The sequence below is a fragment of the Aliiglaciecola sp. CAU 1673 genome, from assembly GCF_029223185.1.
In the GTDB taxonomy this organism is placed as follows: domain Bacteria; phylum Pseudomonadota; class Gammaproteobacteria; order Enterobacterales; family Alteromonadaceae; genus Bowmanella.
The window spans coordinates 1-57,671 of sequence record NZ_JARHUG010000004.1 but is presented as its reverse complement, the minus strand read 5'-3'; the positions used below and the strand labels follow the sequence as shown (position 1 = coordinate 57,671).

At 49.0% G+C, this 57,671-nt stretch carries 38 protein-coding genes (1 of these 38 running past the window's edge); 33 read left to right on the top strand and 5 right to left on the bottom strand.

Annotated elements, in window-relative coordinates; all coding sequences use genetic code 11:
• Positions 1 to 984, top strand: partial view of an AI-2E family transporter gene (locus P2G88_RS04760; protein ID WP_275794572.1) — the 3' portion only. 93 nt of this gene lie to the left of the window's left edge; only the last 984 of its 1,077 coding nucleotides appear in the window; its start codon lies beyond the left edge, outside the window; it ends in the stop codon at positions 982 to 984.
• Positions 985 to 1,009: 25 nt separating this feature from the next.
• Here P2G88_RS04760 and bcp read toward each other — a convergent pair whose 3' ends face one another.
• Together bcp and P2G88_RS04750 are read right to left on the bottom strand one after the other, a co-directional pair.
• Entirely contained in the window at positions 1,010 to 1,471 is a 462-nt protein-coding gene (bcp, locus tag P2G88_RS04755) for a thioredoxin-dependent thiol peroxidase (RefSeq protein WP_275794570.1), read from the bottom strand.
• A gap of 8 nt (positions 1,472 to 1,479) precedes the next feature.
• Positions 1,480 to 2,007 carry an ACT domain-containing protein gene (locus P2G88_RS04750; protein WP_275794569.1) on the bottom strand — a complete coding sequence of 176 codons (528 nt, stop codon included), beginning with the start codon at positions 2,005 to 2,007 and terminating at the stop codon, positions 1,480 to 1,482.
• A 194-nt stretch (positions 2,008 to 2,201) separates the two neighbouring features.
• Between P2G88_RS04750 and dapA the strand changes: the two genes are divergently transcribed.
• Genes dapA through purC form a run of 3 tightly spaced genes read left to right on the top strand, consistent with a single transcriptional unit; the run spans position 2,202 to position 4,931 of the window.
• Positions 2,202 to 3,083 carry a 4-hydroxy-tetrahydrodipicolinate synthase gene (gene dapA, locus P2G88_RS04745; protein WP_275794568.1) on the top strand — a complete coding sequence of 294 codons (882 nt, stop codon included), beginning with the start codon at positions 2,202 to 2,204 and terminating at the stop codon, positions 3,081 to 3,083.
• Positions 3,084 to 3,092: 9 nt separating this feature from the next.
• The gene (gene bamC / locus P2G88_RS04740; RefSeq protein ID WP_275794567.1) at positions 3,093 to 4,196 is read left to right on the top strand and encodes an outer membrane protein assembly factor BamC; all 1,104 of its coding nucleotides are present in this window, start codon (positions 3,093 to 3,095) and stop codon (positions 4,194 to 4,196) included.
• Positions 4,197 to 4,220: 24 nt separating this feature from the next.
• Positions 4,221 to 4,931 (top strand): phosphoribosylaminoimidazolesuccinocarboxamide synthase, encoded by a 711-nt coding sequence (gene purC, locus P2G88_RS04735; RefSeq protein ID WP_275794566.1) that lies wholly within the window; start codon positions 4,221 to 4,223, stop codon positions 4,929 to 4,931.
• A 286-nt stretch (positions 4,932 to 5,217) separates the two neighbouring features.
• Here the strand turns inward: purC and P2G88_RS04730 are convergent, their stop codons facing one another.
• Positions 5,218 to 9,192, bottom strand: coding sequence for a rhombosortase-dependent M36 family metallopeptidase (locus P2G88_RS04730; RefSeq protein ID WP_275794565.1), 3,975 nt, complete (start codon positions 9,190 to 9,192; stop codon positions 5,218 to 5,220).
• Between the two features lie 295 nt (positions 9,193 to 9,487).
• Between P2G88_RS04730 and P2G88_RS04725 the strand changes: the two genes are divergently transcribed.
• Positions 9,488 to 9,901: a hypothetical protein gene (locus P2G88_RS04725; protein WP_275794563.1), complete on the top strand. Its 414-nt coding sequence runs from the start codon at positions 9,488 to 9,490 to the stop codon at positions 9,899 to 9,901.
• 121 nt (positions 9,902 to 10,022) lie between these two features.
• Here the strand turns inward: P2G88_RS04725 and P2G88_RS04720 are convergent, their stop codons facing one another.
• Positions 10,023 to 14,609, bottom strand: coding sequence for a S8 family serine peptidase (locus P2G88_RS04720; protein ID WP_275794562.1), 4,587 nt, complete (start codon positions 14,607 to 14,609; stop codon positions 10,023 to 10,025).
• A gap of 407 nt (positions 14,610 to 15,016) precedes the next feature.
• On the opposite strand from P2G88_RS04720, the gene P2G88_RS04715 reads away from it, so the two are divergent.
• The 7 genes from P2G88_RS04715 to tesB all read left to right on the top strand — a co-directional run bounded on the left by P2G88_RS04715 (position 15,017) and on the right by tesB (position 24,977).
• Positions 15,017 to 16,201, top strand: coding sequence for a thiamine pyrophosphate-dependent dehydrogenase E1 component subunit alpha (locus P2G88_RS04715; RefSeq protein ID WP_275794561.1), 1,185 nt, complete (start codon positions 15,017 to 15,019; stop codon positions 16,199 to 16,201).
• Positions 16,202 to 16,203: 2 nt separating this feature from the next.
• Complete coding sequence (locus tag P2G88_RS04710) at positions 16,204 to 17,181, top strand: alpha-ketoacid dehydrogenase subunit beta (RefSeq protein WP_275794560.1); 978 nt, start codon at positions 16,204 to 16,206, stop codon at positions 17,179 to 17,181.
• Positions 17,182 to 17,191: 10 nt separating this feature from the next.
• Complete coding sequence (locus P2G88_RS04705; RefSeq protein WP_275794558.1) at positions 17,192 to 18,775, top strand: dihydrolipoyllysine-residue acetyltransferase; 1,584 nt, start codon at positions 17,192 to 17,194, stop codon at positions 18,773 to 18,775.
• Between the two features lie 219 nt (positions 18,776 to 18,994).
• A complete protein-coding gene (locus P2G88_RS04700) occupies positions 18,995 to 21,280 on the top strand; it encodes a TonB-dependent receptor (protein ID WP_275794556.1) in 2,286 nt (761 codons plus the stop codon).
• A 134-nt stretch (positions 21,281 to 21,414) separates the two neighbouring features.
• A complete protein-coding gene (rlmJ, locus tag P2G88_RS04695) occupies positions 21,415 to 22,260 on the top strand; it encodes a 23S rRNA (adenine(2030)-N(6))-methyltransferase RlmJ (protein ID WP_275794555.1) in 846 nt (281 codons plus the stop codon).
• A gap of 9 nt (positions 22,261 to 22,269) precedes the next feature.
• Positions 22,270 to 24,105 carry a phosphotransferase gene (locus P2G88_RS04690; protein ID WP_275794554.1) on the top strand — a complete coding sequence of 612 codons (1,836 nt, stop codon included), beginning with the start codon at positions 22,270 to 22,272 and terminating at the stop codon, positions 24,103 to 24,105.
• 11 nt (positions 24,106 to 24,116) lie between these two features.
• Complete coding sequence (gene tesB, locus P2G88_RS04685) at positions 24,117 to 24,977, top strand: acyl-CoA thioesterase II (protein ID WP_275794552.1); 861 nt, start codon at positions 24,117 to 24,119, stop codon at positions 24,975 to 24,977.
• A gap of 338 nt (positions 24,978 to 25,315) precedes the next feature.
• On the opposite strand, the gene rsmF is transcribed toward tesB, so the two are convergent.
• Positions 25,316 to 26,737 (bottom strand): 16S rRNA (cytosine(1407)-C(5))-methyltransferase RsmF, encoded by a 1,422-nt coding sequence (gene rsmF / locus P2G88_RS04680; protein ID WP_275794793.1) that lies wholly within the window; start codon positions 26,735 to 26,737, stop codon positions 25,316 to 25,318.
• A 355-nt stretch (positions 26,738 to 27,092) separates the two neighbouring features.
• Here rsmF and P2G88_RS04675 point away from each other — a divergent pair, with 355 nt between their 5' ends.
• The 21 genes from P2G88_RS04675 to P2G88_RS04575 form a co-directional block, all read left to right on the top strand.
• Positions 27,093 to 27,764 (top strand): SIMPL domain-containing protein, encoded by a 672-nt coding sequence (locus P2G88_RS04675; protein ID WP_275794551.1) that lies wholly within the window; start codon positions 27,093 to 27,095, stop codon positions 27,762 to 27,764.
• A 74-nt stretch (positions 27,765 to 27,838) separates the two neighbouring features.
• Positions 27,839 to 28,303: a GAF domain-containing protein gene (locus P2G88_RS04670; RefSeq protein WP_275794550.1), complete on the top strand. Its 465-nt coding sequence runs from the start codon at positions 27,839 to 27,841 to the stop codon at positions 28,301 to 28,303.
• The gene (locus P2G88_RS04665) at positions 28,300 to 28,593 is read left to right on the top strand and encodes a hypothetical protein (protein ID WP_275794549.1); all 294 of its coding nucleotides are present in this window, start codon (positions 28,300 to 28,302) and stop codon (positions 28,591 to 28,593) included. Before P2G88_RS04670 ends, P2G88_RS04665 begins: the two co-directional genes overlap by 4 nt.
• Positions 28,594 to 28,613: 20 nt before the next feature.
• On the top strand, positions 28,614 to 29,261 hold the full coding sequence (gene proQ / locus P2G88_RS04660) for an RNA chaperone ProQ (protein ID WP_275794548.1): 648 nt from the start codon (positions 28,614 to 28,616) through the stop codon (positions 29,259 to 29,261).
• A gap of 4 nt (positions 29,262 to 29,265) precedes the next feature.
• On the top strand, positions 29,266 to 31,305 hold the full coding sequence (gene prc / locus P2G88_RS04655) for a carboxy terminal-processing peptidase (protein ID WP_275794547.1): 2,040 nt from the start codon (positions 29,266 to 29,268) through the stop codon (positions 31,303 to 31,305).
• A 151-nt stretch (positions 31,306 to 31,456) separates the two neighbouring features.
• Positions 31,457 to 32,794 carry a sodium-dependent transporter gene (locus P2G88_RS04650; RefSeq protein ID WP_275794546.1) on the top strand — a complete coding sequence of 446 codons (1,338 nt, stop codon included), beginning with the start codon at positions 31,457 to 31,459 and terminating at the stop codon, positions 32,792 to 32,794.
• Between the two features lie 93 nt (positions 32,795 to 32,887).
• On the top strand, positions 32,888 to 34,342 hold the full coding sequence (gene nhaC / locus P2G88_RS04645) for a Na+/H+ antiporter NhaC (RefSeq protein WP_275794545.1): 1,455 nt from the start codon (positions 32,888 to 32,890) through the stop codon (positions 34,340 to 34,342).
• Positions 34,343 to 34,402: 60 nt separating this feature from the next.
• Positions 34,403 to 36,991, top strand: a complete 2,589-nt coding sequence (pepN, locus tag P2G88_RS04640) for an aminopeptidase N (protein ID WP_275794543.1) — start codon at positions 34,403 to 34,405, stop codon at positions 36,989 to 36,991.
• Positions 36,988 to 37,209 (top strand): DUF2835 family protein, encoded by a 222-nt coding sequence (locus P2G88_RS04635; protein WP_275794541.1) that lies wholly within the window; start codon positions 36,988 to 36,990, stop codon positions 37,207 to 37,209. The genes pepN and P2G88_RS04635 overlap by 4 nt, the downstream gene beginning before the upstream one ends.
• Before the next feature lie 184 nt (positions 37,210 to 37,393).
• On the top strand, positions 37,394 to 39,463 hold the full coding sequence (locus P2G88_RS04630) for a DUF1302 domain-containing protein (RefSeq protein WP_275794540.1): 2,070 nt from the start codon (positions 37,394 to 37,396) through the stop codon (positions 39,461 to 39,463).
• A gap of 13 nt (positions 39,464 to 39,476) precedes the next feature.
• Positions 39,477 to 40,841, top strand: a complete 1,365-nt coding sequence (locus P2G88_RS04625) for a DUF1329 domain-containing protein (RefSeq protein WP_275794538.1) — start codon at positions 39,477 to 39,479, stop codon at positions 40,839 to 40,841.
• Positions 40,842 to 40,907: 66 nt separating this feature from the next.
• Positions 40,908 to 41,924: a YCF48-related protein gene (locus tag P2G88_RS04620; protein ID WP_275794537.1), complete on the top strand. Its 1,017-nt coding sequence runs from the start codon at positions 40,908 to 40,910 to the stop codon at positions 41,922 to 41,924.
• Between the two features lie 10 nt (positions 41,925 to 41,934).
• Positions 41,935 to 44,250, top strand: coding sequence for an MMPL family transporter (locus P2G88_RS04615; RefSeq protein ID WP_275794536.1), 2,316 nt, complete (start codon positions 41,935 to 41,937; stop codon positions 44,248 to 44,250).
• Positions 44,251 to 44,615: 365 nt separating this feature from the next.
• The gene (locus P2G88_RS04610) at positions 44,616 to 49,463 is read left to right on the top strand and encodes an NAD-glutamate dehydrogenase (RefSeq protein WP_275794535.1); all 4,848 of its coding nucleotides are present in this window, start codon (positions 44,616 to 44,618) and stop codon (positions 49,461 to 49,463) included.
• 89 nt (positions 49,464 to 49,552) lie between these two features.
• The gene (locus P2G88_RS04605; protein WP_275794534.1) at positions 49,553 to 50,560 is read left to right on the top strand and encodes a quinone-dependent dihydroorotate dehydrogenase; all 1,008 of its coding nucleotides are present in this window, start codon (positions 49,553 to 49,555) and stop codon (positions 50,558 to 50,560) included.
• Positions 50,561 to 50,671: 111 nt separating this feature from the next.
• Positions 50,672 to 51,193 carry a cell division protein ZapC domain-containing protein gene (locus P2G88_RS04600; protein ID WP_275794533.1) on the top strand — a complete coding sequence of 174 codons (522 nt, stop codon included), beginning with the start codon at positions 50,672 to 50,674 and terminating at the stop codon, positions 51,191 to 51,193.
• 89 nt (positions 51,194 to 51,282) lie between these two features.
• Complete coding sequence (rlmKL, locus tag P2G88_RS04595) at positions 51,283 to 53,385, top strand: bifunctional 23S rRNA (guanine(2069)-N(7))-methyltransferase RlmK/23S rRNA (guanine(2445)-N(2))-methyltransferase RlmL (RefSeq protein ID WP_275794532.1); 2,103 nt, start codon at positions 51,283 to 51,285, stop codon at positions 53,383 to 53,385.
• On the top strand, positions 53,378 to 53,608 hold the full coding sequence (locus P2G88_RS04590) for a glutaredoxin family protein (RefSeq protein ID WP_275794531.1): 231 nt from the start codon (positions 53,378 to 53,380) through the stop codon (positions 53,606 to 53,608). Before rlmKL ends, P2G88_RS04590 begins: the two co-directional genes overlap by 8 nt.
• On the top strand, positions 53,605 to 55,542 hold the full coding sequence (locus P2G88_RS04585; RefSeq protein ID WP_275794530.1) for an ABC transporter ATP-binding protein: 1,938 nt from the start codon (positions 53,605 to 53,607) through the stop codon (positions 55,540 to 55,542). Before P2G88_RS04590 ends, P2G88_RS04585 begins: the two co-directional genes overlap by 4 nt.
• 16 nt (positions 55,543 to 55,558) lie before the next feature.
• Positions 55,559 to 57,244 (top strand): DUF3466 family protein, encoded by a 1,686-nt coding sequence (locus P2G88_RS04580; RefSeq protein WP_275794529.1) that lies wholly within the window; start codon positions 55,559 to 55,561, stop codon positions 57,242 to 57,244.
• An 83-nt stretch (positions 57,245 to 57,327) separates the two neighbouring features.
• The coding region (locus P2G88_RS04575; protein WP_275794528.1) for a transposase at positions 57,328 to 57,671 on the top strand (344 nt) is incomplete at its 3' end.

Below are 57,671 nucleotides of genomic sequence, written 5' to 3'. Positions count from 1 at the left end.
CTGATTTTCTGGGGCGATATGATGGCTCCTGTGCTGGTGGCGGTGGTGGTGGCCTATTTGCTCGAATGGCCAGTGTCCAAGCTCGATAGCATGGGGATGGGCCGCACCTGGGCGACAAGCCTGGTGATCTTACTATTTGTCGGGCTAACCGTATTAGCCTGTATCGGGTTGTTGCCAGTGGTATGGCGACAGGGCACAAACCTGTTAAGGGAATTACCGGCGATTTGGGCAGAAGCACAGATGTGGCTGTCTTCTTTGCCTGATCGCTATCCGGGTCTGCTGAACCGGCATGATATTGAAAATGCCTTGGCCGGAGTTAATGATCGGGTCATGGGTCTTGGACAGAACCTGCTTTCTGCTTCTCTGAGCTCCTTGGTCAGCCTGGTGGCACTGATGATTTATTTCATTCTGGTGCCGCTGATGGTGTTTTTTATGCTCAAGGATAAAGGCGAGTTGCTGACGAATGTGTCCAGAGTTTTGCCTAAAGACAGACGTTTGATAAAGCAAGTCGGGCTTGAGATGAACGTGCAGATAGTCAATTACATACGCGGTAAGGTCATTGAGATCCTCATCGTTGGTACAGTGTCAGCGGTGACATTTGCAATGATGGATCTGCGTTTTTCACTGCTGTTGGGGGTATTGGTAGGGTTGTCCGTGCTTATCCCATATATCGGTGCCGCGGTGGTCACCTTTCCTGTCGCCGCGGTGGCGCTATTTCAGTGGGGGCTGGAGCCTCAGTTTTGGTATCTGATGATAGCCTACGGCATTATACAGGCGCTTGATGGCAATCTGCTGGTGCCTTTACTGTTCTCTGAGGCCGTTAGTCTTCACCCCGTCTATATCATCATCGCCGTGCTGTTTTTTGGTGGTCTGTGGGGATTCTGGGGCGTGTTTTTTGCCATTCCGCTGGCGACCCTGGTAAAGGCGGTATTCAACGCGTGGTCAGAAAAAGCAGCAATAAAGCAAGAGGTGGCGCAGGGTTGATATCAATCGACTGCGCCAACGAGTTCTAAGCTAAGGATTCCAGAACTACTTGGTGATGATCTTTGGTTTTGAACTTATCAAAAACTTTGGCTACCTTGCCTTGCTCATCGATTAAGAAGCTGATGCGGTGAATGCCATCGTATTCCTTACCCATAAATTTCTTGGGTCCCCAAACGCCAAAGGCTTCCGCTACCTTATGATCTTCATCGCTGAGTAGCCTAAAGTTCAGACCTTCTTTCTCAACGAATTTTGTCAGGCGAGAGACAGGATCCGGGCTGATACCAAGCACAACGACGTTTTTATCAGAAAGATCTGCCTGACAATCACGCAGTCCCTGGGCTTGCACTGTGCAGCCAGGGGTCATGGCTTTGGGATAAAAATAAACAAGTACCTTTTTACCTTTCAAGTCCTGCAGATTGACGGTATTACCCTTGTCATCTGTGAGACTAAAATCCGGGGCGCTCTGGCCTTCTTTTATTCTGTTCATGTGCTTCCTCAGTGCTTAAGTTTGATGGTTCCCTGTAAGCCAAGACTGGCTAAGCGTTCACTAAAAGCCGGTGAAACACGCTCAATATCTGATGTATCTGGCATGCTGACCACCATATTGCAGCGAATCATTTCTGATTGAGTGTCGCTGTCAGTATAAGTATTCAGCCGAAATGCGGTAATAGTCACATTAACGCTGGCGAAAAAGGCGGTGATATCGCGCAGTACGCCCAAAGCGTCAAGCCCGGAAAACTCCACATCGGCCAGAGACAGCAGGTCTTGTTTACAGTGCTGCTTGGTACGCTTCATCATTGACAGCAGATCATTTTGCTGACAGACCTGGGGCAAGGTCATTTCCGCTTTGGTAATGGCACTTTGCGTACCTTCCAAAATCATGGTCAGTGAAAAGTCCAGACCGTAGACAGCTTGGCGGCTGTCCAGGATATTGCAGTTGCAAGCCCCCACGGCCGCAGCCAATGTGCTGAGTATGCCAATTTTGTCAGTACCGAGAATGGTGACGATTAACTGCTGCTTCATATGAGTTACGCAATACTGTAGGAGGCGCCGAAGTCTACCATAACAGTCGATATTCTCTACAGTTGATTGGTTTTGTTGAAAACTCTGAATAGGTTGTTCAGGAAGGTTTAACTATTTTCGCCAGGAGGGGAATCGCCGCTTGTGTTTGGCAGGTGAGGTCATTACCATTATGCCCTTAAAATTGGGGGGCGAGAATGTTCAAAGGCAGTGTGGTGGCGTTGGTCACGCCGATGGCGGATAACGGCCAAGTTGATTATGAAACGCTGAAAAATCTGGTCGAATTTCACATCAATGCAGGCACTGACGGAGTGGTCGCAGTGGGGACCACCGGAGAGGCCTCAACCCTTCCTTTCGATGAACATATCAAAGTGGTAGCCAAGATCGTTGAATACAGCGACCGACGTGTGCCGGTGATTGCCGGTACCGGTGCCAACTCTACCTCGGAAGCTATTGAGCTCAGTCAGGCTTCTGCTGGGGTTGGGGTTGATGGGGTACTCAGTGTTGTGCCTTATTACAATAAGCCTCAACAGCGTGGCCTGGTGGCGCATTTCAATGCGGTTGCCGATGCCACTGACCTGCCAGTCCTTCTGTACAACGTGCCCGGACGTACCGTCACCGATCTGCTGCCTGACACTGTTGTTGAGTTGGCCAAACACCCCCAGATTATTGGCCTTAAAGAAGCCACCGGCGACTTAAAGCGTTTGCAGGTATTAAAATCCAAACTGAGTGACGATTTTATCCTGCTCAGTGGTGATGATCCCACCGCCTGTGAATTTATGCTGCAGGGCGGTCATGGGGTGATCTCTGTTACTGCGAATATCGTTCCCGCCATCATGGCCAAGCTCTGTCAGTTGGCCACCAGTGGCAAGGCAGAAGAGGCGAGGGCTCTGGACGCTACTATTGCCGCGTTACACCACGCTCTTTTTATCGAACCCAATCCTGTGATGCCTAAGTGGGCGCTCTATAAAATGGGGTTGATGCCAAGCCCGGCACTTCGTTTACCCTTGGTGTTACCGGAACAAATTCATCAAAACGCCATCGAACAAGTCATGAAAAACATCGGCGTATTGTCATAAGGAGTTTTAATGAGCCGTAATGCTCTGTCAGTATTGGTGTTGGTGGGTGTGTTGTCAGCGTGCACCACACAGCAAGAAAGGCGAATTGCCAATGGCGATTTCCGTTATCTGGATGAACAGCAACGGGTGAATGTCAGGATCCCTGAGAATCTGTCCAGCCCTGCTTTCACCAAGGACTATGCCATTCCAGCCCTAGGTGAGCAGGCACCGCGCCAGCTAATCGGCGATAAGCTGGAAGTCAGGTCACCAGCCTTGGTATTGCCCCTGGTAACCGGCTCTCATGTGGAAGAAGGAAAACGTTCTGCCACTGTATTTTTCGACCAGGTGGACGATTCCACACCACTGGACACGGCTATCTGGAATTCCCTGATTAGCTTTCTGGATGAGCAAGGCATTGGCGTTGACACCTTTGATAAACAACAAGGCTTGCTGTTGACCGACTGGATGGTCGCCACAGAAGAGGAAGGCAGTTGGTACAGTTGGACCAAAACTGAGCGTGAACTGGGACGTCGCTTTGAATTCAAACTCAATCTAAAGCCCCACGGCCGTACAGCCTCCCTGGATGTATCCTTGCGCGACTATATGGAAACCCGCGGTGACAAGGTGATTTCCAGTGCCGATTTAGATTCAGAAGCTGTGCGTCGTAACGAAGTCGAAGTGCTGAATAGTGTTATTGGCCACTATCAGCAGCAACTGCAACTGGCCGATGCCAAGCGTATGCGACTGATTCGTGAAGGTATGGAAATGGAGATGGGCTTCAATGCCAATGGCGATCCAGCCTTTATCGTGTCCGGTGATTATGATTTGACTTGGACGCGCCTGCAGCTGGTATTGCGTAAGCTAGGCTTCAACGTTAAGGATTTGGATAAATCTAACGGTTTACTATTCGTCAAGTACGAAGGGCCACAGAGCAGTTGGTGGAGCCGCTTGTGGGGCAACGATGATAGTTTGCCGCTGGATCAGGAAGAATATCGTCTCCAGGTAAATCGTCAGGGAGGCGTTACTGCCGTGACGTTCATGGATGAAGAAAGCAAACCCTTGGCAGCCGATTTGATGACTCAGCTTTATAACCCGTTTTCCCAGACCATGGCCGATGATGATCTGGATATTTAACCCTAAACTCAAGAGAACCTGATAATGGAAAAGCGCGCCGAACTTTACCGTGGTAAGGCAAAAACCGTTTATGCAACCGATGATGCCTCACGTTTGATCCTGCACTTTCGCAATGATACGTCGGCATTTGATGGCCAAAAGATCGAGCAGCTTGATCGTAAGGGCATGATTAACAATAAGTTTAATCACTTTATCATGAGCAAATTGGCAGAAGCCGGTATCCCCACTCAGGTTGAAGCGTTGCTTTCTGACAATGACTCCTTGGTTAAAAAGCTGGATATGATCCCGGTCGAGTGCGTGGTACGCAACCTGGCGGCTGGCTCCTTGGTGCGTCGTCTGGGTGTCGAAGAAGGACGTGAACTGACACCTCCAACCTTTGAGTTCTTCCTTAAGAATGACGCATTGCATGATCCCATGGTCAACGAATCCCACATTAAAACCTTTGGTTGGGCAACTGAAGCGCAAATCGCGCGAATGAAGGAGCTCACCTATAAGGTGAACGATGTGCTCAAAGCGCTGTTTGACAAAGCTGGACTGTTGCTGGTGGATTACAAATTGGAATTCGGCCTGTTCAATGGTGAAATCACCTTGGGCGACGAGATCACCCCTGATGGCTGCCGTCTGTGGGATAAAGAGACCCGCAAGAAGCTGGACAAAGACCGTTTCCGTCAAGGCCTCGGCGGCGTTGTTGAAGCTTATGAAGAAGTTGCCCAGCGCCTGGGTATGTCTTTGTAAAAGAGATACCTCTCTGGAATGACTAAAAAACCTGCCAAGTGCAGGTTTTTTTATGGGCATCCACTTTCCCCTTTTGGCTGCCCGCATTCTGCCGACGTTCAAAAACGCTCATGACCTTTTGGTATGGAAAAAATCTGGGGAGAAGGTCAATGCTATCAACCATTGTCATCTCCGAGTTACAGCGGATTGCTCTGGGAAGCCAGGTTGGAGATGTCTGCTATATGACGCATTATTCATAAAAAAGGCCACCCGAAGGTGGCCTTAACACTATCCTAATTTACCAGTCTTAGGCAGTCTTGCGACGGCGCAGCCAGGTAAGTGGCAGAAGCAACAAGGACAACCAGCCCATCGAGCCACCGCTGCTGCCTTCATCGGAGACAACGGGTGGAGTGACGTTCTGCAGGTTAACCGTAGAATTTGCCGAAACGCTCTCTTTGCCGTCAGAAACAGTTACCTGGAATACCAGTTGACTGTTAGCGGTGATAGAGGGGGGGGTGATACTCAGGGTTGCAGTATTGGCATTGGACAAGGTGGCAGCTGGGCCGCTTACCTGGGTCCAGCTGTATGTCAGCGAGTCACCGGCGTTACGATCGGTTGCTACCGCTGTAATGGTTCCAGCCTGGCCCTCAGTCATAGACAGGGATGCAGGAACCGTCAGCTTAGGCGCCGAGTTGTCGCAAGCAAAGCTATCACCGGCTACCACATCGGAGAATACGCTGGTTAAAACATTACTGAAGGTAACATTATCAATCCACCATCCGAAGTCAGTAGCGTTAGTATCGGTGGCAATGCGGAAGCGCAACTGCGCACGGTTACCGTTTAAGGCTGAACCAAAGTTAATACGCTCCATGTTGCCCCATGGATTGCGGCCAGTGAAAGTGGGGCGGTTCTGCAGAGCCTGTGAGGTGCTTTCAATCAGCTCACCCACATAGCCCACATCAAATACGCCACCCATTTCCGTCACGTCAACCCATTCGCCGTCGTTGATACGAATTTCAACGACACCGCCGTCATAATCTTCTTCAATACCATAGAAGTGCCAGAAGCTAACTTCGAAGTTACCACCGTAGCCGATTTGGAATGGCTTGGTCTCAATGGCCACATCGGATTGGAAGCCATTGTTGTTCAGGAACAGCGTCTGCTCGCCCAGGTCGTAACCGAAGCTGGCGAAGAAACCCACGTTACCGCCGTTATCCACATCCAGGGTGCCTTCGGCCATGTCGCCGCCGAACATAACGTTTTCACGCCAGTCGTTGAACAAGGACACGGATTCCATGTCATCTGTGGCTTTGCCGCCCACAGGTGCACGGTCTTCAAAGTCCATGTTCACGGTGGTGGCAATTGCAAGGCTGCTGGCTTCAACGATTTCATCGTTTTCGGCCAACTCCGGGAACTGCACTTCAATAACCAATTCGTCAGCCGTGTCAGCATCATTCAGGGTCATCTTAATGGCGCCACTGGCGGCGTTTTGGAATGGCGCCATATCACCGAAGGTGATCAAGCCGTCATTCTCAAAAGTCACATCATGGCCACTGGTCACCACCAGTTGGCCTTGAACGCCAGAGAGCATCTCACTACCCACATTTCTGATAGTAACGCTTACTGTACCGGTTTCACCTTTATCCAGAATGCCGTCATTGGAGCAGAAGCCCAGTTCAACACCATCATAAGTTTCATTGATGCTGAAATCTGCTACCTGATAAGTCGCCAATTGGGTCTTATCAGATTCCACTACGCCCTGCAGGTTTGTGCTGTAACGTGCTGGAGACACAGCGCCCAAGCCCATGCCACGTTTAGCGAAAGCACCCAAAATCAACGCATAATCGCTGGTGCTGTTAGCATAAGCAGCCGCCAGGATAGCATCACGGGCTTCGGTGTAGGTGGGGGCAATTGGGGTTAGCTTGTAACCGGCAATCAGGTAATCGGCCATGCGCTTCTGCGCTTCTGAGAAGCCATGTTCGTTAATGAGCGCAACATAGCTTTCCCATAGCATGGTGGCCCAAATTTCACCTGCAGCATGAGGTGAAGCCACACTGGTACCTGGGATACCGATATCGCCACCTGCACCTTCAGTGATATGGCGGAAGCTCAGGCCATTGATGCTCATATCTGTGGTGTAAGGCAGACGGCGGATACCACGGTAGAAGTCTTCCACATAGGTACCGGTCGCGTAAGGACGCTGGAACATATCGTTACCATCAAGGTTGATATCTTCTTCTTTAACAATAAACATCAAAGAGTGGAAATCACCCCAGCCTTCACCCATGGCACGACCCTGGAAGTTGATCAAACCGGATGAGTTACCCACTAAACGGTTACTGATGTAGTGTCCCCATTCGTGGGCAATGATGCCGTTGTCGAAAGAAGAATCTTTCAGGGCAAAGTCATTGAACATCTCAACGGTAACGGTATCGCCGGCACCTAGCAGGTCATAGATGCTGTGACCTTCCTCATAGTTCAGACCAATGCTGGGGATGGTAACCCGAGAGTCAGAGCCGCCCATTGGGGCAGGTGTACCATTGTTGGCATTGTTCACGACCAATACGCCGGTAGCCCCTGCATTCTGGGCATTGAGAACCTTGGAAGCAAAGGTACAGCCTCCACGGTCAATCATCACAATCTTACCGGCCAGATCATCACCATTGACGGCCGGCTCACAGCCGTCTGTCACGGTGCCAGTACCATCATCAATCACAGCCACTTCGCCGGCAACGTCAGAATATTGCTGTGGGCCAAATGACGCCACTTGGCTGGAGAGTAGCAAACCAATGCTATCGTGTGACGTTACTACAGCACCAAAGTTTTCACCGACAACCGCGTCTTTGCTGGTATACAGGTATTGCTGCATACGCGGACTGGCACCGTCTGCTGGGGTGGACATATTGGCGTTGTTAAGACCCGAGTAGTCCTGGGCTTGCACTTCTAGCGGATCGCCTTCCACACCGCCACGGCCATAGTTAGATAACTGGGCGTTACCGGCAGCTTCATCAAAGCCGTGGTCATAGAAGAAGTCATGCAGGAAGTTGTTCATAAAGAACATATTAACGATGGCAGCTTTACGGTTGTTAAAGCTGCTGGCACCCTCCTCACCTTTGAGCTGATAGTCAAAAGTATTGTTTGAGGTGACTTCGGCAGTAAAATCTCCCTCAGTAAAGCCTTGGGGAGCAACCACGTCGGCATAGGCAAAAACGTTATTACCTGATGTTATGGTGGCATCATCAGCCAGCCAAGGGTCCTGAGTGCTGATTCTGCCATAATGCGTCAAAGACACCATGGGCGCATCCAGGATCTCTGTCTTATCTACCTGATTGGCGGATTCTGCCGGCAGCACATTACCGTGAGGACCTTCCCACGGATAGCCATCTTGGTCTGCATAAACACGGTAGTGGAAGTCTGCAGCATGGGATTGCAGATCCTTACGGAACAGTACCTTGCCGGAACTGGCCTCAATCACGTAGCTGTGATAATCGCTTTCCAGACTACCTTTGTCAGCCAATTGCACTTCTACATAATAGGCGGCAACCAATTCGCCTTTAAGTTCAAAGAACACTTTCTTGGCTCTAGGCTGGCCGATAACTTCTTTGCTGGCGTCACTGGATTCTGCGTGATAGACCACATAGCCGGAGGCATCTTTGGATTTCACCAGGCTGACATCTACATTGCCAAGTTCCTTAAAAGCTTTTTCAATGGCTTGCTCAGGAGATTGGAAATTGGCCAGCAGGGCAAATGATTGCTTGTTGGACAGCCCATCGGCAAAGTAACCAGAGCCAGCAACCAGATTGTACTCCCGGTCCATCATCACATTGTATTCACGGTTGAATACTTCGATGTCATGCACCGTCTGTTTATACTTGGCAACAATGGCACCGCGATTGGTGTCATGCAGGTTTGCTAACTCTGCTTTTACTGTGGCATTTTTGCTGGTACTCATGCCGGTCAGCGCATTGAGATAATAGCCTGCCGCATACTGGCTTTGCTGCTCTGGTGCGATCAACGCCATATCAGGTTTGGCTTGTTCTACACCGCCCCAGACAAAAGTGGCTTTGCCTAGCTGGGCATCGAACTGGCTTTTGGCACCTGAACGGGTAGGCTGCTCCGCTAACTGTTTTTGTGAACTAAAGGCAATGGATACCTTTGAAGACTGACTTGTTGCATCGAAAAACACGCCCTGTTGAGGGCTTGCCATTGCCACTGAGCCGAGGCCCGCAGTCATAGCAGAGGCGACCATAGTGGCGAGTATGGTTGGACGAAATCTATTCATTATTATTCCCTTTCCTATTGTTAACAGCTCTTACCGGATCAAGCACACCAAAGGTGTACCCAGGCAAGGCAAGTAGGTGATATAACGCGAACTACCGATCATTTGCAATGCAAAATTTACATTTACACACACAAAAATATGAATAAATGCTGATACACTCCGACTCCGTTTACACTTCAGAAAGTAGAAGGAAATTATCGAGATGTTTGGATTTCGAGCGAGGAACACAGGATGGTTGCTGCCAGGGGTTATATTGCTGGTGTCTTGTGCAAAACAACCACCTGCGGAAACAGTCGTGCTGGAAGAACAACAAGACAAGCCTAAAGCCGTTGAAACGTCAACCAAAACCACTGTGCCAATAATGTCATCTTTAGACAAAAAGCCTTCGCACCTGCTTATCAATGGAGTAAAGATGAGGGTGACATCTCTGCCATTAAAAGTAGGAGATAAAGTCTTCGACACCTCTGTTCAGCAATGGGCAACGGTAAATGGTTTGTTGGTTGTGAAAAGTAGCGATAAAGCGCTTATAGGATCATTATGCATTGCACCATGCTCTCTGAAAGAACTGGCGACTGGTACCTACCAGTTTGATGCAAAAGACGCTGAAGATTTTGCTGCATTTTATGAAAAGCTGAAACAACAGCCATCCCTAACAGCTCTGGAATTACAATTGACATACCATGGTGCTGGCGCTCCAGAAGAGCTTTAATTAGTCGGCCGGCTAATCTGTTCGAAGTAGAACAAAAAAACCGATGAATGTGTTCATCGGTTTTTTTTTGCTACCAGCTTATCAGGCAAACTACCTGATAAGCTGTTTAATGCAGACGCCTTTATGAGGCCTTTCTGCGTCTTACCCACAGTAGGGGCAGCAATAACAAAGATACCCAACCCAGTGAGCCTGAGCTTCTGCTCTTCTCATTCAATACCACAATAGTCGCGGTTTGGGTTGTGGTCGCTTTGCCGTCACTTACTGAAACAGTCAGTGTTACTGGTGTATCTGCAGATACACCAGATGCAGCCAAAGTATAGTTTGGTGCACTGCCACTGATCTGTACCAGGTTGGAATCGACACTGACCTCATAAGTCAGCGCGTCACCATTTGGATCCTGCGCGTTAACACTCAGAACATAAGTGCTCAGTTCCATCATCTGAGTCGGAGCATTGGTGCTGATTACAGGTGGACCTTCCACTTGAATCTCTGTTGCCACTGCGGCAGAGGTTGCCTTAGTTCCAGGTGTGTCAGGCAGGCTTGAAAGTACCTGAATGCCCAATGGGCCGCCGGCATTGTCTTCGTCTATTTGTACGGTAAAGGTCAATTGCTTATCCCCTTCAACCGCTTGCAGATAGAGACAGATCATGCGGTTATCCACGATGTCGGCCTCGATGCTACCAACCGATGGCACACCCTCTACAGGGGATACATGGTAGTAAGTGGCACCAGTGTTACCTGAGCCGCTTTCATAGCCAATGGAAACAGGCAATCCATCACCAATATGGTGAGTGACATTGTCATAGGCGAAGATAATGTTAGGTTCGCCCTCTGCCGGTGAATTATTGAAGATAACTTCAAAATCCAACACATCATTGACACCCTGATCAGCGTAGTAAGACATCATGTCATCATACTCAAGGATGGTCCATTTAGAGCCGGCAGTGGCTACTGACAGGGTAGAGCCGTTGTCGACATCAAACACCATGTCACGCCAGAACGGAGCGACCAGCCCATTGGGCGCGGTAGCATCTGGCATTAGCTGGTTAGTCCATGGCTCTGAACCTACGTTAGTGTTGCCAAGCAGCACAAAACCATCGTCGGTGAGGGTCACGCTTGAATACAGATTACCCAAGAAGTAGGCCCCAACGTTGTAGGTGGCAGTGGTGCTATCGCCGTTGGCGCTGCCCGGGGTAATGCCAAATGCGGCAAGATCCAGATATTCATTGCCGGTGAAAGGCGCAACACACTGGGCGTCTGAGGCATTGGTGGTCATATTGTAGCTTGGCTCCACACCCAACAAACTGGGCTGTAGAATTTCCCAGCTCAGGGTATTACCAACCAACTCACCTTCAGGTGAGACGCTGTCCGCTACCAGGCTGACACCTGCGGGTAAATTCACTTCAAGCAGATAATTGCGATCTTCTGCTGTGTAGTTGCCTGCAAGGTCCACCGTAAAGGTTACCTGGTCACCAGCAACCAGTCGTTGCGTTGTATCAGCATCTGAAGAGAGTCGGACATCATCTTCGCCTCTGATCAGATCTACTGACAGCAAACCAAGATTGCCAGCCAGTTCAGCGCTGCTGCCTAAATCAACCGCACCGTATACCAAATCACCAGGCTCCATGGCCAGGTTCCAGCCAAGTCGAAGTTCAAACTCCTCCAAGGCGGTTACAGCTGAAGGTCCGGTTACTGTCAGATTATTATTCAGATTTCCGTCAATCACCGTATGGGCCAGGGTGAAGGCATCTTCTGCATCCTCTGCGCTGGCTTGCCAGTTTTGCACTAATACCCAGTAATTGCCGGCGGCAGGATTTAGCAGGTCGACTTTCTCAAGGGCGCTACCTGTGGCACTGAAAGCCACCAGTTCGGTTTCCTGAGCCACTCCATCACCGTTTTCATCAAGACCAACCCACAGATCGAGATCCGGAGATTCGCTGAAGATAGTCTCTACGACCAAACGCTTGGCACCCTCAGGCACTTCCAGCAGGTAGCTCTTAACACCATCTTCCACATCGTCGAAGACATCGCCGTTGTCACTGTCCTGAACAACTGTTGCGTCTTCCTGTGTGGCTTTCACCAAACCGTATGAGCGTACAGTCAGATTCGTGATTTCAAGCGCCTGTAGTCCGGTTAGTAAGTAGCTGTCGGCATCGCGATGCGCTTCCAGTTCAACCTTGCTGGGCAAGTTGCCATTGGTAGGTTTAACCGCAATCGGCATACGCAGAGTTTCTGCATCACCGGCTAGTACCAAATTACCGAAGGCCCAGACATCAGACTCTGCCAAAGAGGCATCCACGTGTACTTCGATTTGCTGTTCCTGACCTGCTGTCAGCGTAAAACTGGCAGGACTGAACGTCACATCAAGACCACTGGACATAGTCTCACTGGAGACAGACCAGCTGCCGTCTTTGGTGGCTTTCACGGTTCTGGTCCATGAACAAGCACCCACACAACGCGCATTAGCCATCGACGGCAAGTTCAACGCTTTAGGATCGCCACCTTCAGCCGGATCGGCAGCAAGGTATTCGTCGATGCTGATATCCATCAACAGACCAATAGAGGCGGCGGCGCCAACGTTGGCCATACCCGAACCCATATCAAAGAAATCAGACGGCGTAACGCCATCGTCTTTGAGGGTGTTCTGATTGGCTGTCAACATCAATGCAGACTGGATTTCTGCTGGGGTCCAGCTTGGGCGGGCACCTTTCAATAGGGCAGCTGCACCAGCAATATGCGGCGAGGCCATTGAGGTACCTTGCAGGAAGGCAAAATCAGATGGGTCGGGTATCTCCTTGAATCCTTCCGGCTGATCGTCTGCATAAGCTGCCCAAATAGCCAAGCCAGGGGCAGCAATGCTTGGTGTGATAACATCTTCCAGAGAGTTATTAGGCCCTCTGGATGTAAATCCTGCTGCAATATTGCCTAGAGCGGGATCGTTAGTGATATAGCTGGCCGTAATGGTCGCCATATGACCAGTTCCACTGGCAACCCAGGCTTTCAACGCATCACCAGAATCTGCATCGATATGGATTGCTGGCAACACATGATTGTCTGCTGCAACGGTGTTTGAGCCACCCTGAATGTTAGCTAGCACCAAACCGCCGGCACCGCCTGCATCGACGTTTTTACCTTTGTCTACTCGAGCAATAGTGCCGCGGTCGCATATAACGATTTCACCGCTGAAAGTACCTTCAGGGAAAGGTTGCAAACATTGTGCAGGATCTCCCTCTGGATCGTTGGCGTTGGGGTAATCACCAGCATATACAATAGAGGCAGTAATGCCGCCGGTTTGTGCCAATCCAGTTATGGCTTCTGGCGCTTCGGTGTCACCACCGCTGAAATCTTTCAGCTCTTTTGGCGTGCTGGAACGATCGTGGCTATAAGCTGCTACGGTCAACACCCAAGGAGCGGCGGCATTAGATGAGGCTGTCTCAGGATCCGGACCGTCATTACCAGCAGAGTTAGCAACCACAATACCGGCTTCACGGGCGCTCAAAAATGCCTGACCCTTGGAGCCTTCCCAAGGTGAAAGGTTAGCAGCACCGATGGAGTGATTCAGTACATCTACGCCATCAACAATGGCTTGCTCAACTGCAGCCAATACCAGGGTGGTGGGGCAGCCAGAGAAACCGATGGCATCTTGCTCACCTGGGCGACATACCTGGTAGCTGATAACGTTGGCATGGGGCGCAACACCTGACATGCTGGGGAAGCTAAAGTCTGGATTCGGTGTGCCATTGGCATCCAGTAAGGGCACATCCAACAGCACGTTACCGGCAGCGGTACTGGCAACGTGTGATCCGTGACCGTTGTGGTCTTCACCGTTTTGTGGTGTACCAGGTGCGTAATTTTCATACTCGCCTGTGATTTCAGGGAAGCTGTAAACACCAATCAACTTGTCATTACAAAGAGATGCATCGGTTTCACAGTCACCTTTATAAACGCCGGCACCAAAAGGGTTGGTGTGGTCATAACCGTCAGCACCCACATCGGCAAATGAGGGATGATCAGTGTTGATACCGGTATCAATGATACCCACGATAACACCTTCGCCTTTGTAAGCTGTGCCAGTGGCCGTGCCATTCCAAACTGCTTCAGAGCCTATCCACTTAGGACCCGCATCTGTGTGCAGCTTTTCGATTTTAGAACGTTCAACGAAAGCAACATCAGACAGACGAGAAAGTTTCTCTGCCTGGGTTTGTGTCATACGCATCACAACCGCATTTAAAGCGTATTGGAAACTGGTGACATGCTTAGCACCAGCAACCGCATTTTGGGCTCTGGTGATAAAATCACTTTGCTTGTTTTTCAGAAATTGGGCGTATTGACGGGCTTCGGGCGACTTGGCATCTAGCTTATATTTCACCGGCGCATGGGTACTGACCGAGCGCTTGCTGGTGAATGCCGCATGGGTTGCAGGATAGCTTGCCAAGTCTCCGCGATAAGTGGAAACCGGCTCGCCTTTTAATCTGACAATGTAATCGTAATAGCCATGGTCCAAATCTGCTTCTTTGAAGAATTTACTCTTCTTGCCATCTTGTGAAGCTTTCTGTTTGATACTGGCAGGTGACACCGCTTTTAATTCGGCGTCTGTTCCCTGTTTGAACCCCTTATTTACTTGTAATGTCTCTGCAAAACTTTGTGCCGATACCGCTGAAGCGGAGACCAGTAATGCAGAAATAAGGGTAGAGAGTTGATGTCTCACTGAATACCTCCGTTTCCCTTGTTGCTGAGGGAAATGTATTTTTCTAGTTTTTTTACATGCGGTACTGCGTTTTCCGCACGCAATAATAGGTGGTCGTAGCGCGGGGCACGACAGTGCTATATTTAGCACAAGTAGCAACATCTAGTAACAATAATTCCCCCGGAAAAGATCATTCACAAAGTAAAAAACAGCTGCACAGAAACGTGCATTGTTGCCAGGATGTACTGTGATAGTAGATAGGATGTAAAAACTAGGATGAATATCCTAATGCAGTGGGTGAGTTGGAAATATTATCTTCTTTTCATTTAACGGCGAGTCACTAAAAAGCAACGCTATGTTGCGGCCCCTCAACTAGTATATTGCCATCCGTCAACAGGGCCGGGGCGCCCATTTTCCAAAGGCATCCCATGAAAGACAGAAATCATCTCAGCAACATTGGCTTAAGTCATAACGTTAATATTATCGACAAAGGCATTATCGATATTCCCATGCTGCAAATGCTGCAGAGCGATGGCACGCCCCATCAAGCGGCGCAGTTGCCACAGCTTGCTCAAGAAGATGTATTGAAAATTTACCGTACCATGCGGTTTATCCGCGTTTTGGACGAGCGTATGGTGGCTGCACAGCGCCAGGGGCGGATCAGTTTCTATCTGGCCAGTACCGGTGAAGAGGCCGCCAGTGTAGCGAGTGCCGCGGCCCTCTCGGACAAGGATATGATTATGTCCCAGTACCGTGAACAAGGTGCATTGGCCTATCGCGGATACACCACCGAACAATTTATGAACCAAATGTTCAGTAACGAGAAAGAGCCGAACAAAGGCAGACAGATGCCTATTCATTACGGCGCCAAAGAACTGAACTTTATGACCATCTCTTCACCTCTGGGAACTCAGATCCCGCAGGCTTCTGGTTATGCATACGGCCAGAAAATGGCCGGCGAAGAGGCTATTACCATTTGTTATTTTGGCGAAGGTGCTGCCTCGGAAGGGGATTTCCATGCCGGACTAAACATGGCAGCAGTGCTGAATTGCCCGGTGATTTTCTTCTGTCGGAATAACGGCTATGCCATCTCTACCCCCGCTGAAGAACAGTTTGCCGGTGACGGTATCGCCTCCCGTGGTCTGGGATACGGCATCAAAACTATCCGTGTGGATGGTAATGACGTGTTTGCTGTCTATGCCGCTACAAAACGCGCCAGAGAGCTGGCTCTTGAGCATAACTGCCCGGTATTGATTGAAGCCATGACCTACCGTCTGGCGGCGCACTCGACCTCTGACGACCCTACCGGCTATCGCTCAAAAGAGGAAGAAGCGCGCTGGCAGCAAAAGGATCCTATCGCACGCCTTGAAGCCTGGTTAGATGCTCAAGGCTGGTTGGATAAAGAACAAGAAACCAAAGACTTAGAGATGATGCGCCAGGAAGTGTTACAAGAGCTTAAGCGCGTAGAAAAAGTGCCAGTTTGCGCTATCGATGAAATTATCGAAGATGTATACGACACACCGCCATGGCACCTAAAAGAGCAGTTGGCAGAACTTAAGAAACACATGGCCAAATATCCAGAGGCCTATCCTAAGACCTCAGGGAGACTGTAATCATGGCCAAAATGAATCTACTACAAGCAGTAAATAATGCTCTGATTACGGCCATGACCCAGGATGAACGGGTGATGGTTTTCGGTGAAGATGTTGGTCACTTTGGCGGCGTGTTTCGTGCTACCAGTAATTTACAGGAAAAATTCGGACGGGCGCGCTGTTTTAATACACCCTTAACCGAGCAGGGAATTATTGGTTTTGCCAATGGTTTAGCGTCACAAGGCTCTGTGCCGGTGGCCGAAATCCAATTTGGTGATTATATCTTCCCGGCCTTTGACCAGATCGTCAATGAAACAGCCAAATTCCGTTATCGCTCTGGTGGCCAATTCAGTTGTGGCACGCTGACCATCCGCACCCCTTATGGTGGTGGTATTGCTGGTGGTCATTATCACTCACAATCTCCAGAGGCCTATTTCGCCCACACGCCGGGCATCAAGATAGTGGTTCCGCGTAACCCCTATCAGGCCAAGGGATTGCTGCTGGCTTCCATTCGTGATGACAACCCGGTGCTCTTTATGGAGCCTAAGCGCCTTTATCGCGCCTCGGTGGGTGAAGTACCAGAGGATGACTATGAGTTGCCTTTAGGAAAAGCCGAGGTAGTTAAAGAAGGCAGTGATATTACGTTGCTGGCTTGGGGCGCGCAGATGGAAATTCTTGAAAAGGCTGCTGAAATGGCAGCGGAACAAGGGATTTCTTGTGAGCTGATTGACCTTCGCAGTATTCTGCCTTGGGATGCGGAAACCGTTTGTAACTCAGTGGTCAAAACCGGCCGTCTGCTGATCACCCATGAAGCACCGCAAACCGGTGGCTTTGCCAGTGAAATTGCCGCCACCGTGCAGGATAAGTGTTTCCTTAATTTGGAATCACCTATTGCTCGGGTCTGTGGCCTGGATACGCCTTATCCTCTGGCCCATGAGAAAGAATATATGCCTGATCACCTCAAGGTGTTCGAAGCCATCAAACGCACTGTGAACTACTAGGATATTGGTTATGAAAGACTTTATTTTGCCCGATATCGGTGAAGGGATCGTCGAGTGCGAACTGATGGAATGGCTGATTGCTGAAGGGGATCGCATCCAGGAAGATCAGCCGGTGGCTGAGGTGATGACCGACAAGGCCTTGGTACAGATCCCTGCTATGCACTCCGGCGTCGTTAAAAAGCTCTACTACAAAAAAGGTGAGATTGCCAAAGTGCATTCACCACTGTTTGCCATGGACGTAGATGATGAGGACGCATCGCCAGCGCCAGCTGTGGCAGAAGCACCCAAATCTGCTCCTGAAATAGCGCCAAAGGCAGCAGCGCCTGCCGGTGGCGAGCATATTGAAGATTTCATCCTGCCCGATATCGGCGAAGGCATTGTCGAATGTGAGCTGGTGGAGTGGTTAGTGGCAGAGGGCGACGAAATTGTTGAAGATCAGCCCGTTGCTGATGTGATGACTGACAAAGCGCTTGTGCAGATTCCGTCTAAATACTCCGGCAAGGTGGTCAAGCTCTATTACCAAAAAGGTGAAACCGCCAAAGTGCATAGCCCGCTGTTTGCTATTGCTTTACATGGTGAAGCTCAGGCCGCAACGTCAAGCGCATCAGCGGAGTCCAAATCGGTGGTTGCAGCCAACGTTGCTTCCCCTGCGTCGAAATTTAGCGGTGGTGAATTTGAGCCAAATGCAGCCGCACCCGGCAAAGCCTTAGCCAGCCCGGCGGTGAGACGCCTGGCAAGAGAGAAGGGCATTGATATCACCCAGGTAAAAGGCAGTGGTAAAAAAGGCCGGGTGATGAAAGAAGATGTGCAGGCTTATGGTCTGGCAACACCGGCTCAAGCTCAGCCTGATTCTGCTTCTGTAGCGACACCTGTAGTCGCCGTCAGCGGTGGCAAACGCACCGAACCAATAAAAGGCATTAAGGCGGCTATGGCCAAACAAATGTCGGCCTCTGTCTTTAGCATTCCGCATTTCAGCGTCAGTGATGAGATTGAAATGGATGCACTGATGGCCGCACGCGCCATGCTCAAACCACAGTTTGAGCAGCAAGGCGTAAAGCTGAGCTTTATGCCTTTTATTATCAAAGCCATGTCATTAGCGCTGAAGCAGTTCCCCATCATCAACAGCCAGGTGAATGAGGATTGTACCGAGCTGACCTACTTTGATGATCACAACATCGGCATGGCGGTCGACTCCAAGATTGGTCTGCTGGTACCCAATATCAAAGGGGTGCAGAACCTGTCTCTGTTGGAAGTGGCCAGAGAAGCCAGTCGCCTGATTGATTTAGCCCGTGAAGGCAGACTGGAGAACAAAGATCTTAAAGGCGGTACAATCAGCATTTCCAACGTGGGTGTGCTCGGTGGCACAGTCGCGACACCGGTGATCAATAAACCTGAGTCGGCTATTGTGGCCCTGGGTAAAATTCAGCGTTTGCCGCGTTTTGATGAGAACGATAACGTCAAAGCCGTCAACATTATGCATATCAGTTGGTCAGGTGATCATCGCATTATCGATGGCGCTACCATGGTACGTTTTTCCAATTTGTGGAAATCTTACTTGGAAAACCCGTTGTCTATGCTCAGTGAGCTGAAATAAAGAAAAACAACCCGCTTCGGCGGGTTTTTTTATGCAGCAGCGACAGCAACTGGATTACGAAGGGACCTCAACTTCATTTGCAACTCTGCAATTCACTCAGACTTAAAACAGGCATGCACTAAAAGCTTCTCAGATTTTTCAAAAGAAGCTCTTTTCACTTAAAATTGGTCTAACGCGCTGTTCTTGTTAATCTTTCTTAAAAGCAAAAGACGTATCTATATGAGTAAAGTAGCATCACCCCTTGCTTGTCTTTTTTTTGTTCTGTATTGCTCGCCACTTTGGGCGCAAAGAGCCGATCCTGATGAACTGTTCAGCTTAAGTTTTGATGACTTGTTCGATGTAAAAGTCAAAACAGCCTCCAATATCGAAGAAAGAATTGCTGATGCGCCGGCCACGGTGATTGTTATTGATAAGACCGATGTTGCTTTGCGTGGTTATGAGAACTTGTCGGAAGTACTAGATGATTTGCCCGGTATGGAGATGGTGCGTCCTTATGGTGATACTTACTTTGTAAATTATATGCGGGGTTACCGTTACACTATTGGCACACCCTATTTGGTCATGATCGACGGCGTTGTTTTCAACAGCTTATATTTTAGTATCACAACCGCGATGGCCGCGTTGCCGCTATCCAACATAGACAGAATTGAAGTCGTTTATGGCCCCGCATCCTCGGTTTATGGCGCCAATGCATTTATGGGGGTCATAAACATAATTACTAAGCATCCATCGTCGGATTCCATTGACCGGGTTGTGGCGCACAATCGCATTGGCACCGATGGGTCCTTTATTGCAGATTATTCTGCGTTTCACGAGTTTGAAAAGTTTGCGGCTTCTATTGCGGTCCGGTACGAGAGTGCAGATCTTAAAAACCGCATTGATAATAACAGCACATATTGGCTCAGAGATGAGCATTATGAAAACAAGGCGTTGTGGGGGGCATTTACTACCCCCAATGGCCTGGGCGAGGGTCGTTTTTCCTCTGATATCAGAAATATAGGGCTTGATGCGCGCCTCTTCATCGGAGATCTGGAACTCGCTGCTCAGTATGCTCTGGAAGACAGCGGCTACGGCACAGTGTATCCGGCTGATAAGATCCTTTCGAATAGTCCCTGGCCGCTTTTCCAATACAGCGTTTATGCAAGGCTTAATAAAAAGTTAAGTGAACGGGTGAACAGCAAGACATTATTGCGCTACCGCGCCGACGGTGTGGACAATGACTCTTATGATGTGGAAGCGTGGAATGTCACTAACGACAGTGACATGTCTCAGGATATTGGCGGTATTACGCTTATGCCTGGTGAAGCTGCTCGTATGCTACATTTTCAATACTGGTTGACTGAGAGCAACAGTTGGTCACTTTTCCAAGACTTTGACATCACTTGGAATGATAAGCTTTCACTGGTGACAGGCGCAAAATATGAGATAAAAGACCTTCAGAAAGCCTACTTTCGGACATTTAGCGGGCCCATCTCTCCTTTGCTTTCTGAGCAGGGTGTGCAAGAGCGGTTGCCTTCACCGCCAGCTGATGCGTACGCTGACGAAAATAATAGAGTGGAATGGCGGGATGTCGGTGTTTATGTACAAAGTAAGTATCGATTAAATGACAAGGACAGCATTAACGCAGGCATTCGTTGGGATAACAACAATGTTTATGGAAGCAATATTAATGTGCGGGCGGCCTATGTTCGCAACAGTCATCCATGGAACCTGAAATTCCTTTACGGGGAGGCCTATCAAGAGCCTACCCCGCGCAGTTTGTATGGGGCTTGGACAGGCTCAGGCTCCGAACCCTCGCTTAAACCCGAGAGTTCCCGTACCCTCGAGGCAAGTGCTCGATACTCAGCCGGCAACAGCAGCCATCTTGTTACTCTGTATAAGATTTTTAATGAAGATACAGTGATTAATTTTACTGGCGGGGCAAGAAATGCCGGCAGTCGGCAAATTCTAGGGCTAGATTACCATTTTTCTTATCAGCCCGATTCTATGGCCCTGCGGCCTTGGAAGTTAAGCGCTTACGCCAGCTATTACTTGGATACTGAAGAAGAGCAATTTGAATCACTGACCGGCGATCTACTGGGAAACAGTGCAATCGGCGACTTGGCCAAGTTAAAACTGTGGGCACTGTTACAATGGCAACGCGATGACAGCTTCAATGTCAACTTAACGGCCCGCTATGTGGGCGAAAGGGATACTGTTAGCAGTAATCCGGTTCATCATATTCCTTCTTATTTCACAGTGGATTTGAATCTTGGCTGGAAAGCGGTATTAATCGATAACCTGGATCTGTCCTTTCGGGTGATTAACCTGTTGGATAAAGAATATTATCATCCAGGAATTAGAGAGGCCGATGCCGGCGCACCTGATTTGGAACCGGAGCTATTGAGTGACATTGGCTTTGATCAGGATAATCCATTGGCCTGGAATGGCAGTTTAGGTTGGTATAATTCTCGTCTGCCTCAGCCTGGAAGACGTGCGGTCTTTTCTTTTAGCTTTAGATTTTAACGATAATGCCGAAGTTAATATGCTGCTGGCCAGGTGTTGGTTAGGTTTTGTCTTGCCAAGCACTATGGCAGCCCTATCGACCGGATTTAATTTCCCATAAACTAGGGCCCAATAGAAATTATTGGAATCCTCCCTTGCTGAGTTATCGTCACGGTTATCATGCCGGCAATCATGCAGATGTGCTTAAACACCTTTGTCAGTTGATTTTATTGGAAAAACTGGCTCAGAAAGACAAACCCTTTGTGTATATCGACACCCATGCCGGTGCCGGCCTTTATGATTTGCAAAGCGAGCAGGCACAAAAAACGGCTGAGTATGAGCAGGGCATTGACAGGTTGATGCAACTTCAATCAGCTAATCCCCATATCTGTCGTTATCAGGCTTTGGTCGGCGAATATCATCAGCAGCATCGCTATCCCGGCTCACCAGAACTGGCCTTTCGACTCTGCCGGGAACATGACAGCTTGCAGTTGATGGAGTGGCACAATCAGGAAGTGTTGAACCTTAAAGCCAATTTTAAAGACAGGCGCAACGTGCACATTCACCATCGCAACGGCTTTGAGGGCTTGGTGGCGCTATGCCCGCCAAAACCGGCCAGGGGAATGGTGCTTATTGACCCGTCTTATGAACTGCCACAGGACTATGTGGAAGTAGTGGAATCGGTAAAAGCGGCGCAAAAGCGCTGGGCCGGTGGCACCTTTGCGATTTGGTATCCCATGCTTGCGAAGGCCAGAGATAAAAGCCAGACCATGTTGGATGGGTTAAGCCAATTACCGGTAGAGCAGGTGCTTAATATTCAGCTTTGGGTTGGCGCACAACCAGATGATTTTGGCATGTATGGCTCGGGCATGGTGATTATCAATCCTCCTTGGCAGTTTGATGAGCAAGTAGAATCGCTACTACAGGTGTTGCCAACCAGTTTAAGTGATTCGCCGGATGCCGGGGCGCGTTGTCAATGGCTGCGTAACACCCAAGGGTAAGGGGCAGGGATGTCGGGCGTTGATTCAAAACTCAAGCATTTTTACATCCCTGATGAACAGTCTATCTATCTGCTGTCGCACCAGGATGCACAAAAATTAAAGGACTGGATCGCGCTTTGTACCGCTCAGCTTGAATTACTCGGTTACCACCATATTGAACTGATTGGCAAAGGAGCGTTTGGCTTTGCCTTCGGCGGTATCAACGAGCGTGGCCAAGCGTTGGTATTTAAGTTTTCGCGTATTAATCTGCCTCAGCATGTGCAGGACAGGCTTGAAGAGGAAGCCTTTATGCTAAGCCAGGTGGATCATCCCCATGTGCCGCAATTGGAAGAGTTCCAGCGGGTCAAGAAGCAGGCTATTTTGGTGATGGAGCGTGCAAAAGGCTTGGATCTGGAGCAATTTTCCTTACAGCAGGGCCCGCTCAGTGCCCGATTGATTGTTAAGATTGCCGCTCAGCTTGCCGACATTTTGCTTGCACTCAGGGCCAACAGTTATCAGGGGGCCGCCAAACCTATAGTGCATGGTGATATTAAACCCTCGAATCTGGTGTTTGATCCTGAAACAGAGCAGGTGGCCCTTATCGATTGGGGCTCGTCGGTTTTCGCCCAACTGGATGCCAGCGGTCAGCATGTGCAGTCCAATATTATGGATTTGATGTCCAGCGACTTACAGCAGACCAATGCCCGCTTGGGCGATGTGTATTTTATTGGTGATGACCAGCTCGATGGTGCACTCTCCAGTCCGCGGTTTGACGAGCAGGGAGTAGCCAGCACCCTGTATGCGTTGGCCAGCGGTCAGTCTTGCCGCTTCGGGCGTAAGGTGATCACCCCTAATTCGCTGAGCTTGCCGATGGAGCTGGCCAAAACCCTGACAGCGATGATGAGTGATGATCCCCAGGAGCGTCGCAGGGGCGGCGATTACTTTCTTACCAATATGAAATTTATGCGCCAGTTGGTGTTTCCCAAGATCGATTCGCAAGAGTATCTGCCCCTTATTCCCTGTTGGACGCATAAAGGAACGAAAGCTATCGATACAGTGGTGTACAGTTCACGTAAATCGTTTTTGCGCGCTGAGTCAGTGGAGTCTGAGCTTAAATACATCAATGATGCCCAGTTTGAGCGTTATTACAAAAACTATATGCAGGGCATGGGGGAAACGGAAAAGGCCTTTGTCGCCGCAGTCAGTCGCTTAGGGAAGTATCCTGTAGTAGGTGGCCTAGCAGTGCGTTGGCACCCACAGGGAATATATATTGATTCCAGCCTAAACCTCTTTGATCCAGCCATGAAACGTTCTTTTGAGGTAGCGGTAAACAATGTGGTGCTGTTGGGGCGGGCTATTCACCGTATCGGGGTATTTAAAGCCTGTTTGTTTAATGCCCGGGATACCCTGCACATAGAACGTGCCAGCGTTGATGAGCCTTTTTTACCGGCCGAGAAAATGCGGATTCCTTATGATGTCAGTCCCATGTCGGTGATAGAGGATCGCAGCCGGATGCACTCCTATTTTGAGGATGGCGATGATCCTGACGAGTTGCTGAAGTTACCCCAATCCATCCTGGATATTATTGCTGAGCTTAATGGGATCCATCACACTGGCTGTATTATATTTGAAGCCTTGCCGCTGCATCTTAAAGTACACAGCTACTACACCTTATTGGATCATGCTCAGGAAAGTCGTTTTCGCGCCTTACTACTTGAATTAATTAACAATATTCCCAATATCCAGGGGTTGGGGATTTCTGGTTTTATGAAGCTGCCATATAAAGACATGCGCTTCTTTGAACATCTGGATGCCTTACCCGATAAATTCTATCCCCGTAATCCAGTGCAAGGCAGCGTTGTGTGAGGAATACAAGCATGAAAAATATTGCCCTGACCGAGTTACTCACCCTGGAGCCTTTGGAAAAAGGATTATTTCGGGGGCTATCCTGGGATCTTGGCTTTCGGGCTTTATTTGGCGGACAGGTGATGGGACAAGCGTTGGCTGCGGCACAAAACACTGTCGAGGCGGATCGTGTAGCGCACTCTCTGCACTGTTACTTTTTGCTTCCCGGGGATGCGCATCACCCGGTGGTGTACGATGTGGAGATTATTCGTGACGGGCGAAGCTTCGCGACAAGGCGAGTAAAGGCCATACAAGGCGGTAAAACCATCTTTTATATGACGGCTTCCTTCCAGCATGCGGAGCAGGGACTGGAACATCAGTATGCACCGATGCCAACGGTTCCCAAACCAGAAAGCCTGTCAGCGGATATTGCCTTTTATGAAAATATACTGGACAAGCTGCCCGCCAATATGGTCGAAAAACTGGCTTACCATAAGCCAATAGATATGCGTACTGTACAAGCCATTAACCCTATGGCACCCCAAAAATCGGAGCCAAGACGCGATGTCTGGATGCGTGCCAGTCAGCCCTTAGGGGATGACCTGAAAATGCATCAAAGCTGTCTGACCTATGCTTCTGATTATTACTTTTTAGTCACGGCTTTGCAGCCCCATGGCATGTCTTTGATGGAGAAGGGCCTGAGGATGGCCACCATTGACCATGCCATGTGGTTTCATCGTCCTTTTAACTTCGATGACTGGTTGCTCTACAGCATGGAAAGTCCCTTTTGTGGCAATGCCAGGGCATTGGTTCGCGGACAAATCTTTAATCAGAAGGGTGAATTGGTCGCGTCAACCATGCAAGAAGGCATGATCCGTAAGTTTGCAGAATAAAAAAAACCCAGGGCCCATGGGGACCTGGGTTAGGGGAATGGCTCTTAGACGAGCCGTGCGCTAACTCAAGGTTGAAAATCGGAGAAGCATCTTCACGATTGGCTGTGCAAAGGTGTTTATCGATGCCGGACAGTTATTGTAGAACAGCGTCGAACAAAAAATAAACTAATTTTCCATCTAATTGATAAATTCTCTATAAAACAAATAGTTGTCTTGTGGATAGCGTGGCCTTATCAAGTACTGTTGCACAGCCTGTCCAGTGATTATCCACAGGTATATACCCAGCTTATTTTTCCCACGTAGACACGCCAAAATGCTGCTGTTTACGCTGACTCTACTTACCAGGTGATTAGCGCGTCATCCCTCACAAGCTCCCTGGGCAGGGCGTTTTTCAACTTTGCGCCAATGCCTTTGCCCAATCCTACCGGAGTCCCCTCATAGGTAACCAAAACTTCACCCTGAGGCAGTGCTTTATCCATTTCTATATCTCTGCCTTGGAAAAAACTGACCAATCCAGAGACATCCAGAGAAACTTGCTGGCCAGTAAAGGAGGCACCCAATGCCATGGCCGCGTCGTGACTAAGGCGAAAGGTCTTTTTATGCAGGGTCGCTAATTTCAAGCCGATACGTTCAAAGCGAAAACGATCTTTTACGCGCTCAAATGTGGCTGGAAACCACCAGTAATCGTTGTCCCGAATGTATATCAGGGCATCGTCGGGCAAGGTATATCCGAATTGAGCTCGCAGATATTCCTCCAGCGTTCTTTTTTCTTTATTGCCGGCCGCAATATAGGGGAATTGTGCTTTTCTTTTAGCCGGCTCCGGTAACACCAGAGATTGTGTTTTCCTGAAACGAGCGACAAAAAAGCCCTCGCTGTCATAGAGTTGTGGCCAAACATGCAGATAACCTTCTGGTGTAAGCGCCTTTTCTGCCCCTTCAAATAACCCCGCCAATGACTCTGTTTCTGCAGCATCTGGATATGTCTCCAGCAGATGGCGGCAAACGTCCTGATTTTCAAGGGTATTTAGGGTACAGGTGGAGTACACCAAGGTACCACCGGGCTTAAGGGCATTAAACGCACTCTCAATGAGTTTTTTCTGCAATGCACAGGCATCCTCAACGGCCTGTTCTGACCAATTTTTTAATGCGTTAGGATCTTTTCTAACAACACCTTCACCACCACAGGGAGCATCGAGTAGCACTGCATCAAAGCATTCCGGTAACCATTGACCAAACACTTGTCCGTCAAAGTGGCTTATGGCCGTATTCATTACGCCCACGCGCTGAAAGTTGGCGACCATGGATTTGATTCGGCTGGACGATAGCTCATTGGCAACCAACAACCCCTGATTTTGCATCATGGCAGACAACTGTGTGGATTTTGATCCTGGTGCCGCTGCCATATCCAACACCCATTGTGCGGTTTTGCCTTGCAGCAGGGCGATGGGTGGCAGCATTGAACTGGCTTCCTGGATATAGAAAAGACCAGTCATGTGCTCAGCGGTGTTGCCCAAAGGTAAACGTTGTTCCTGTTCCTTGGGGCGCTCTAACCAAAATCCTTCTTCACACCAGGGAATGGGAGTAAGTTGCCAACCCAGGGGCTGGACTTTTTGCACGAATGCCTGCACAGATATTTTCAGGCTGTTTACGCGAATACTTTTACGTAAGGGGCGCTGGCAAAAATTGACAAAATCTTCCATGTCCAGGGAGGCTGGCATGACTTTCTGGAGGTGGTTTAGGAGGGCCTCGGGGAATTCAATGGCGCTTTGCACGGACCTTTTGACTCACTTGCAGGTACTTTTTTCTGAATTCTACCCTAAAGCGAAGTTGAACTAAGTGGGTTTCTTAATTTCATGCAAAAATCCCATCTGAAGGGGTATCGCGTAACCTTTTGATTATGTGCCAAAGTACTTAAATATCAATTAGATGAGTAAGTTGTGGGAGATGGGGTTACTTTCTTTCTAATTGCTTGGGGATTCGTCTACTTAAGGTAATAATGAATCATTAGCCTGGTCTTTTGCTTCCTTTAAGTGGCGAAAAAAACTTGTAAGATTCATTTTTAATTCAGCCACTATCTTTAAGCTGACCCAGAAGACAATACATTCGGAGAAATGCATGAAAGGTTGGATAGCTAGTCTCTTTTTGATTTTGAGTTTCGCGGTACAAGCCGAGGGTAATCATATCAGTGTCATCGGGCAGGCCAGTGTTAGTCGTCAGCCAGATCTGTTTCAGTTTAGTGTTTACATTGAAGAAAAAGGTGAGGTGGTTAGCAAGCTGAATACGGCGGTATCTGACGCCACATCGAAGATGGTGGAATTTTTAACCGAACAGGGCATTGCTACAAAAGACATTCAATCTATGCAAGTTCAGTTGCATCCCTGGTATGAACATTCAGAAGCCGGAATGAAGCAAAGGGGGTTTTCGTTGTCTCGTCAGATCCAGGTGAGTCTCAGAGACTTTACCGTCTATGACAGAATACTGGATGGTGTGATGCGCCTTTGTGCCAGCCGCATAGATGGTTTCAGGCACGGATTTGAAAATGAACAGCAACTGTATTTAAGTGCTTTGGAGTTCGCAGTCAAAGATGCGGAAATGCGCGCCGCCAAATTGGCTTATACCTTAGGTGCTAAAATCGGCAAGGTGATGTCTGTTAACGAACTGTCTCGTTATCAGCCCATGCCCATACAAATGGAAGGGGCAAAGATGTTACGGGATGCCTCGCCATCTCTGCCTGGTCAAGTTTCCGTCGATGTGCAGGTGGAAGTGAAGTTCGAGTTATTGCAATAGTGGGAAATCCCTTGCATTTACTGAAATTCCCGGTAACTTTTAGGCCCCCGACATAGTGCTCTCAATGGTGGCTTATGCCCATCGAAAAAACCCAGTTATACCGTGAAATTAGCCAGCAAGCCGTGGCTTTGGTGGAAGACGAGTCTGATCTTATCGCCAATCTGGCCAATATCAGTGCATTGCTTTGGATGCATCTGCACGATATCAATTGGTCAGGATTTTATCTGCTCAAAGGCAATGAGTTGGTATTAGGCCCCTTTCAGGGAAAACCCGCATGCGTGCGCATTCCCTTGGGGAAAGGTGTGTGCGGTACAGCCGCTGCAGAAGAAAAGCCGCAGTTAGTGATGGATGTGCACCAGTTTGATGGTCACATCGCTTGTGATGCTGCATCTAACTCTGAAGTGGTTATTCCTTTTTACCTCAAAGGTAAGCTGGCTGGCGTGCTCGACATCGATAGTCCCAGCCTCGCCAGATTTGATGAACAAGATCTGCAAGGACTGCAGTCACTAATGCATCAACTCGAGGAGCACCTTGAGTGAAATCATTGATTGATATTCATGTGGTATTGGCAACGCCTGATGATATGGATGTTTGGGATGAACAAGCAGAGGATGCGGCCGACCGCATAAATGATATCCTGCACTGCCTGTATGATAAGGTGGATGAGGATATCGACAGCCACCAGTTGGAAAAAATGCTTCATCACGTCTGGGAAAGCTGGCGTGAAGACCGGTATTTACTGGATATTGACGAGGAAGAACTGATTGACTGGGTTGACCATCTATTGGCAACTTGGGATGATGAGCATCTCCACACTGACTCCGAATAAACTTACTTAGAACGAATTGAATGGATAGCCCACAGAAGTTTTCAAACAGCAAAGAGGTCATCGCCTTTCTTGCTGAAACCTTTCCCGCCTGCTTTAGCTTAGAAGGTCAAGCTAAGCCACTGAAAATTGGTATTTTTCAGGATCTCGCAGAGCGACTCAATCAAGATGAAAGAATCAGCAAGACATTGCTTCGTGCGTCTTTGCGTCATTACACCAGTAGCTGGCGATATCTGCATGCCATAGTGGAGGGGGCGAGCAGAGTTGACTTGGATGGCAATGCTGGTGACGTCATTGAGAAGCAACATGCTGAGCATGCGCAGCAGCAGTTGGCGGAAAGCAAGCAAAAAGTCGTGCAGAAGAAGAAAGAGCAGGCCGCAAAAAATGCCCCTGCAAAACCTCGTTACAAAAAGTCAGCTAAAACAGAAACAAAATCTGCGGCTGATGGAACTAAAGTAGAGCAGGCAAAACCAAGTAGGAAGAGCCCGCCACAAAAGTTGACTGACTCAGATTTGGTTAGTGGTACTGAAGTCACCGTTAAAATTGGCAAACTTCCAGTACCCGGCACTATTTCAGAAGTTGGAAAAGAGGGCGTTCATGTTCAGCTAAACTCAGGCATGGTAGTAAAAGTGCCCGCAGAGAGTCTGAGGTTGGCCCGTCCAAAGAGGTAATAAGATGAATATAGCGATTCGTGTTTCTGTAGCTACCGCATTTCTCATGGTGGGGTCAGGCGCTGGGGCTGTTGCACCGGCACCCAGTGCAGATGACCTGCCGCTCTTGGAGCAGGAATCGCAACATGCCGTTGCCACAAAGCGAATATCGACCCTCTTCACTCGTGCACACTACAAGCCTGTGGTGTTGGACGATGCGCTGTCGGCCAAGGTCTTTGATCGATATGTAGAGGCTTTGGATCCCAGCCGCAATGTTTTTCTTGCTGATGACATCAGTAAGCTAGAACGTTTTCGTAATGGCTTCGACGAAGCACTGGAAAGAGGTGATTTGTCAGCGGCATTTGATATTTACCGTCTAAGTTTGTCTCGCCGCGTAGAGCGTTTCAACTATGCGTTGTCACTGCTGGAAACGCCTTTTGATTTCGAAAAGCCCGGTGATGTTTTTTATTACGACCGGGAAAATGCGCCATGGCCAATAGATCAGGCTGAAATTGATGAACTTTGGCGTCAAAGGGTCAAGCACGATGCATTGAATCTGAAGCTGGCAGGTAAAGATTGGGAAGGTACAAAAGAGGTCCTGACCAAACGCTATGACCGTGCCATTAAGCGTTTGCAACAAACCCAAAGCGAAGACGTTTTTCAGACCGTGATGAATTCCTTCGCACGCAGTATTGAGGCTCATACCAGCTATCTGTCGCCTCGTAACGCCGAGCGTTTCCAAATGGAGATGAACCTGTCCTTTGAAGGGATTGGTGCGGTACTGCAATCAGATGACGACTATACCGTCATTCGTTCAATCGTGCCTGGTGGGCCTGCCGATTTGTCCAAGCAGGTGAAGCCTGAGGACAAAATCATTGGTGTCGCACAGGATGATGAAGACTTTGTGGATGTGATTGGCTGGCGTTTGGATGAGGTGGTAGAGCTGATCAAAGGACCCAAAGGCAGCACCGTGCGCCTGCAGATTTTAAAAGGTACGTCTGATAAGGCCACACCTGAGGTGATCAGTCTGGTAAGGGATAAAATCAAGCTGGAAGATCGTGCCGCCAAGTCCTCTGTGCATGTTCCAGAAAGTGGTCCACACAAGGGCGAAAAGCTCGGCGTCATCACCATTCCTTCTTTCTACAACAATCTGCATCAAGATGTGAAAGCAGAACTGGATAAACTGAAAGAAGAGAAAGTGCAGGGCATTATCGTCGATTTGCGCGGCAACGGTGGTGGCTCCTTATCGGAAGCAACCTTGCTCACCGGCTTGTTTATCGATAAAGGACCTGTAGTACAGATTCGTGACAGTGCCGGACGCATCCGTGAAGAGAAAGATATGGACGGTTTGGTCTTTTATGAAGGCCCATTGACCGTCATGGTAGACCGCTACAGCGCCTCTGCATCAGAGATCTTCGCCGCGGCGATGCAGGATTATGGCCGAGCCTTGATCATCGGTGAACAAACCTTTGGAAAGGGAACAGTACAGCAGCATCGGGGCCTGGGACGTATCTATGACTTGTTCGACAACCCGCTCGGTAGTGTGCAGTTCACCATTGCAAAGTTTTATCGCATAAATGGTGGTAGCACACAGCATAAAGGGGTAGTACCGGATATTATGTTCCCATCACCCATAGAGCCACAAGAATGGGGCGAGAGCCGTGAAGAGAACGCATTGCCATGGGACAGTATCCCAAGAGCAAATTACGCTACTTTTGGTGATGCCTCAAACGTGGTTCAGGATGTGAATAAGCATCATGAGGAACGCATTGCTACTGATCCCGAATTTGCCTATTTAATGGACGATATTAAAGAATACAAAGCCAGAAAAGACGACAAGACCTTGTCATTGGTGGAGTCTGTGCGTCGTAAGGAAAAGCAGGAGCAAGAAGCAAAGGCGCTGGCCAGAACCAATGAGCGTTTGGCCAGGATGGGACTGGAGAAGGTCGAGAATTTAGATGACCTGCCTGAAGCCTTGGAGAATATTGACCCCTTCCTTAACGAGGCTGCTGCTATCACTTTTGATATGGTGGGCACAGGTAAATACGCGTTCCAAAGCAAATAATCGTTAACAGACAAAGCAAAACAGGGCTATTTTTATAGCCCTGTTTTGTAATTGAGCTGCTGGTCTGCGCAGCTGACCATTGAGGTCATTGCATAATTGGGGCAAGGAACCGCCTTAAATGAACATACAACAATAAAAACAAGGTAAGAACATGAGTGCAAGGGGAGAGTTTTCATCTCGCATCGGCTTTATTATGGCCGCTGCCGGATCGGCCGTAGGACTAGGGAATATCTGGGGGTTTCCCACTAAAGTGGCTAGTAATGGTGGTGCTGCCTTTGTGGTCATGTATATCCTGCTTGCCTTTATGTTGGCTTACCCGGTGTTGATGGCCGAGCTGATCATCGGACGCGCCACTAAATCCAATATGGTGGATGCATTAGGTAAGATATCCGGCAGTCGTTGGGGGCGCGCCACGGGAATGTGGGGATTTCTTACCGTGTCTCTCATTCTTGCCTTTTACGCTATCGTAGGCGGCTGGATGATGGCTTATGGCCTGGAAGCGCTCAGTAATATGGTTGGCCTTGATGCGGTTTCATTGTGGATGACCACCTTCTCCGTTGAGCGTAACATTATCTTCTGTGGTTTCTTTATGCTCCTGACTGCCGGTATCGTAACCGGTGGCGTTGCCAAAGGCATTGAGCGCTGGTCGGTAAGATTAATGCCGACTTTGTTCCTGCTGATCCTCTGTTTGATTCTCTATGTGGCAACCCAGGAAGGTGCCATCGAAGGCTTAAAGGTCTACCTGCTGCCTGATTTTTCTAAAGCCCTCCATCCAGAGTTATTACTAAATGCCATGGGCCAGGCTTTCTTCTCCATGTCACTGGGGGTGGGGACGATGCTGGTATATGGCTCCTATGTCAGCAAGCAAGAAAAGTTACCCAGCCTGGGAGCCGCGGTGGCTTTGGTAGATATTGCCGTCGCTATTTTAGCTGGCCTGCTGATCATTCCTGCCATGTATGTTGCCCTGCACAATGGCGTACAGATTTTCTCAGACAGCGGGACTTTGATTGAGGGCGACACCCTAATTTTCACCGTGTTGCCTGCGCTGTTTGAGACTATGGGAGGGATCGGTAATTTTGTCGCACTGGCTTTCTTCATTCTAATGACTATCGCGGCATTAACCTCTTCAATTTCCATGTTGGAAGTGCCGGTTGCCTATGTAGTGGAGAATCGTGGCTTACCAAGACGTCGCTCGGTGTGGCTTCTGACTACCGCCATTTTCCTGTGTAGCGCTGTTATTTCTTTGAATTTTGGTACCTTATTCGGCTTGGTGATTGCCTTTACCACCCAATACAGTCAACCGCTTTTAGGGCTTGCTCTGTGCATCTTCGCGGGATGGGTATGGAAGCGCGATCAAATCTTGAAAGAGTTACAGCAAAGCGATGCCGATGTGCACAAAGGTTTGTTTTGGCGAGTATGGCCTTGGTATGTTCAATTCGTTTGCCCCGTTGTTATCGTCTTGATGTTTTACAGGACGTTGCAGGGCTGACAAGCTGCTGCTAACGCACTACATAAATAATAATAATCAAAGCCGCTAAAGCGGCTTTCTGTAACGGCAAATTAGCCGCCATGGAGAGTGTTGATGTCTCAAACCCGTGAACCCAGCTTATTGGACGCTTTTATCCCCATTGCGGTATTAGTGGTTCTGTTGTCCTCTTCGGTGATCCTGTTCTCGGACAATTCCTCTTACGGGCCTAATCAGATTGCCTTGCTCTTATCCATGGGCATTGCCGCTATTATTGGTTTGAAAAACGGATTTCGTTGGAAGGATATCGAGGAAGGCATTGTCCACGGTATTTCCCTGTCCCTTGGCGCCATCATGATCTTACTGGCTGTCGGGGCCCTTATCGGTACCTGGTTATTATCCGGCACGGTACCGAGTCTTATCTACTACGGACTGGAGTTGCTTAATCCGTCGGTCTTTTATGCGGCTAGTTGCCTGATATGTGCCATCGTGGCTATGAGCATCGGTAGTTCCTGGACCACTGCGGCGACAGTGGGTGTGGCTTTAATTGGTGTGGCTAATGGCATGGGCATGTCTGAAGCCGTAACGGCGGGCGCGATCGTATCCGGCGCCTATTTTGGTGACAAGATTTCTCCCCTTTCAGAAACCACCAACCTCGCACCGGCAGTAGCTGGAACGGAATTGTTCGAACATATCCGTTATATGCTTTGGACCACCATCCCTAGTTTCCTGATTGCACTAGTGCTCTTTCTTATTATTGGTTTTAACGCCTCTGGTGAAGCGTCGTTGGATAAGATTAAAGCCATGCAGGCACAGTTGGAGCTGCAATTTAATTTAGGTTTAATGATGCTGGTGCCTTTGGTGGTATTGCTCACCATGGCAATCCGCAAAGTGCCAGCTTTCCCTGCGGTGTCTATTGGTGCGCTCTTAGGGGGTATTTGGGCAGTGATTTTTCAACCTGACCTAATCGGTCAATTGGCTGCAGAGGGCATGCAGGGATGGTTGAAGCCTGTCACTGTGGTATGGACGGCTTTGTTTGATGGCGTAAAACTCAATACGGGCAACCCGGATTTGGACGATTTGCTAAGCGGTGGCGGCATGTCCAGCATGTTAAACACCATTTGGCTGATTATGTGTGCGTTGTCTTTTGGTGCAGTGTTAGAAAAAACGGGATTGCTCAAACGAGCGGTGGCCTTTGTACTTAAAGGTGCCAAAAGCGCGGGTGGTATGGCCACTCGCACCATCCTGACGGCATTTGGCACCAATCTGATCACCGCCGACCAATATATGTCGATTGTGATGCCTGGGCGTATGTACAAGGAAGAGTTTGCCAAACGCGGTCTTCATCAGTTGAATCTTTCCCGTAGCCTGGAAGACGGCGGCACTATTACATCACCTTTGATCCCCTGGAATACCTGTGGTGCTTATATGCACAGCGTGCTGTTGGTCAACCCACTTGATTATGCCATGTTTGCATTCTTTAACTTGATAAACCCGGTATTGGCAATCATTTATGCTTATGCTGGAATCAAGATATTACGCATACCCGTGCCGGAACAAACCAAGGCGTGATCCATAGATCATTGAGTTAAATTGGCGGGCTTGTCCCGCCTTTATATTATTGAGAGTGTCATGTCCAACGAAGCCACTAAAGCCTTGAAGCTTGCTGATTACTGTCCACCTGCTTTTCGTATCAATAAGCTTGAACTGGAATTTCATCTGCAGGACCACAGCACGTTGGTCAAAGCCAGGAGCCAATTTGAACGGGTCAGCGAACAAGACTGTTCCTTGATCCTGGATGGTGAGAAGCTTTTGTTGGAAGGCCTCTGGCTAGACGGCGAGGCAGTCAGGCCAGACCAACAGAATTCTTCCAGCATGACCCTGGACAATGTGCCCAAGCACTTTGAACTGGAAGTCCATACCCGCATCGATCCTGCCGGTAACACATCTCTAGACGGTTTATATAAATCAGGCGGTGCATTTTGTACCCAGTGCGAGGCCCATGGTTTTCGGCGTATTACCTACTTTTTAGACCGACCAGATGTGATGACAAAGTACAGGGTGAAGATTATCGCCGATAAAGCCCGTTATCCTTATCTGCTATCCAATGGCAATCTGGTAGAGCAAGGTGAACTGGATAAGGGACTTCACTTTGCGCTTTGGGAAGATCCTTTTGTTAAGCCTAGTTACCTGTTTGCTTTGGTTGCAGGTGATTTCGACCTTGTGGAGGATAGCTTCACTACACAAAGCGGTCGCCGGGTAAAGTTGCAGCTTTTTGTCGACAAAGGCCGTGCCGGGCGTGGACAGCACGCAATGACCTCGCTTAAAAAAGCCATGGCCTGGGATGAACAACGCTATGGCCTGGAATATGATCTCGATATCTATATGATTGTCGCGGTCGACTTCTTCAACATGGGGGCCATGGAAAATAAGGGCCTCAACATCTTCAACAGTAAATATGTCCTCGCCGATCCGGCAAGTGCTACCGATGATGACTACTTCAACATCGAATCCATCATTGCCCATGAATACTTCCATAACTGGACCGGGAATCGGATCACCTGCCGTGATTGGTTCCAGCTTAGTCTTAAAGAAGGCCTGACCGTATTTCGCGATCAACAATTCAGCACTGATATGTCCTCGTCTGTGATGGTTCGCATTAAGCAGGTCAAAGTGATGCGTGAGCAGCAATTTGCCGAGGATGCGGGGCCTATGTCACATCCCATCCGTCCTGAAGAAGTGATGGAGATGAATAATTTCTACTCGGTAACCGTCTATGACAAAGGGGCTGAAGTTATTCGTATGCTGCATACGATTTTAGGCGAAGCAGGCTATCGGAAGGGGATGGGTCTGTATGTGCAGCGTCATGACGGACAAGCTGTAACCTGTGACGACTTTGTTAAAGCAATGCAAGATGCCAATGGGGTCGATCTTTCCCTGTTTCGCCGCTGGTACAGTCAGTCAGGGACACCCATTGTAGAAGTAAAAGAAAAGTACGATGAGAAACAGCAGTCCCTGCAACTGGATATTTATCAGAAGACATTGCCGACCGCCGATCAGAAGCACAAACAACCATTGCATATCCCGATCGCCTTGGAGCTGATTCAGGGACCTGATGAAGTCATCACCCGGCAAGTAGCGCTTACCCAAGGGCATCAACAATTTACCTTTGAAGGACTGAGCAAAGCGCCAAGTATTGCCCTGTTGGCTAACTTTTCTGCACCGGTAAAGCTCAAGCATGAATGCAGTCGCGAGCAGCTCAGAGACGTTGCGATGTACGGCAAGGATCCTTTCGTACGCTGGGACAGTGCCCAAACCCTCATTAGTCAGGCTATACATCATATTGCTTCCGGAGCCGACCAGCAAAATGAACGGCATCATTGTAGTTTTCTGACTGAAATGGCCGCAGAGATATTGCCTCAAGCCAAAGACAACTCCGCATTAGTGGCAGAGATGCTGGACATACCCAGCTTTGAGACATTGTGCCAACAAGTCGAGAGTGTTGATGTAGATACTTTATTAGCAGCCGCCAACAAGGTGAAGCAAGCCCTTGCCATGGATTTGCAAGAGCAATGGTATGCATTGTTTGAACAAATCAAACTGGGGCCTTATGAATATGAGTCGGGTCAAGTCAACTTGCGCCGTTTGCGTAGTCAGTGCCTTTTGTATCTGGCTGCATCAGGCGAACAGAATAATTTGGTCAACCAAGTGTATGCGCAATCTGACAATATGACCGATTGTCTGGCCGCGCTTAAGGCGGCACAAAAGGCGGGTTTACCCCTATTTGCAGATTTAATGCAGGATTTTGAACAAAAATGGCAGCATGACAATCTGGTGATGGATAAGTGGTTTGCTTTGCATGCCGGTTTTCAAACCAAGGATTGTCTGTCACGACTGGATTTGCTCAAAGCCCATCAACTTTATGATATCGGTAACCCTAACCGGGTAAGGGCAGTAATGGGGACTTTTGCCTTTTTCAATGCACTGGCATTTCACCAAGCCGATGGTAGTGGTTACCGGTACTTGACCGACTATCTGCTGAAGCTTGATCCTATCAACCCGCAAGTGGCCTCCCGATTAGTGACGCCGCTGATTCAGAATCAGCATCTTGATGTTGCACGTCGGGAAAAAATTCGTTTGCAGTTGGCAAGGCTGATGAACCAGCCGGGATTAAGCCGGGATCTGTTTGAAAAAGTAGGCAAGTCACTTGGCAACGGATGAAGCAATATTTCTTTAGTTTAAATAAACCCTATGAGCAGTGTATTCCCTTGTATGAGGGCAGGGTGCGGTTTGCTGTCCTTGAGGCAGAGTCTGGAGAGAATGTGCAAATTCCGGCTGCAACCTTGCGGCGCTTTATCGGACACAACGGTTTAAAGGGCCGCTTCAGACTGGTGGTAGACGTTAACAATAAGATGAAAAGTTTTGAAAAAATTGCCTAGTGTCTATATTTGGTCAAGGCTAAAAAGGAAAGAATGACAACTACTTAACTGGTACGATTTCTTCTTGCCAACGTTCACAAATGATGTAATGATTTTGTTAATTATCCAGTGTTTTAACTGGGTACAGGGCATATAGGTCTGCAGCACACTTATCCTACTGCAGGTACAGGGGAGAATAAAAAAGATGAAGAATGGGCCTCGCATGTTCAACAAATCACCCTTAGCCGCGGGCATAGCGGCATTGCTTGGCTGTGCGGCTTTACCCGTACAGGCGGTAAATTGGGAATCCGAATCCGGAGACTGGACGATTAGCTTCGATTCTCAGTTTTCTCTGGGTACGGCGATTAGGGTTGAGAACCGTGACTGGAAATTGATCGGCAACAGTAACAACCCGCGTTTTGACTGGACCGGTTATAACGGCACGTCCAACCTGGTATATCCATCAGGAGATATTTGGGCGCAGAGTAACGAGTCCTACTCTACCAACAACGACAACGGAAACCTTAACTTCGATGCCGGTGAGGCATTCTCCACACAGTTTAAAGGTACTCACGATCTCGACATTAAATACAAGAACATGGGCTTCTTCGGCCGTGCCATGTATTTCTATGACTTCGAGTTAATGGATAATGAACGTCCTTGGACCAATCCGGTTTCTGCCCAAGCTGGTTTCGATAGACCATTGGATCCATGTAAGGATGAAGCGGCTAGGGACGAACTCTGTCGTGACATCCGCATGCTGGACGCCTTCTTCTACACCGATTTCGATATGGGCGGCATGCCGGTGTCCCTGCGTTTAGGTGACCAGGTGGTAAGTTGGGGTGAAAGCACCTTTATTCAGCATGGTATCAATACCACTAACCCTGCTGATGCTGCACGTGCATTGGCCCCTGGTGCTGAACTCAAGGAAGTCTTTATACCTGTAGGTATGCTGTATGCCCAAATTGGTCTGACAGATAACCTCGGTATGGCATTCTATTATCAGTACGAATGGGAAAAGACCCGTCTGCCACAAAACGGCAGCTACTTCGCCACTACTGACTTTGCCGGTGAAGGCGGCCAGGATGCCAATATCCAGTTGGGCTTCTCAGGAAACCCGGATATTGACCTCGACTTCCTGTTGATGCGCCTCAACCAGATTGGTGATCAGTTGCGTGGTGGGGTGAACCCAGCGTTGTTGTCTTCTGCTTATCTGGCATTTCCCACCAAAGTGGCGGTGCGCGGATATAGCGATGCAGCGCACCAAGAGGCCGACGATCAGGGCCAATACGGGTTGAAGTTCTCTTACTTCTCCGAGGCCATTAACGATACTGAATTCGGTCTGTACTTTATTAATTACCATAGCCAGCGTCCGCTGATTTCTGGTCGTGCGTCAAACTTTACTGCCGCAGCGATTGGTGGAGACTTGGCCTACCTGGCGCAAAACCAGATAGACAGGGACAATATCCTTGAACTAGATGCCTTTACGGTAGCTGAGTTTGTTTACCCAGAAGATATCAAACTGTACGGCTTTAGCTTTAACACCAACATTGGCGAGACCGCCTTTGCCGGTGAAGTGGCCTATCGCCAGGATGAGCCACTGCAGATTGACGACGTTGAGCTGCTATATGCCGCGATGCCGCAACAGCTGGCTAACGCCGGTCTGCGTCCAGATTTGGCCAATATTTCCCAGTTCAATAATTTGCCTGCAGGTGTTATTCAACCTGGTGGTACAGCGCAGGGTTATATCTTACGTGATAACACGCAGGTGCAGTTCTCTGTTACCCATCTGTTTGGCCCCGCACTGTGGACTGACAACCTGACCTTCTTAGCAGAAGTGGGTTACGTCACCATCGATGATATGCCTGATGAAGACTTCCTGCGCCTAAACGGCCCTGGTACGAGCCGCTCTGGTCCTATTCCAGGCAAAGAAGGTTTACACACTGGTCTGTCTAACGGTCCGGAAACTAACCCTTTCCCAACGGAAGATGCCTGGGGTTATCGTTTGTTGGCCAAGGCCGACTTTAACAACGCTTTCAATGGTGTGAACCTGTCTATCCGTGCCACTTTCGCGCACGACGTTGACGGTATTACCCCAGATCCTATTGCGCTGTTTGTCGAAGATCGCAAATCCTCAAGTGTTTCATTTGACTTTGACTACCTGAACAAGTGGTCCATGAGTATTTCCCACAACGCCTTCTGGGGCGGAGTAGGGACGACAAACCAGTTGTCCGATAGGGATTTCGTGTCTTTCAACATCAAGTATTCTATCTAGGGAGCCATATTAGATGAAGAAGTTAGCCCTAGTCGCTACGGCGCTAAGTCTTGCCGTGAGTGCGACCTTTGTTCAGGCCAAAGTGTCTGATGCCGAAGCGGCCAAGTTAGGAAAGGATTTGACCCCTCTTGGTGGTGAAATGGCAGCCAATGCTGATGGTAGTATTCCAGCCTATACCGGCGGAATTACTACGCCACCTGCCGGTTACAAGCCTGGTGATCATCATCCTAATCCGTTCCCTGACGACAAGCCTTTGTTTGAAATTACAAAGGCCAACATGGCGCAGTACGCTGATCAACTGAGCGCAGGTCAAAAGGCGTTATTCAATGCTTATCCTGACACCTTCAAGATGCCGGTTTACCAGACCCGTCGTACTGCATCAAACCCTCAGTTTGTCTACGATGCGACCAAAGCCAACGCGACTCGTGCGGAGTTAGTTGAAGGCGGTAACGGTATTCGTAATGCAGCCGTCGGTGTGCCTTTCCCTATTCCGCAAAACGGTGTGGAGGCAATTTGGAACCATATCCTTCGCTATCGTGGTCAAACCATTCAACGTTATGGTGGCCAGGCGGCTCCTACGGCCTCTGGTGATTACAACGTGATTGGTTTTGATGACGTTTTGCTGGTGAAGTATTCAGACAAAGATGCGACACCCGAGAAACTGCTGCAAGACAACATTCTGATGAAGTTTAAGCAGAGCATCACTGAACCAGCCCGTTTGGCCGGTACAGCGTTGTTGGTGCATGAAACCATGGATCAGGTACGTGAACCCCGTCAGGCCTGGACCTATAACACTGGTCAGCGCCGTGTGCGTAAAGCCCCTAACATCGCCTATGATGCCCCCGGCACCGCGGCTGATGGTCTGCGTACCACCGATGACTTCGATATGTTTAACGGTGCGCCAGACCGCTATACCTGGACCTTAAAAGGTAAGCAGGAAATGTACGTTGCTTATAACAACTACGACCTGCACAGCAGCTCAGTGAAATACGCTGACATTCTGAAGCCGGGTCATATCAACCCTGATCTGACACGCTTTGAGAAGCACCGTGTATGGGTGGTGGAAGCGAATCTGAAGCCTGAATATCGTCATATCTATCAGAAACGTGTGTTCTATATCGATGAAGATAGCTGGCAGATCATGGTTGCTGATATGTACGATAACCGTAATGAGTTGTATCGCGTGGCGCTTGCGTACTGCATCAACTATTATGACGTACCAACTAACTGGTCAACATTAGATGTTTACCACGATTTGAACTCTCGTCGTTACCTGGCTCTGGGTCTGGATAACGAGCAGAAGATGTATGATTTTCGCATACAGATCAGTGATGATGAGTTCACGCCCCAGGCCTTAAGGCGAGAAGGGCTGAGGTAACAGCAGTAAAACGGTTGGCGCTGCCAACCGTTTTTGTTTTTGAGACGCAACAATACTAAAGAAAATATGAAAAAAATCTTAGTTCCCCTGACGCTGGTCATCTCGATGGCGACTCAAATAAGCCTTGCACAAGATGACAACCAGACTGACTCCAAACCCCTTCACCAAGCCTTTATGGCACCTTTAGCCGAGCAATCTCTGTTGCTGGACATCAGTCAAAGCGATCTCGGCTATTTTTTGGTCGTTGGCGAGCGCGGGCATATTTTGCGTTCAGAGGACGGACAGTCTTGGCAACAAGTGCATGTGCCGACGCAAGCCACCCTGACTGCAGTTTTCTCCGTAGGTGAAGAAAGCTGGGCGGTGGGACATGATGCCGTCATCCTGCACAGCCAGGACAGTGGAAAGACCTGGCAAGTACAAAGTTTCTCGCCAGAGTTAGAGAAACCGCTGCTAGATGTCCATTTTTTCAATAAACAACAGGGTATTGCCATAGGCGCATATGGCCTGTTGTATCGCACCGAAAATGGTGGTGAGCAATGGGTAGTAGAGCCTCATCCCGAACTTCTGGGAGAGGACGATATCGCTTATTTGGAAGAGCTTCGCGCTGAAGATCCGGAACTCTACGAACAAGAGTTGTCAGGCATTTTGCCCCATTTCAACCGTGTATCTGCCGATGGTGACAGGCTTTATCTCGCCGGAGAGGCGGGATTGCTGGCCTACAGTGATGACCAAGGCAAGCAATGGCACGCCATGGATGTGGATTACTTCGGGTCCTTCTTTGATATCAAAAGGACTCTGACTGGACGTTTATTGGCCGCTGGTTTAAGAGGCCACCTTTTCGAGTATTTTGAGGATGATGGCTGGGTACAGATCGAAACTGGTATGAAAGCCTCCTTTAATTCCATCATTTCTTTCAATGATCGTCAGACCCTGGTAGTGGGCAACAATGGAAGATTATTGTGGTTGGGAGAAGAAGCGGAGCTTCTTCATACTGACGACGAAAAGGCGATAATTGCCGGGCTGACCGTCAATGGACAGGTCGTGGCAGTATCCGAAGTGGGCATCAAGGTAATTAAGAAGTAGAACGCAGATTATGACCAGGTTGATTGATTTTCTAGAACTCGTCATCTTTCGCCATCGTGCCTGGATGATCGCTTTTTTCACTCTGATGACAGGGTTTCTCCTGTTTCAGGCAACCCATCTAAAGCTGGATGCTGCTTTTACCAAAAATATTCCGCTTAACCACCCTTACATGCTTAATTACATGAAGCATCAGAAGAATTTCGGTGGTGCTAACAATATTTTGGTGTCCGTATGCGATAAGAACAGCACCATTTTTAATGAAACCTTCTTCAACCGTTTAAAAGACGTACACGATCAGCTGTTCTTTATTCCTGGAGTGGATCGCTCTCAGGTTAAGTCGCTGTACAGTGCCTCAACACGCTTTACCGAGGTGGTAGAAGACGGTTTCTCCGGTGGTCCGGTTATACCTGCTGATTTTTCCTCATCGGATCGGGAAGGTTTAAATTTGGTATCCGATAACATCACCAAAGCCGGCATTGTGGGCCGCATGGTGTCGGATGATTTCAAATGTGCCATGGTTACTGCCCAGTTATTGGAGTTTGATCCTGAAACTGGCGAGAAACTGGATACCCTGGCTTTTGCCGCTGATTTGGAAGAGCAAATCCGCGCTAAATTTGAAGATGACCAGATAAGTATCCATATCATCGGCTTCTCCAAAATGGTGGGAGATGTGGCCGATGGCGCCAAAGACGTTCTGCTGTTCTTCGCCATTGCCATCGCAATCACCGCTGTTATGGTGTACTTCTTCTCCAAATCCATGATGTTAACCTTACTGCCGCTGCTGTGTTCCATCGTTGCGGTGATTTGGCAGATGGGACTTTTGACATTGCTCGGCTTTGGTTTGGATCCTATGTCCATCCTGGTGCCGTTTTTGGTCTTTGCCATTGGCGTCAGTCATGGCGTGCAGATGATCAACTCTGTTGGAAAAGAGGTGGTAGCAGGCCTTACCGTGGTGGAGGCCTCTAAGAAAGCCTTTCGTATGTTACTGATCCCAGGGGGCGTGGCCCTGCTGTCAGACACCATTGGTTTTATGACGTTGTTGGTTATTGATATCGGCATCATTCGCGAACTGGCGATTACCGCCAGTATGGGTGTGGCCGTTATTATCCTGACCAACCTGGTGCTGTTGCCTGTGCTGATGTCCTACATCAAGTTAGGGGATTCTTATATCGCCAGGTTTGCCAATAAGGAAGAGCGTTCTAATAAGATTTGGCATGCCATTTCTATATGCGGACAGGGAAAGACGGCCATTGCCATTTTGGTTGGTGTGGCTGTGCTGTTTGTATTGGGCTGGCAGCAATCGCAGCAAATGAAGATTGGGGATTTGCATGCGGGGGCGCCGGCACTGCACGAAGACTCTCGCTACAATATGGATACTGCGTTAATCACCGATAAGTATGCCATCAGTGTGGACTACGTTTCGGTACTGGTGGAAACCAATCCGGAAGCCTGTACTTCTTATGATGTAATGAATGCCATTGATACCTTCCAGTGGAAAATGGAAAACGTTAAAGGCGTACAATCAACGGTGAGTCTTGCTTCGGTGGCGAAGCTTATCAACGCTGGTTATAACGAGGGAAATCCCAAGTGGCGGGTATTACCTCGCAACCAGCAGTCATTGGTGCAATCTATTTCCAGAGTAGATACCTCATCGGGCTTACTTAACGGTGATTGTTCGGTAATGCCGGTGATCCTCTTTATGGAAGATCACAAAGCAGAGACCATCAGTAGGGTGGTGGATGCTGTGAAAGAATATCGCCAAGAGTACGAAACCGAATCGCTGCAATTCAAATTGGCCTCCGGCCCTGTGGGGGTAATGGCGGCGACGAACGAAGCCGTTAAAGCAGCGCAAAGTCCGATGATGGCTTATGTGTTTGGTGCCGTAATCCTGCTTTGCTTACTCAGCTTCAAATCGCTTCGCGCGACATTGGCCGTCGTGATACCACTGTATGTTGTTTCTGTTCTGGCGCAGGCGCTGATGACCAAACTTCAAATTGGACTGACGGTATCGACTTTACCGGTTATTGCCCTTGGTGTAGGTATCGGTGTGGACTACGGTATCTATATCTTGTCCACCATGAGTCAGAAACTGAAATCGGGTATGGCAGTTAGAGATGCCTACTTTGATGCACTTAAGGAGCGCGGCAGTGCGGTATTTTTCACCGGTGTGACTTTGGCCATCGGTGTAAGCACCTGGGTATTCTCCAGTCTGAAGTTCCAAATGGACATGGGAATTTTGCTGACCTTTATGTTTGTGGTGAATATGTTGGGGGCTATTGTGGTCTTACCAGCATTGGCCAGTGTGTTCTGGTACAAACAAAAATAACGCTGAATAAATATATTTTTTCATGCTGAATACAGCCGGTTGACGAGGTCAGAAAGAGGGCCATATCAACCGGCTTTTTTATTGCTGAGTGCGGCTGCAAGTGGCGCAGGGATTGGCTTTTGCAATTTCATATAGGAAGTAAAATTGATCCATTTATGGATTGTTTTGGATTAACAAAAGCCATATCAAAGAAGTTGATAAATTGTTATTTTCTTAGCCTGAATAGTTACCCAAACCTTACCTTGCCTTAGATAATTTCCCCTTTCAAAGCACAGACTTATCGGCGAAAATATTGGGAAACTGTATACAAGTCAGTTCATTGTCTAACATTCCCCTTACAAAAAAACCTATTACAAGGTAAAAAAATGACGGTTGCCAATAGTCAACACTCTGTAATCCTCGAAAACGTATACAAGCTTATTCACAAGAAGGTGGATAAGTCCCAGGCCGAGCTGGTCGAACAATTCGCTAAGATCCTGTTTAAGAATGTCAGTCGTGAAGACTTAGAAAGCCGGGTTGACAGCGATATGTATGGCGCCACGCTGAGCCTTTGGAATGAATTTCATCATTATGACGGTAAAGCGCCTTTTATCCGCGTGTTTAACCCAGAGGTGGGTAAACACGGTTGGCAGTCATCTCATACCATTATTGAGATCATTACCAAAGATATGCCGTTTTTGGTGGATTCGGTGCGCATGGCCATCAATCGCATGAGCATCACCGCACACTTGCTGATCCACAGTCCTATAGCCATCCAGCGTGACAAAGCCCATAAACTGGAAGCTTTCTACGATTCTAAGGACAAAGATAATCAAGATAAGCAAAAACAGACCGTCTTTTTAATTGAAATTGACCGTCAAACTAGTAAGCAAGCATTGGCGCAGATTGAAAAAGAGCTGCACTCAGTGCTGGACGAAGTGTCATTAGCCGTGTCTGACTGGCAACCTATGATGCAGCGTCTGGATGACATTATTGCCAATTACGACAAGAAACCTTGTCCGATGGACGACCACAGCTGCGGTCAGGTGCACAGTTTCTTACGCTGGATCCGAAATCACAACTTTACCCTGATGGGGTATCGTCATTACCAGGCGAAGGCCATCGAGGGTGATCATCGTTGGATTGCAGACAATGATTCCAGTCTCGGTCTGATGAAAAATTCTGTCAGCAATCGTGAGCGTTTGTTATCCCGTCTGCCGCTGTCGGCGCGTCAGGAAACCTTGAGCCAACACCCATTGATTCTGACTAAAACCAACTCCAAATCCCGCGTACATCGTCCTGCCTATATGGATTACATCGGCATCAAAGAGTTTGATGAAAAGGGCAATGTAGTGGGAGAGCATCGTTTTATCGGTTTGTACTCTGCCGCTTTCTACAATGCCAGTGCACTGGAAGTGCCGGTCATTAAGGACAAGATTAACAACCTGATCGAGCAGTCCGGGTTTGAGAAAACTACCCATGCCTACAAGGCTTTCCTGAATATTCTGGAAACTTATCCACGCGACGAACTGCTGCAGGCGACGGAAGCAGAACTTGGCAAAATCGTGCTTGGCATTTTGCAGATGCAGGAACGCGGCATTTCCCGCATGTTTGTGCGCAAGGATGTGTTTGGACGCTTCTACTCGTGCATGGTTTATGTGCCAAGAGAGCGCTACAACACGCAGTTACGGAAAGAGACACAAGAACTATTGAAGAAGTCTTTCGGTAGCGAGCAGGATGTGGAATTTACTACCTTCTTCTCCGAATCCGTCTATGCACGCACCCACTACATGGTCCGGGTCAAAAATAACAACGTGGAAATTAACGTGAAGGACATTGAAAAGAATATTATCGAGCTTACCAAGAGCTGGAACGACAAGCTGAGTGCCTCTTTAAAGGCCAGCCATGGCGAAGCCAAAGGCAAGAAGCTGGATCAGAAGTACGACAATGCCTTCACCCACAGCTACAAAGATAACAATCTGCCGACCATGGCAGTAGTGGATATCGAAAAGCTGGAAAGCCTCGACGAAAACCACACCTTGGATATGCTGTTCTACCGTCCACAGGAAGAGGCGGCCGACAGCCCAATGGTGAAGCTTAAGCTGTTCCACCGCAATCAGCCTATTCACCTTTCAGATGTATTGCCAATGCTGGAGCATTTCGGTCTGAGGGTCATTGACGAAAGTCCTTTCCAGGTCAAAACCAGCGATGGCAGTGTTAATTGGATCATGGATTTCTCCATGTTACATGCGACCAGCAACCGCATGAGTCTTGAGCAGGCACAAGAGCTGTTCCAAAACGCCTTCTCTAAAGTGTGGTACAAGCAACTGGAAGACGATTCCTTTAACCGCTTAGTGCTTGGTGCCGGCATGACCGGACGTAAAGTCACCATTTTGCGCGCTTATGCCAAATACATGCGCCAAACCGGTAGTTCTTTCAGTAAAGATTACATTGCCAGGACCCTGGATAACTATCCGGATATCGCCATCTTGTTGGTACAGCTTTTCGAGCAGCGTTTCGATCCCAAGATCAAGCGTTCCGAGAAGAAAGAAGAGACTTTGCTGGCTGCGGTTAAAGAGAGCCTGGATAAGGTTTCTAACCTCGATGATGACCGTATTATTCGTCGCTATGTTGATTTGATTATGGCGACCTTGCGTACCAACTTCTATCAGTTGGATGCCCAGGGTAATGACAAGTCCTACATCTCCTTCAAAGTATTGCCGGAACTGATCCCGGAAATGCCGTTGCCGCTGCCCAAGTTTGAAATTTTCGTGTATTCACCCCGTATCGAAGGTGTGCATTTACGCGGTGGTAAAGTGGCCCGTGGTGGTTTGCGTTGGTCCGATCGTCAGGAAGACTTCCGTACTGAAGTACTGGGCCTGGTAAAAGCCCAGCAGGTGAAGAATACCGTAATTGTGCCGGTTGGCGCCAAAGGCGGATTCGTCTGTAAAGATCTGCCGACCCAAGGGGGCAGGGCCGCGATCCTCAAAGAAGGCCAGGAGTGCTATCGCATCTTTATCCGTGCTTTGTTGGATATCACCGACAATATTGTGCAGGGTGAAATCGTGCCACCGGTAGATGTGGTGCGCCTTGATGAAGATGATCCGTATCTGGTGGTGGCCGCCGACAAAGGTACCGCTACTTTCTCGGACATTGCCAATGGTATCTCAGCCGAATACAACTTCTGGTTGGGCGATGCCTTTGCCTCCGGCGGTAGCGTTGGCTACGACCACAAAGGCATGGGTATTACCGCACGCGGTGGATGGGAGTCGGTAAAACGCCACTTCCGTGAAATGGGTATTGATTGCCAGACTACGGATTTTACCTGTGTTGGTATCGGTGATATGGCCGGTGACGTGTTCGGTAACGGCATGTTGCTTTCCGAGCACACCCGTCTTGTGGCCGCCTTTAACCATATGCATATCTTCTTCGATCCTGATCCGGATGCAGCAAGCAGCTATCAAGAGCGTTTGCGTCTGTTTAAGGATCCCAGCCTGAACTGGGCCGATTACAACAAGGATCTGATTTCCAAAGGCGGCGGCATTTTCTCCCGAAGCGAAAAGGCCATTAAGCTTACCCCGGAAATGAAGAAGTGGTTGGGCACCAAACAGTTGACCATGACGCCCAGCGAGTTGATCAAGAACATCCTGAAGATGCCGGTAGACTTGTTGTGGAACGGCGGTATTGGTACTTATGTGAAAAGTGCCAAGGAATCTCATTCCGACGTGGGTGATCGCGCCAATGATGATCTTCGTGTAAACGGTCGTGACCTTACCGCCAAAATTATTGGTGAAGGTGGTAACCTGGGTTGTACCCAGCTTGGCCGTGTGGAATTTGCCGCCAACGGTGGTCGTGTTAATACTGACTTTATTGACAACGTGGGCGGTGTGGATTGCTCAGACAACGAAGTTAATATCAAGATCCTGCTTAACACGCTGGTACAAAACGGCGAGCTGACGCTGAAACAGCGTAACCAGATGCTGTATGAGATGACCGATGATGTGGCACAGATCGTGATCAAAGACTGTTACCGTCAGACCCAGTCCATCTCTATTTCAGAAATGGGTAGCGGCTCACGTTTGAAAGAGCAAATTCGCTTTATCCACGGGCTTGAGCGCGAAGGCCGTTTAAACCGTGAACTGGAATTTATTCCTTCCGATGATGAAATGTCAGAGCGTCAGGCTCACGACCGCGGTCTAACCCGTCCAGAGCTGGCGGTACTTCTTGCCTACGGCAAAATGGTACTGAAAGAAAAACTGAATATCCCCGAGGTGACTGACAACCCTTACCACGCTAAGTTGCTGGTAAGCGCTTTCCCCAAGATGCTGCAGGACAAGTTTAAGGAGCAAATGAAGCAACACCCGCTTAAGGGTGAAATCATTGCCACCAAACTGACTAATAATATGCTGAATGACATGGGCATGAACTTTGTCCATCGTTTACAGGAAGAGACCGGTGCCAGCATTTCTGAAGTGGTGAATGCCTATTCAGTAGTAAAAGGCATCTTCAATATGGACAGCCTGTGGCGTGAAATTGAACAGCTGGACAACAAGATTGGCGCCGATGTGCAGCTGAAAATGCTGGATGATATGCGTCGTACCCTGCGTCGCAGTGCCCGCTGGTATCTGCGTCATGGTGTGAAATCCATGGACATCGAAGAAGCCATCGGATTCTATCAGGCTACCAAGGATGATCTGTCCAAGAACCTGGAGCATTACCTGGTAGATTCAGAATACAGCGAGCTTAATGAAAAAACCCAGGCCCTGGTCAAAGCCGGTGTGCCAGATGCCGTTGCTTTCAAGGTGGCCAGCCTCAGCAATATGTTCTCTTGTTTGGATCTGGCGCAGGTCTGCACCAACGAAGACAAGTCAGTCTCATTGGTGGCCAGTCTTTACTACAAGCTGGGCAACAGGCTGCAGTTGCACTGGTTCCTGGATCAGATCAACCGTCAGGAAGTGGCCAACCATTGGCAGGCCCTGGCTCGCGCTTCTTATCGTGAAGAACTGGATTGGCAGCAGCGCTCACTGACGTCGGTGTTGCTGAAGTTTGATCCTGCCGCCGCCGATGCCGAAGCATTGCTGGACAAATGGGTCGAAACTCATCAACTGCTGCTGGAGCGTTGGAACCACATGATGTCTGAGTTTAAGACCAGTGGTAGCCACGAATTTGCCAAGTTCAGTGTGGCCCTGCGAGAACTGATGCTGTTGAGTCTTAACTGCAGCACTGCATCCTGATAGCCACAAGGATAAAAAATCCTTTATAATTCAAGCCCCGGCCTAGCCGGGGCTTTTTAATCTTAACGTTCAAAAATGAAGCCAATTACATGTACTCATTGATCCGCCCGTTGCTTTTTTGCCAGGATGCAGAGAAAGCTCATGATCTCAGCATGGGATTCCTCAAACATAGCCAGCACACTCCGCTTAAACTGGCCTATTCGCAGTCTGTGCCCGATAAGCCGGTAGAGCTTTGGGGACTGACCTTTCGCAACCCTCTGGGATTGGCCGCGGGGCTGGATAAAAACGCCGAATGTATCGATGCCTTTGCTGCTATGGGCTTTGGCTTTATTGAGGTCGGGACGGTGACCCCAAGACCCCAGGCGGGCAACGATAAGCCGCGACTCTTCCGTCTGCCACAGGCCAATGCCATTATCAACCGCATGGGCTTTAACAATAAAGGTGTGGACTATCTGGTAGAGCGGGTTAAAGAGGCCAGCTACAACGGCGTATTGGGTATCAACATTGGCAAAAATAAAGATACGCCGGACGAGCAGGCGCTGGATGATTACCTGCATTGTCTGAACAAGGTCTATGAGCATGCCAGCTATGTCACGGTGAATATTTCCTCGCCCAATACCCCGGGCCTTCGTAACCTGCAATATGGTGAAGCGCTGGATAAACTATTGGCAGGTCTTAAAAGTGCGCAAAGTCGCTTGGCCGACAACCATGGGAAATATGTACCGCTGTTGGTGAAGATTGCGCCCGATCTGGACGATCAACAAATTGACAGCATTGCCCGCTCTTTAAGCGTGGCCAAGATGGATGGCGTGATCGCCACCAATACCACTCTGTCCCGTCAGGCCGTGAAGGATTTGCCTCATGGTGAAGAGGCCGGTGGATTAAGCGGTGAGCCATTGACCACAATGAGCCAAGACGTGGTCGTGCGTTTGAAGCATGCATTAGGCGGCGCCATGCCCATTATCGGCGTGGGCGGTATTCACTCAGCCGAGACTGCTAAGTCGCGTCTGGTAGCGGGTGCCTCATTACTGCAGATCTACTCGTCATTTATCTATCAGGGGCCAGGACTGGTAAAAGAGATCGTACGCGCCTTATAAGGATCGATTCTGGATCCTTATTCGCTATTTCAAAAAAATATTAATAAAAAGAGATACATGCTGATAGCGTGGTGTCGATGAATAATAAAAATAAAAAAGGAAGTTCACTCCATGTTGCGTCCCGATAGTCAATGGCGTTGGTATTTTGACCAGCAGCAAGCTTGCCTGGCGATGCAACTATCTGATGAGATGGTCTTTCTGTCGGCTTATGGTGCCAAACAGTTGGGACGACAGCCAATGGCATTCGAAGATTTTGACCTGGAAGATCATCAGAACTACTCCCAAGCTGCATTTTTACTGGACGACGAAGTGCAATTCACTGCAGCTTTCAAAACCCAGGCGGCCTTAAACGCCTGCGCTTTATTGCGTTTTCACAAGCCCTTGATGCCCAAAAGTTGGTTTTTTCAACGTGGCATGGCAGGGAGCGGAGTCGGAGTGGCGACCCTGACCAGCAATCTGCACGCAGCACAAGTGCTGGTGCTGCAAGAAGGCGAAAGCTGTTTGTGCATGCTACTTGATGAATCCTTGCCTCTGGATGAAGGAAAATCCCTGAAGCAATTTGAAGCCATCAAAGTCATGCGTGACTGCTTGCAAGGTGCGGTGCAAACCACCGAGTTTCGCCGCCGGGCGTGAACTATCCAAGCCAGTTTTCGGCGAAATAGATCCACACAACATCACGCTTTTCCCTTATAATCCCTGCCTTTAAATTTTGCGGCATCGCCATGTATTCGTTTGTAATCACCACTTCCAAAGGTTTGGATGATCTGCTGGCGCAGGAAATCGCTGGTATTTGTCCCCATTTATCTCTCAAAACCAAACCTGGTCAGGTGATCTTTGATGGCGAGCTGGAGGATGCCTATCGGCTTTGTCTTTGGTCGAGATTGGCCAACCGCGTACTACTGCAACTGGCAGAGGGCGAAGTAAAAGATGCGGAGGCGCTTTATAGCCTCGCATCATCGGTCAACTGGACCAGCCATTTCTCCGTCGAACAGCGCTTTGTGGTGGATTTTATTGGTACCAGTAAAGCCATCAACAACAGTCAGTTTGGGGCCTTAAAGGTCAAAGATGCGGTCGTAGACCAATTTATGGAGCTGTTTGAAAAACGCCCTGATGTCAGTAAAGAGTTACCTGATATTCGTATTCAATGTCGTTTATGGCGCGATCGGGTAGGGATATTCATCGATCTTAGCGGCCAAAGCCTGCATCAGCGTCACTACCGGGCGAAGGCCGGTGAAGCACCGGTAAAGGAGCATATCGCCGCTGCTATGTTGATTCGAAGTGGCTGGGCTGCAAACAAGGACAAACCTTTGGCCGATCCCATGTGCGGTGCCGGCACTATTGCCATTGAAGCGGCGCTGATGGCCTCTAACCAGGCTCCGGGATTAAAGCGTCCTAACTGGGGCTTCTCCCGCTGGAAGAAACATCAGCCAAGTCTCTGGCAACAGCTTGTCGAAACGGCTAAAGCCGCGATCAAAACTCCCGAAGCTCCGATTTTTGCCAATGATATTGACGCCAAGATGGTCAATATCGCCAGACACAATGCCGATGCCGCCGGCGTGGCTGACTTAATCGAATTCAACCAGGGCGATGCCTGTGATTGGCAGCTTAATTGTGCGCCGGGTTATCTGGTCAGCAATCCGCCCTATGGTGAGCGTTTAGGTGAATTGACGGCGCTGTTGCCGTTATTTAGCCGTTTTGGTGAGCATCTGAAACGCCATTTTGCCAATTGGCATCTGTCACTACTGACCAGTAATCGCGATCTGCTCAAACAGCTCAAGCTGATGGCGGGCAAAGAATATCAATTAATGAATGGTGCCTTGGCCTGTCAGCTGGTTAATTTCATTCTTGACGAAAAGAACTGTGAAATCCGCGACAGTGCCCCGGCCGGCCAGGATTTTGCCAATCGCCTGAATAAGAATCTGGCGCGCTTAAAAGGTTGGCTTAAGCAGCAAGATACCGACTGCTACCGTCTTTATGACGCCGATTTACCGGAATATAACCTGGCTTTGGATCGCTATGGCGATTATGTGGTGGTGCAGGAATATGCTCCACCCAAAGACATTCCCGAAGCCAAGGCCAAAAAGCGCTTGATGGATGCGCTGTCTGTGATGCCGCAAGTGCTGAATGTAGTACATGACAAGATTGTGCTGAAAGTGCGCCAGCAGCAAAAAGGTAAAGGCCAATACGAGCGCATGGCACAACGTGGTGAGTTTATTCAGGTTAGGGAAAATGGTGCGAGGTTTTATGTAAACCTTTGGGATTACCTGGATACCGGCTTGTTTTTGGATCATCGTATCACCCGCCAGATGGTGCAACGCTCCAGTAAAGGGCTGGATGTCCTTAACCTGTTCTCCTATACAGGCTCGGTGTCGGTGCATGCTGCTATCGGTGGTGCCCGTTCAGTAACAACGGTGGATATGTCCCGTACCTACTTGGAATGGGCCAAGCGTAATTTTACCTTAAACGGTTTGAGTAACCTGTACCAATACCGTTTTATCCAAGCCGACTGCCTGGAATGGCTGCGTGAACATCAGCAGAAATACGACCTGATCTTTATCGATCCACCCAGCTTCTCCAATTCCAAGCGCATGGAAAATACCTGGGATGTGCAGCGCGACCATATCGCCCTGTTAAGCGATGCAAATCGGTGCTTGAAACCCGGCGGCAAGATTATCTTCTCTAATAACTTGCGCTCTTTTAAGTTGGATGACGCTGGTATTGCCGATCTGGGCCTTAAAGTGGAAAATATTTCCGCCAAGACCCTGCCGGAAGATTTCAAACGTAATCCGAAAATCCATCACTGTTTTGTGTTGACTCATGAATGAAGCCCTGACCCTATACGGCACCCTCGGTTGTCACCTTTGTGAAGATGCTTTGGCTTTGGTAAAAGCCTGCGCGCCCACGCACACCATCATCGAGTTGGATATCGTGGATGACGAATCGCTTTATGCCAAATATCGCACCAGCATTCCGGTGCTTCGAGATGAAAAGGGCAGAGAGCTCAACTGGCCCTTTAATGAAACACAATTGAAAGAGTTTCTATCTTGAGTTTGCTGCAATTAAAAAACGCTCAATTAGCCTTTGGCACTTATCATCTGCTGGATAAAGCAGAACTGGTTATCCAGCCCAACGAGCGACTGTGTTTGGTCGGCCGCAACGGCTGCGGAAAATCCACTCTGCTTCGTGTGATTGCCGGTGAAATGCAACTGGATGACGGTCAACGTATTATGGATGCCAGCGTGCGAATTGCCCGTTTGGCTCAGGACCCACCTATGCAGGATAGCAGCAAGGTGTTTGATTTCGTGGCCGAAGGTCTATCCGAGGCAGGCGAGTTATTAAAAGCCTATCACCAGCAAATTCAGACCGTGGCCAAAGATCCCAGTGAACAACAACTGGCACGCCTGGAGAAACTGCAATCTGAGCTTGAACATCAGGATGCCTGGCGTTTTGAACAGCGTATCGAACAGGTGTTGGCACAATTAGAACTGGATGCCGAACAACCCTTGTCTGCGCTATCCGGCGGTTGGCGGCGTAAAGCGGCACTGGCCCGGGCGTTGGTGACCGAGCCTGACATTTTGCTGCTGGATGAACCAACTAACCATCTGGATGTGCAGACTATCCGCTGGTTGGAAAAGATCCTGCTGGAATTCAAGGGTACCATCGTCTTCGTTAGCCACGACCGCGCCTTTATCCGCAATATGGCAACCCGTATTCTGGATCTTGATCGTGGCAATCTGACCAGCTATCCCGGCAATTACGCCCAATATCTGCATAAGAAAGCAGAAGATTTGCAGGTAGAAGCCGCTCACAATGCGCTTTTTGATAAAAAGCTAAGCGAAGAAGAGACTTGGATTCGTCAGGGCATTAAGGCCAGGCGTACGCGCAACGAAGGACGGGTAAGGGCACTGAAGGCCTTGCGACAGGAGCATGCGCAACGGCGCAATCGTCAGGGCACTGCCAAAGTCAATCTTGCCGATGGCCAGGCCTCGGGTAAGCTGGTTTTTGAAGCTACAGATCTAAGCTATAGCATTGCTGGCAAACCGTTGGTGCAGCATCTTGATCTCGTGGTAATGCGTGGCGATAAGCTAGCGCTCATCGGTGCCAATGGTTCTGGCAAAACGACCCTGATCCGCTTGCTGCTCGGACACATCACTCCAGATGCTGGTACCGTGCGCCAGGGAACGAATCTGGAACTTGCCTATTTCGATCAGCATCGTTTGGCTTTGAATCCTGACGCCTCGGTGATGGATGCGCTTGCCGATGGGAAAAAGGAAATTACCGTTAATGGCCGCACCCGCCATGTGATGAGTTATCTGCAGGACTACTTGTTTACCCCCGATCGGGTTAATGCGCCGGTGCACTCTCTGTCTGGTGGCGAGCGCAACCGCTTGTTGCTTGCCAAGTTATTAATCAAGCCCAGTAATTTGTTGATCCTCGATGAGCCTACCAACGATTTGGATGTGGAAACCCTGGAGTTACTGGAAGAGACCTTGGAGCAATATCCTGGCACGGTGATCCTGGTTAGCCACGACCGTGAATTTGTCGATAATGTGGTGACCAGCAGCCTGTATTTTGAAGGAAATGGTCAGATCCGTGAATTTGTCGGCGGATACAGTGACATCGCCCGATGGTATGAGCAACAAGAGAAAGCACAGACCTCGTCACAAAAATCTAAAGCGCCAGAAACTATTGAGACGTTGCAGAGTCAAACGCCCAAGTCAGAAGGGCAGAGTACAAAGTCTTCTGGTAATAAAACGAAAAAGTTATCATACAAGCTGCAGTTGGAACTGGAGCAATTGCCCGCCGAAATCGAAGCACTGGAGCTTAGCGTTGAGGCTTTGCAATCAGAGATAAACGATCCGGAATTTTTCAAACAGGATGCCCAATATACCCGGCAATCCCTGGACCGATTGGCCGAGCTTCAACACAAGCTGGAGAAGGCCTACGCCAGATGGGATGAGCTGGAGAGCATGACCGAGTAGTAAAACAGGAAATCAAATGATAAGAACAAGGCTATATTCCTTATCCGCCCTAAGCCTCTGTCTGATGGCTGCCAACAGTGGCGCCGCTGAATATCGCATCATGACGCTGGAAGGTGCCACGGCCGGTCAATACAGTTTTGCCAAGGATATTAGTGGTGATGGCCAGGTGGCTTATACCCTGGAAGATGCATTTAATCCCAAAATAGACTTATCCTTGCTGGACTTAGAAAACAATCAGGCATTGCTTGATCTGCTGGAAGATCCTGATGCGGTTAAAGATGGGGATATTTCTGCCACTGACTTACAGCGTCTTTTTGATTATCTGCGCTCCAATAACAATATTTCAAACCCATTTTTTCAAAAGATCGGTCGCTATCGCAGTTACATAAGTGCCGGCAGCGAGCTGGAAGAAGAGGTGGCCTTTGATGTGGTGGATACGGAACTGGGATATCTCAGCCGCAGTGTTGATACACAGACGCAAAAGATGAACCAGCATGGTGACAGGGTGGGTATTGCCAGCGCACCCTTTAAAAAAATTGAGCATGTCAATGAAGATGGTGACGAGCAGACCATGGTCTATCGAGAGTTTGGTAGACGTGGATTTGCCAACATTGATGGTATTTTTGTGCCTTTAGCATCTGCTGCAACCGAACTCGGTGGATACTCTGAAGCTAATGGCATCAGTGACAACCGTATTGTTGCAGGCCGAAGTGCGCTCGAGCCTGGAGCGAATGTGACCGCTGCTGTTGAGGCCTGTGCAGATGAAGAAACTCGTGGGGATAGGCCCGAAGAGGTTTGCATCAGTGGGTTAATTGACTCCTATATTGGTGGTATTGTTGAAAGTTTTAAAACAAGAGCCACCCTATGGGAATTGGATGCGCAGGGTAGTGTGCTGGACACTCATACGTTTGGATTGCTCTTTGAACCGGCCGGTGATGATACCCGAAGCTACACCAGTGCAGCGCTGGATGTGAACGATAATGCGGTGGCAGTTGGTTACTCCAGCCACAGATATCGCGGTAATGAAAATCAGATTGTAACCTTCGCCGCAGTATTTAAAGACGAGCAGGTAAGTGGCTTTATTGATGACCAGGAGTACTTTGCCAGTGTAGCCACTGCAGTTAACAACCAGAATATCGTCACCGGCCAGGCCAGCAAGTATGTCAATGGTTACGCCCGCACCAAATTCTTTGTCTATGACATTGATGAGCAAACCTTGGTTTTCCCCGATGATTTCTTCCCTGGCTCATCGTCTGTTGGCAGATCGATAAACAATCATGGGCTGGTCGTAGGTGATGGAGAAGTAGATTCGGTAATCGGAAACACTGTGCGTCGTCGTCATGCTTTTATTTATGATCATAATGAGGCTAGTTTTCAGGATCTGAACAATCTGGTCAGTTGTGATACGCCTTATACCTTGGTTCAGGCCAATGGGATTAATGATAATGGTGAGATTGCGGCAACCGCTACCATCAATCGCCCACAGTTGGATATCACCGGTCAACCGGTACTGGACGATGCCGGCAATCAGGTAATGGAAGATGCCGTGGTCGCAGTGAAGCTGGTGCCTATTCCGGGCGGTACGGCAGAGGATTGTTCGGCTGAGGAGCCAAAGACAGAACGAAAGGCCGGCACCCTGCATTGGGCTTGGCTGACAATACTGACTTTATTTGGCTTATTCAGAGACAGAAAGGGACGCTAAGCGTCCCTCAGACTGTTGAAAAAGGCCTGGACGCAGATCCAGGCCTTTGATCTAATGAGCATAGTGAACAACATGGATTCACCATGCTTAGAGACAAAACCCCCCAACAATATGAACTAGAAATGGTCGCCATTGACCAGCTCGTACCGCAGGACCACTTGGTTCGCCTGATTGACCTAGCCATTGATTTTGAATTTATCCGCGACAAGGTAGCGCATTTGTATTGCCAAGATAACGGGCGTCCGGCGGTTGACCCGGTGCGTCTGTTCAAAATCCTGTTTCTCGGCTACTTGTTTGGCATCCCCAGTGAACGACGACTCATTAAGGAAATCCAGGTCAATGTCGCCTATCGCTGGTTCTTAGGGATGGGACTGACCGAAGACGTTATCCATCACTCCACGCTGAGTCAGAACCGCATTAAGCGCTT

What these genes read in the sequence shown, in the direction of transcription:
- P2G88_RS04605 (WP_275794534.1), top strand. Translation starts at nt 49,553, where the DNA reads ATGTACTCATTGATCCGCCCGTTGCTTTTTTGCCAGGATGCAGAGAAA.
- P2G88_RS04705 (WP_275794558.1), top strand. Translation starts at nt 17,192, where the DNA reads ATGAAAGACTTTATTTTGCCCGATATCGGTGAAGGGATCGTCGAGTGC.
- P2G88_RS04625 (WP_275794538.1), top strand. Translation starts at nt 39,477, where the DNA reads ATGAAGAAGTTAGCCCTAGTCGCTACGGCGCTAAGTCTTGCCGTGAGT.
- prc (WP_275794547.1), top strand. Translation starts at nt 29,266, where the DNA reads ATGAATATAGCGATTCGTGTTTCTGTAGCTACCGCATTTCTCATGGTG.
- P2G88_RS04590 (WP_275794531.1), top strand. Translation starts at nt 53,378, where the DNA reads ATGAATGAAGCCCTGACCCTATACGGCACCCTCGGTTGTCACCTTTGT.
- P2G88_RS04620 (WP_275794537.1), top strand. Translation starts at nt 40,908, where the DNA reads ATGAAAAAAATCTTAGTTCCCCTGACGCTGGTCATCTCGATGGCGACT.
- P2G88_RS04715 (WP_275794561.1), top strand. Translation starts at nt 15,017, where the DNA reads ATGAAAGACAGAAATCATCTCAGCAACATTGGCTTAAGTCATAACGTT.
- P2G88_RS04650 (WP_275794546.1), top strand. Translation starts at nt 31,457, where the DNA reads ATGAGTGCAAGGGGAGAGTTTTCATCTCGCATCGGCTTTATTATGGCC.
- P2G88_RS04675 (WP_275794551.1), top strand. Translation starts at nt 27,093, where the DNA reads ATGAAAGGTTGGATAGCTAGTCTCTTTTTGATTTTGAGTTTCGCGGTA.
- proQ (WP_275794548.1), top strand. Translation starts at nt 28,614, where the DNA reads ATGGATAGCCCACAGAAGTTTTCAAACAGCAAAGAGGTCATCGCCTTT.
- P2G88_RS04670 (WP_275794550.1), top strand. Translation starts at nt 27,839, where the DNA reads ATGCCCATCGAAAAAACCCAGTTATACCGTGAAATTAGCCAGCAAGCC.
- P2G88_RS04580 (WP_275794529.1), top strand. Translation starts at nt 55,559, where the DNA reads ATGATAAGAACAAGGCTATATTCCTTATCCGCCCTAAGCCTCTGTCTG.
- purC (WP_275794566.1), top strand. Translation starts at nt 4,221, where the DNA reads ATGGAAAAGCGCGCCGAACTTTACCGTGGTAAGGCAAAAACCGTTTAT.
- P2G88_RS04630 (WP_275794540.1), top strand. Translation starts at nt 37,394, where the DNA reads ATGAAGAATGGGCCTCGCATGTTCAACAAATCACCCTTAGCCGCGGGC.
- bcp (WP_275794570.1), bottom strand. Translation starts at nt 1,471, where the DNA reads ATGAACAGAATAAAAGAAGGCCAGAGCGCCCCGGATTTTAGTCTCACA.
- P2G88_RS04635 (WP_275794541.1), top strand. Translation starts at nt 36,988, where the DNA reads ATGAAGCAATATTTCTTTAGTTTAAATAAACCCTATGAGCAGTGTATT.
- dapA (WP_275794568.1), top strand. Translation starts at nt 2,202, where the DNA reads ATGTTCAAAGGCAGTGTGGTGGCGTTGGTCACGCCGATGGCGGATAAC.
- P2G88_RS04615 (WP_275794536.1), top strand. Translation starts at nt 41,935, where the DNA reads ATGACCAGGTTGATTGATTTTCTAGAACTCGTCATCTTTCGCCATCGT.
- bamC (WP_275794567.1), top strand. Translation starts at nt 3,093, where the DNA reads ATGAGCCGTAATGCTCTGTCAGTATTGGTGTTGGTGGGTGTGTTGTCA.
- P2G88_RS04730 (WP_275794565.1), bottom strand. Translation starts at nt 9,192, where the DNA reads ATGAATAGATTTCGTCCAACCATACTCGCCACTATGGTCGCCTCTGCT.
- P2G88_RS04750 (WP_275794569.1), bottom strand. Translation starts at nt 2,007, where the DNA reads ATGAAGCAGCAGTTAATCGTCACCATTCTCGGTACTGACAAAATTGGC.
- P2G88_RS04610 (WP_275794535.1), top strand. Translation starts at nt 44,616, where the DNA reads ATGACGGTTGCCAATAGTCAACACTCTGTAATCCTCGAAAACGTATAC.
- rlmKL (WP_275794532.1), top strand. Translation starts at nt 51,283, where the DNA reads ATGTATTCGTTTGTAATCACCACTTCCAAAGGTTTGGATGATCTGCTG.
- P2G88_RS04600 (WP_275794533.1), top strand. Translation starts at nt 50,672, where the DNA reads ATGTTGCGTCCCGATAGTCAATGGCGTTGGTATTTTGACCAGCAGCAA.
- nhaC (WP_275794545.1), top strand. Translation starts at nt 32,888, where the DNA reads ATGTCTCAAACCCGTGAACCCAGCTTATTGGACGCTTTTATCCCCATT.
- P2G88_RS04700 (WP_275794556.1), top strand. Translation starts at nt 18,995, where the DNA reads ATGAGTAAAGTAGCATCACCCCTTGCTTGTCTTTTTTTTGTTCTGTAT.
- pepN (WP_275794543.1), top strand. Translation starts at nt 34,403, where the DNA reads ATGTCCAACGAAGCCACTAAAGCCTTGAAGCTTGCTGATTACTGTCCA.
- P2G88_RS04710 (WP_275794560.1), top strand. Translation starts at nt 16,204, where the DNA reads ATGGCCAAAATGAATCTACTACAAGCAGTAAATAATGCTCTGATTACG.
- P2G88_RS04690 (WP_275794554.1), top strand. Translation starts at nt 22,270, where the DNA reads ATGTCGGGCGTTGATTCAAAACTCAAGCATTTTTACATCCCTGATGAA.
- tesB (WP_275794552.1), top strand. Translation starts at nt 24,117, where the DNA reads ATGAAAAATATTGCCCTGACCGAGTTACTCACCCTGGAGCCTTTGGAA.